Below are 55285 nucleotides of genomic sequence, written 5' to 3' on the forward strand. Positions count from 1 at the left end.
GTCGGTAGCGGACGCTACAATAGGTCTGCAATCCGTCAGAAGCGGACAATGAAACCAAAGGAGCGCTAGTGGATGTAAAACTTGTCGCATCGATCTCAGGATTTCTATTCATCGCTCTCGCCTTCATGTTCGGTCAAGCGTTTAGCCCTGATGCCTCAGACGATCTCATTACAATAGGCTCGATATGCGCGTTTGTAGGTGGCACAGCCTTTGTGCTTGGCGTCGTATTCGGCCGTACGAGCTTGATCTCCACAACTATTTCGGGATGTACTGCGTTGGTAGTAGTCAGCTTGCCTCTACAGCTTTACTACGCAACAACAGAGTCACTGAGCAAGTACGCATTTGTTCTGTTGCTCCTTTTCGCTCTGATGAGCGGGGCAAGTTTCCTGGGAACGTGTCTCCGCAGAAAAGAAGTAAGTTGATTTATGCCGTCCGCTCTGGGTCGGAAGCCGACAATGGCGACAGGCGGGACTACTTCCGCCCGTCGCCTGTCGGAATTCGATCAATTCACGTGATCCATTCTCCTGCGGCGCTGAACCCATCCCAGTACCCCCAGACCCAGCAGGAAGGTCGCCCCCATCCCAGGCTCCGGCACATCGTTCGCAGGTTCCTGCAGGACGAAGGACAGATTATCCGCATAGCCATCGTTGTCGCCTGACACGAGACGCTCCATCGACAGCCAGAACGACAGCTTCCGTGTGCCTGCCGGCACAAATCCATCGGCTTCCCGATAGAACAGGCCCGTCTGGTTATTGCGATCCTGCGGCGTCAAGGGCCCGAGCGCGGAGTTGCCGATCTCGTTGTTGAATTCATCGAGAAACTGCACATAGAACAGCGCGTTATCGCCCTGGTTGGTCCAGCCGCCGAGCCAGCCGCTCAGGGAGTAGGAAGTCTGCCGCGTGGTCGTCAGACCAAAGTCCAGGGTCTGGTAAGCCGCCGCGTACTGGCCAAGGCCGGCGAACATCTTGCTGCCCCGCTCCACCGGCCCAGGCTGCGTGGGCAGCACCCAGTTGCTGCCATAGTCCACCGACTGGAACATGTTGTAGCCCTCATAGCCGGTCCACCCGGTCACGCCTGCCTCGGCATCGCCGTTGACGACCAGATTGCTGCCATAGAGGACGCCGGCCTGGCTGCCGCACGCCACTGCGAACAGGGCCGCGGCAAGGATCAATCGACACTTCATGAAACGCTCCTTGTAAGGTTCAAACGACGCGGTACTGGTCGAGCTGGGCCGGGCCCTGCATCGCCGGGTCGCTAATCGACGGCAAGCCGTTTTCCAGGTGGCCGGCAAAACGGCGCAGCCAGCCGGGCATGCCGATCACGCGGAGGCTGTAGTCGTACCAGTTGCGGCTCGACGCGAGGGGCAGGCGGATCGTGCTCCGCGAACGCGCGACGACGCGCACTTCCGAGGGCCGGCCCGCGTAATACTTGTTGGCGGTGAGCTGGAAGGTGCAAGGCTGTCCGCCGTTGTTCACCAGTTCGATGACCAGCTCCCCTGCCCTGCGGTCGGCGCGCAGGATCATCTCCGGCGATACGACGCTGCTCGCCTGGCGCACGTCGCCGACGACGTGGCGGTGGAAGCCGTTCGGCCCCAGGATCCAGAGGTCGTAGGCCGCGCTGCTGGCCCAGCGACCCTTGAGCTGCTTGCCCGCTTCGACGGTGTAGCGCCGTGGGACCTGCGCCAGCGCCAGGCGGTCGTAAACATGGAATACCGCCCCCGCTTCACCAGCGTTCTCGAAGGTGAGCTCGACCTGGCCGCTACCGATCGGCACCTGCGCCTGGACCTGCAGTTCGTAAGGCAGCGCACGGGCCGGGCGCACGCCGGCAGCCTGCACGGGCGCCGCCAGGGTGGACGGCGTCGCCGGCACCTTCGTATTGGGCAGGCTCAGCGCCATCGCGCGGCGCGCGGCCGTTTCCGGCAGCAGCTGGCTGAAGCCGCTGTCGTTCGGGTTCACGAAGTCGAAGCAGGTCAGCAGGTTCCCGCTCACCGCGCGGCGCCATGGGCTGATGAGCGGCTCGCGCACGCCGAAGCGTGCCTCGATGAAGCGCACCACCGAGGTGTGGTCGAAGACCTGCGAGTTCACCCAGCCGCCCTTGGACCAGGGCGAGATGACGTACATCGGCACGCGCGGACCGAGTCCATAGGGACGATGCTGCGTGCGTGCATCCGCGCCATTGAGTACGTGGTGGTACTCGCCGGTTGTGTCGACGGTCGATGCGCCGGCGAGCTGGGACTGGGCAGGATTGCCGTTGTAGCTCGTATAGGCCGGGACCGAGGGCGGCGGCATGTGGTCGAAGAAGCCGTCGTTCTCGTCGAAGTTGATGAGCAGGACTGTCTTGCTCCAGCTTTCGGGATTGGCGGTCAAGGCATCCAGCACGCGCGCGATGTAGTCGGCGCCGGATGCAGGGCTCGAGGGACCGGGGTGCTCCGACCCTTCCGCCGTGGCGACGACCCAGCTCACCTGCGGCAGGCGGTTGGCCAGCACGTCCGCCTTCAGCAAATCCAGGTCGCGGGTGCTGACGCCGCGATCGCGCAGCGACTGCGAATACCCCGGGCGCCGGTACCAGGCGTTGCGGAAAGTGCGGAAGCCGGCCAGGGAGTTATCGGTGAAATTGTCCGCCATGTTCTGGTAGACCTGCCAGCTGACGCCGGCCGCCTCCAGCCGCTCCGGATAGGTGGTCCACAGGTAGTCGGTGGACATGTCCGGGCTGAAGTTGTCGCGGCTGTTGTCGGTCGACGGGCCACCGGCGACGGCCAGGGGGTCGTTGTGGCCGCTGAACAGGAACAGGCGGTTCGTGTTGGTGCCGCTCTGCGTGGCGCAGTGGTAGTGGTCGCAGATCGTGAAGGCGCGCGCCAGTGCGAACTGGAAGGGGATGTCGGCCTCGGCGTAGTAGCCCATCGAATGGTTCTGCTTGATCGTGCACCAGTCGTTCATGCGGCCGTGGTCCCACGCCAGCTGCGCGTCCAGCCAGGCGTGCGGCGTGCCGGCCACGCGCATGACCGGGAAGTCCTGCACGGTATTGAGCCGGAACGGTGCGATGGCGCGGCTTTGCGGCCAGTTGGGACGGCCGGGCACGGGGGCGCCGCCGACGGTCCGCTGTACGAAGACCGACTTGCGATTGATAAGGTTCTGCCGGTCCACCACGGGAATCGGGAAAGGATCTCCGAATCCGCGCACGCCCTCCAGCGTGCCGAAATAGTGGTCGAAGCTGCGGTTTTCCTGCGTCAGCACGACGATGTGCTCGACGTCCTGCAGGCTGCGGGTGCGCTGGTTGGCCGGCAGGGCCAGCGCTTTCTGGATGGACGGCGGGAACGTCGCAAGTACGGCGCTCGCGCCGCCCGTCTTGCCCATGGTACGAAGGAAGTCGCGACGGCTCATGCGTGCTCCTTCGTGCGTGGAAACGCGAAATCGAAAATCTGCATGTGATTGATCCAGGTCGGTTGTGGGGAACAGCAGAACTACGGTCCAACGCGGATCAGCTTAGGGAAGAAGAATGAAAAGTTGATGACAGACTAATTTTGCAGCACCAATTTACTTGACTAACCAGAAACTCCCTGTCGGGATAGCGCAAGGCGTCCGATGTCATTCTTTTCTAAAAGTTGTGTCGCCGATGTAACGATTAAGCTTGAACAAAAATGCTTGTGAATAGACAATGTATCGCAGGAAAGTGAATTTATTTCCGTACTTAGATTTTATAGCGTTGCAATTTCTATGCAGCAGCTTAGTTAACATAAATGCAATTTATTTTCAGTAAAGAAACGCGTGCATTTTTCGAGGAGTGTAGTGTGAGGCTGAGATCCATGTTCTTTCGTAGTGCGGGGGGTGTGATCCTTGCCCTTGCCGCAGCGCACAGCTGGGCTGGGCCCATGGGCCTGGTGAAGCTCACCGGCCAGGTGGGTTTTTCTTGCTTCACGGGTACTGGAGGATTCGAACAAAATTGCTCCGCCGGCGAACACGTGGAAAGAGGCAGCTTCAGTCTCGTCTACGATCCCTCGATCCGGGATACGGATCCAGGGAGCAGCAGCGGTCTGTTTCGCGGTGCCATCAAGTCCTTCACCATGACCGTCAGCCAGGTAGACAGGCCCGACCTGAGCTTTTCTTTGGTGGAAAGCGGCGACTTTTACCGTGACTTCGACACGGATGGATCGGGATCCGATTGGCTGCGCTGGAACATGATGCTCGACGAAGAACATGGCGTCGTCGGACGCAGCTTGTTTTCGTTCGGCATGTACCAGCAGGCTTGGGGAAATCCGAATGAGATGCCATCAATCGACTTCTGGTCCGGAGTGACTGGATTGGTCGGAGGGGGAGCGGGAGTAAATGAAACGGATTGGTTGAATTCAAGCCTCGATGTGGGAATCATTCCCAACCCCGTCCCGGCGCCGGGTTCGCTGTGGCTCATGCTGATAGGCGCGGGCGGCGTTCTCGCGCAGCGCCTGCGCCGGCGAGACTGATTGCCGCGCCGCTCCGGATCGGGTTCTCGTCCGGGCGGCGCCATCATCGGCGGCCTAAGCCGTGCGCGACCTCGCCGGCCTCGGCATGCGCCGGCGATCCTGCTTGCGGTAGTGATTCGGCGAGCACAGCACCCTTAGCGCGACCGGTCGCGGCACGCCCACCTCCTCCATGAACAGCAAGGCCGGATGCAGGCCATACCGGTTGCACAGCTTCAGCCCTTCCTCCACAAAGTTTGCGGTCGTCACGTCGGTGCGTGCATCGTCTTTGCTTTGCTCATCCATGCCTTCCTCCATGCGAGCGAAGGATGCTAGCAGAGCTCAGTATGTACTTAAAGTGAATTCTTAAGAGTTCATCCCAAGTGGATGTTTTCGTAGCTAAACCGCAAAAGTTGCAGGTTTGATCTTGCACACTTTTGCGCTTGCATCTAATGCCAGGACGCATGCGGAGGATCGCCACTATAGCCGAGCCTCCGCGCCCCTGTCGATCACTTCGATCTTTCCCGGGATTTGCCGGGTCGGCATGCTGCTGGCGGAACGGGCGCCCGTCGATGCCCGCATCCTGGTACTCGGCGCGGGTGGCGGCCTCGAGCTCAAGGCGCTGGCCGAAGCGCATCCCGGATGGTCCTTCGACGGCATCGACCCGTCGCCCGACATGCTGCGCCTGGCCCGGCAAACGGTCGCCGCGCACGCCGAACGCATCCGGCTGGTCGAAGGCTATATCGACAGCGCCCCGGACGGCCCCTACGATGGCGCCACCGCCTTGCTGACCTTCCACTTCATTCCTCGCGAGCAGCGCCTCGACACGCTCGCGCACATCCATCGCCGCCTGAAGCCCGGCGCCGCCTTCCTGCTTGCCCACATCAGTTTCCCGCAAACCGAACCGGAGCGCTCGCAATGGATCGCGCGCCACGTCGGCTATTCCGCGGCGCCGGATGCCGACCCGGGCCAGCTGCAGCAGGCGCGGGAGGCGATCGCAGGCAGGCTCACCATCTTTGCACCCGAGGAAGAAGAGGATGCTGCGACAGGCAGGGTTCACGGATGTGTCGCTGTTCTATGCCGGGCTCAGCTTCCGGGGCTGGGTCGCGTATAAACCGTAGCGCACTGGCCTCAAGCACGCACCTTTGATGCAAGCGGTAGCGCCCGCCTCTGTGGCGTGCTGAACTGGCACGGTAGGGATGTCATTTCTTCATCTCTCCCAGCAGGAGTGCGTGTGCCCGCTTTTAACCCAGCCAGCCTGACGCCGCCCCGGCTTGCCGATCTGCGCCGCAAGCTGGAAGCCGCGGGCTGCCGTCCGCCGCCCCAGGCCTGTACCCTGGGCGAACTGTCCGAGGCCATCGTCGAATTCCGCCGGCGCCAGGGCATCGCCGGGCGCGGCGTGCTCGACGCGCAGACCCTGCGCCGCCTGGACGAGGTCAGCGGCGCCACCTTCGGCGACATCTTCCGCGACGAACTCGACCTGCTGCGTCCGCAGCCGGAAACCCGCGCCGATGCCGACGAACCTTCCCTGCGCGCCCACGGGGCCGGCCTGGTGGGCCTGGCCCTGTCCGGCGGCGGCGTGCGCAGCGCCACCTTCGGCCTCGGCGTGCTGCAGGCCCTCGCCGGTCACAAGCTGCTGCGCCACCTCGACTACCTCTCCACCGTTTCCGGCGGTGGCTTCATCGGCGGCTGGCTGTCGAAGTGCATCCACGAACAGGGCGGCGACGTCGGGAAGGTCGAGGCGCTGCTGGCCCCGCCCGCAGGCGCCGCCGAGGCGCCGGCGATCCGCTTCCTGCGCCAGTACAGCAACTACCTGTCGCCGCGCGGCGGCATGTTCAGCGCCGACACCTGGACCCTGATCGGCACCTATGTGCGCAACACGGGCCTGAACCTGACCATGCTGGTGGCCTGGCTGTGCGCCCTGCTGCTGCTCCCGCGCGCCTGCGTGTGGGCGGTGCACCGCATCGTCGGCCCCGGCGGGCCCTGGGCCGCCTACGCCGACCTGGCCTGGATGTTCGGCATCCTGCTGTTCCTGGCCGCCGTGTTCTGCATCGCCCTGAGCATCTCGAGCAAACCGTCCGGCTCGCGCGGACTGCGGCGCTTTCCCCTGTCGCAGGGGGCCGTGCTCTGGTGGATCAACCTGCCGCTGCTGCTGGCCGGCTTCCTCGGCAGCGTCGGGCTATGGCGCCATGGCGGCATGGCGCCGTTCTGGGAGCTGGGCGGCTTGCCGGCCGAGCTGCAGGGGCGCGCGCACTGGCTGCTGGCGCCGGGCTTCGTCTACTTCGTGGTATGGGCCTGCGGCTGGTACATGGCGCACGACCGCATCAGCGTCTACCGGCGCGCCGGCTACACCCTGTGCACGGCGGCGCTGGTGGCGGTGCTGGCGGTGCTGTGCGCATCGGTGCGCGCCTTCGCGCCCGAGATGATGGTGCAGCTGATGTCGCGAAAGAGCGCCGAACATATCGTGAACGGCCTGCTGTCCCTGAGCGCCGTGCTGGTGCTGTGCGCCATCGCCCTGGCCGTCATGCACCGCCTGCAGCCGCACCGCCCGCCGGCCGACGTGAGCCGCCTCGAGGTGCTAGAAGGCCTCTCGCACCTGCTGTGCGCGGTCGGCGCGCTCAGCCTCGGCGCGGTGCTGCTGCTGGGCGGCCTGGCCCTGCTGCCCGACCCCAGCACCCATCCGGTGCTGAACAATGCGATCGCCCTCACGACCTTCGGCATGCCGCTCATGATGGCGCTGTTCGCCGGCACCATGACGCTGATGATCGGCCTGATCGGCCGCCTGTACAGCGACGCCAGCCGCGAATGGTGGAGCCGTCAGGGCGCCTGGACCTGGATCTTCGCGCTGGCCTGGGTCACCATGTTCGGCGTCGCCTTCTTCCTGTCGCCGCTGCTGCACTGGGCCTGGCTCACCTTCGAACCCTGGTCCTATATCAGCACCTTCGCCGGCTGGCTGTTCGTCACCTGGTTCGGCCTGAAGGCCGGCAGCGGCAGCAGGACAGGAAACTGCGCCGGTTCGCGCACCTCCGACTGGCGCCTCGACCTGTGCGCGCGCCTCGCGCCCTACGTGTTCACGGCCGGCGTGTTCGCCCTGCTGGGCGCCTTCGTGCAGTGGGTAGTGGCGCCGCCACAGCCCGCTTGTCCATCCCCGGCCACCCTCACCTGCGTCTATGGCATGCATGCCAGCGCCACCCTGGAGACCAGCGGTATGCGCCTGGCCGCCGTCTTCGCCGGCTTTGCCTTCGCCGCCCTGCTGCTCGGCTGGCGCGTGGACATCAACAAGTTTTCGCTCTACATGATGTACCGGAACCGCCTGGTGCGCGCCTACTTCGGCGCCAGCAACCGCGCGAGGAAGCCCCACCCCTTCACCGGCTTCGACCCGGGCGACGATCCGCTGCTGGCCGACCTGAAGCAGCAGCGCCCCTGCCACATCATCAATACCTCGCTCAACCTGGTCGGCGGCGAGGAACTGGCCTGGCGCACCCGCAAGGCAGCCTCCTTCACCTTCACGCCGCGCCACTGCGGTTTCGAATTGCCGCCAGGTGCTGGTAACGGCGCGGCCAGCAGCGAGGCCGCGCGCGGCTGCTACCGGGCAACTAGCGACTACGGCTCGCGCTCGGGAACAGGGGCCGACGACGACGCCGGCGTGCGGCTCGGGATGGCGATCGCCGTGTCCGGCGCAGCCGCCAGCCCGAACATGGGCGCGCACTCATCGCCCCCGCTGAACTTCCTGATGACGATGTTTAACGTGCGCCTGGGGCGCTGGTGCCCGAACCCGCGCCGGCAAGCCTGGCAGCAATCCTCGCCGCCGGTCGGCCTGTTCAGCCTGCTGGCCGAACTGTTCGGCCTCACCAACGCCGACGCCAGCTACGTCTACCTGTCCGACGGCGGCCACTTCGACAACCTCGGCATCTACGAACTGGTGCGGCGGCGCTGCCGCCTGATCGTCGCCGTGGACGGCGCCAGCGACGGCCTGCTTTCCTTCGAGGACCTCGGCAACGCGATCCGCAAATGCGCCACCGACCTGCACGTACGCATCGACCTCGACGTCGACAAGCTCGCCCAGCGCGGCGCGGATGGACTGTGCGGCGCCAGCTGCGCGGTCGGCACGGTGCGCTACAGCCAGGTCGACGCGGGCGGCGCCGACGGCACCCTGCTCTACCTGAAGCCGGCCATCGTGGGACGCGAGAACGCCGACCTGCTCAACTACCGCAAGGTGCACCCCGCCTATCCGCACGAAAGCTCGGTGGACCAGTGGTTCGACGAGACCCAGTTCGAAAGCTACCGGGCGCTGGGCCAGTACATCGCGGAATGCGCCCTGGGGCAGGCCGCCGGCGCCGTGCAGGCGCGCGAAGCGGGCTTCGACGTCGACGCGCTGTGCGCCGAACTGTGGCGCCGGCACGGACCGCGTGAACCGGGACAGGAACCTGCTCCCTGTCCGGAAGTGCGCGAGAGCTGCCGCTAGCCGCGGGGTCGTAGGGTGGCCGGCTCAGGCAGCGGCAGCCTCGCCGGCCGCATCTTCCTTCGGTGGCGCCTCCTCCACCTTCGGCGCCAGCGCCAGCAGCTGCTCGATCAGCTGCGCAAACCGCTGCTGGCCGGGCGCCAGGCGGTCCGCCTGCGCCAGCACGGCATGCGCCTCGTCCGACAGCAGGACGCTGAAACCGCGCTGCTGCATGCAGGACACCAGGATCTGCGCCGAGTTGAACAGGATCCGCACATTGTGCGGCAGCGCGGCGCGCGCATTCCTCATCCACTCCACCGCCTCGGGCAGCTTGTTGGTCTTCCACAGCAGCACGCCCTGGTTCATCAGGTCCACCGCTTCCTTGCGCGCCTGGCGAATCAGGGCCTCGCCCTCGTCGCCCATGCGCGCCTTTTCAAAAATCTTCTGCACCTCGTCCTGCAGCAGCGCGTTGTCGTGGTTGTTGCGGATCACATAGCACAGCAGGTCGACCGGCGCTTCCTTCACGCCGACCGCGAACAGCAGGGTCGCCATCTCGAGGCAGGTCGTCACGTCGGGACGCTCGGGCTTGGACTGCAGCAGCGCCTCCAGCTCGTCGCCGGCCTTGCGCGCGCGCCGGTAGTCGCCGCTCTCGTGGTAGACCAGGCCTTCGGTGATCTTGGCGCGCAGCTCGATGTCAGGGTGCTCGGCGAAGAACTCGCGCTGGGCCGCGTTCAGCAGCAGCAGCGCCTCCTTCGGATCGTTCTTCAGGCCGCACACGCGCGCCAGGCCCAGGTAGGCGTCGGGCGTCTTGCGGATCGAGTACTCGCCGATCGCAATGCATTTGCGGAAGGCCTTCTCGGCCATCCCGATGTTCCCCAGCTTCAGGCAGGCCTGGCCGAGATTGCGCTGGCGCGGCACCGAGTTGGGCGACAGCTTGGCGGCGCGCTCCAGGATGCCGAGCGCCTCCTCGTGCTTGCCCATGCTCTGGTAGGCCTGCGCCAGCCCGTCGTAGGCGTCGATGTAGTAGCGGTTCTCGGCAATCACGGTGGCGAACATCTGGCGCGCCTGTTCGTGGTCGCCGTCGGCCATGCGGATCCTGGCGATGCCCGCGCGCGCCCACTGGTATTCGCGCTGGGCCAGCACGCGCTCGTAGGTCTCGCGCGCCTTGGCCGGCTCGCCGCATTTCTCCATCAGGCGCGCCTTCATGCGCAGCAGGTCGATCTCGTGGACGCGGTTGGCCGCGATCTGCCCGTCGCACAGGCGCGCCGCGCGCAGGTAGTCCTTCTCGGCATAGGCATGGTCGATCGGATTGAACACCTGCTTCTTGCGCCAGACGCGGTTCAGGCGCGTCAGCAGCACGCCTTCGGTGATCGGCTTGACGAGATAGGCGTCCGGCTGGTGCTCCGCCGCGCCCATCACCGATTCGACGGTCTTCTCGGCCGACACCATCAGGAAGACGCTCGAAGGCAGCAGCAGGTTGCGTATGCGCGCCTCTTCCAGCACCTGCTGGCCGTTCTTGCCTTCGCCCAGGTTGTAGTCGCACAGAACCACGTCGTAGCGGGTCTTGTTCAGCAGGGCCATCGCCTCGCCGCCGCTGGAGGCCTGGTCGATATTGCGCGCGCCCAGGCTGCGCAGGCTTTCGCGCAGCAGCTGGCGCACGCCGATGAAATCGTCGACGACGAGGTAGTTCTTGGCGGCCCAGTCGACCTGCTCGACGGCGCTGGGCGCGGGCAGCGGGGCGGCCGGGCTGATGAAGTTGGCGGGCGCGTTCATGGCAGGGTCAGGATGAAGCAGCCGCCGGCAAGTTCGCCGCCGTTCTCGAGGCGCACGCTGCCCGCGCGGTCGCGGTGGCGGTGCATGCGCGCGACTTCGCGCGAGAAGTGCAGGCCCAGGCCGGCGCTGTTGGTCAGGAAGTTGACGCCGCTGGCGTTCGCGTCCATCGCCGCGCCGCCGGCCGCCAGCAGGGCAGGCGGATAGCCGGCGCCGTTGTCCTCGACGCGGATCTCCAGGCAGCCGTCGCGTTCGCGTGCGGAGAGGCGGATGCGGTCGCGCGTGTAGTGCACGGCGTTGTTGATCGCGTGCGAGACCACGCCGACGATCAGGTCTTCGTCGAAATGCCAGACCAGCTCCGCGTCCACGTCGAGTTCGAGCGCGACGCCGCGCGAAGCGAGCAGGACGCGTTCCATCCCCACCACCTGCTCGACCAGCTGGCCGATCTCCAGCGGCTGCACGTCGAAGGGGTACTCCGGCGTGCCGACGCGTTTGTACAGCGCCAGCAGCTGCATCAGGTTGTCGTTCAGGCGGCGCGTCTGGTACAGCATCTGCGCCATCTGCGCGTACGCCTTCTCGGTCTCGGGCGAAGCGCCGTCGAGCAGGCGCTCCAGCGTGCCGGACAGGACGCTGATCGAATTCTTCATGTCGTGCGCGGTGGACGCGAGGAACAGGAACAGCTCGCTCGATTGTGGGGAGTCTTCCATCGATGGGGGCCGGCCGGGCCAGAAAAAGTTACCGTACGTCAATTATACCGCCGGCGATTTGACGATCTCGTCACGGAATGTAACTTATGGCTGAGTTACAACAAGATGGCGCAACAAAGCCGGAACATCAATCCATCGTGGGTAGCGGCATGCGGCTGCTGCGCCGGGCGCGCAGCACGAAACGCGCCGGCTCGAGCGCATCGACCAGCGCCATCTCCAGCGGCAGCGGCTCGCCCTCCAGCCCTGCCGCCAGCAGTTCCGCCGCCAGCGGCGCCCAGATCAGGCCACGCGAAGCGTAGCCGAGCAAGGCAAAGAGGCCCGGGTGGCGCGGCACGTCGCGCAGGCGCTCGGTCGCGCCGGCCGCGGCGAAGTCGGGCAAGGGGCCCACCAGCGGCAGGCGGTCCGGGGCCACGCAGCGGAACCCCACGCGGCCCGCCAGCGGCGCGCCTTGTGCGGCCTGCGGGTCGGAGACCAGGCTGCGCAGCCTGTCGATGTTCTCCTGCTGGCTCGCCGCACGGAGCATCGGGTCGCCATCGAGGTCGTAGGTGGCGCCGGCGCAGGCGATGCCGCCGGAGGCCGGCGTCAGGTAGGCCTCGCGGCACAGCACCAGGGGCAGCGCGGGCAGGCTGGCGCTGTCCAGGTGGGTGACCTGGCCGCGCAGGCTGGACAGCGGCAAGTCCGAGGACTGCGCCAGGCTGCGCGCGCCGACACCGTTGGCCACGACCACGGTCGGCGCCTGGGCGACGGCGCTGCCGTCTTCGGCGCGCGCCAGCCATTCGCCCTCGACGCGTTCCAGCTGCACGCTGCCGACGCCGAAGCGGCGCGTCAGGCGCGTGCCGCAGGCATCCAGCATCGCCGCGCACACGCTGCCGGGACGCGCCCAGCCGCCCTGGGGGAACAGCCAGCCGCCATCCGGCGCGCGCAATCCGAGCAGGGCCTCGGCCTCCGGCGCTTCCAGCCAGCGCGCGAATTCCGGCGGCAGCCTGCCCTCGGCCGCGATGGCGCGCGAGACGGCGGCATGTTCGGCATCGCGCGCCAGCTGCAGCACGCCGCAGGCGGCGCCTTCGATGGCCCCGCCGATGCCGCCCAAGCCCTCCCAGGCGCGCAGGGCGTAGAGGTAGGCGGCGCGCGTGAGGCGGGTCGGGATGTTGTCATCGCGCGAGAGCAGCGGCATGAAGATGCCCGCCAGGTTGCCGGAGGCTTCCATCGCCGGCAGCGCGTGACGCTCGACCAGGGTGACGTCCCAGCCGCGCGCACACAGGCTGGCGCAGGCGCTCGATCCGGCCAGGCCGGCGCCGAGCACGATGGCGCGGCGCTCGGGCGTGGGCGGCAGCGGCAGGCGCGGCTTGCGGCTGGCGAAGACGGCATGGCCCGCTTCGCCTTCGAACACGAAGCCCTGGGCCTGCAGCGCGGCGCGTTGTTCTTCAGTGAGGGACGCCGCGAACAGCCGGGCGCCCGCGGCGACGATGCGCGCCAGCGGCCGGACGAAATCGCCTCCCGCAACGACACCCAGGAAGACCGCGTCGGGCTGGGCGCCGAGCTGGACCAGCGCGGTGTCGATCGGCGCGGACAGCAGGGTCAAGGTCAGGCGCGGGTCGGTCTGCGGGATGCGGTGAGAACCCGGCTGCAGGTGTGGCGCGATTGCGACGATGTGCAGGCGGGCACTGCGCTCCGAGTCGGCACGCCACGCCGCCTGCAGCCCGGCGATCTCGCTGTCGTTGTGGTCTGAGAAAAATACCGTGTAGCGCTCGCGGCCGCGCCAGAGCCCACGCAAATCGCTCATCGCCCGGCGTGGCGGAAGCAGGCCCGGTCATGGTCATCCACCACGCCGATGCCCTGCAGGTAGGCATACACGATGGTCGAGCCGACGAACTTGAAGCCGCGCCTGGACAGGTCTTTCGAGATGCGGTCCGACAGCTCGGTCTTCGCCGGGCGTTCCCCGTCAGGCCAGCTGCTGACAATGGGCTTGCCGTCGACCCAGCTCCACAGATAGGTGTCCAGCGTAAGGCCCTGCTCGCGCATCGCCAGGTAGGCCTTGGCATTGGTGATGGCGGCAGCGACCTTGAGGCGGTTGCGCACGATGCCCGGATTGGCCAGCAGTTCGGCCACCTTGGCCTCGTCGTAGCGCGCGATTGTCCGGGCGTCCCAGTTGTCGAAAGCGGCGCGGTAGCTGTCGCGCTTGTTCAGGATGGTTTCCCACGACAGGCCGGCCTGGGCGCCTTCGAGGTTGAGCATCTCGAACAGCGTGGTCTCGTCGTGGCAGGGCACGCCCCACTCGTGGTCGTGGTAGGCGATGTAGCGGGGATTGGCCATATTGGCCCAGCTGCAGCGGGTCTGGTTCATGCCCGCAGTATACCGTGGCGCCGCCTCAGGCCAGGACCTGGCGGTACAGCGCGAGGTAGGCCGCGCCCGCCTTCTCCCAGCTGAAGCGGCTCGCGTGCAGGCGGGCACGCTCGGCGCCCTGCTCGCGCTCGAAGCGCGCCATGCCCTGGGCCAGCACCTCGGCCATGTGCTCCGGATCGAAGCTGTCGAAGTAGAAGGCGGCGTCGCCGCCGACCTCCGGCAGGCTCGTGGAACGCGACAGGAACACGGGCCGCCCGTGGTGCATCGCTTCCAGCACCGGCAGGCCGAAGCCTTCGGCAAGCGATGGGAAGAGGAAGGCTTCGCAATGCGCGTAGTACCAGTCCTTGTCGAACTGGCTGACCGGGCCGGTCACCGCCACCCTGTCCTGCACGCCGAAGCGTTCGGCCTCCTGCAGGATCTTCTCCTTGTACGCTTCCTTGACCACGCCGGCGATCACGAGCGTCATGTCGTTCCCGCGCAGCAGCGGCACCAGCACGTGGAAGTTCTTCTTCGGACAGACCATGCCGACCGCGAACAGGAAGCGCCCCGGCGGCTGGAAGCGCGGCTGGTGCCCTTCGGGGGCGCGGCTCGGATTGGTGCCGTTGTAGATGACCGAGATCTTGCCTGCCGCCTCGGGGAAGAAGCGCAGGATGTCGGCTTTCACGAATTCCGAGATCGCCACCACGTGGTCGACGCCGGCGATCTTGCGCGCCATGCGGCCCAGGTGCCGTGCGAGCTTCGGGCTGCCGGCCGGCTGCTCGTGCACCTGGTTCAGGTCGTGCACCGTCATCACGGTCCGGGCGCGCACGCGTTCGGGCCCGAAGCGGCAGTACTGGTCGGCGAAATGGACGACGTCGAACTGCTGCTTGCGCGGAAAGTGCCAGCGGTGGAACTTGCGGTGGCGGACGTAGGAGGCCTGCTGCCCCAGGAAACCGTGCTGCACCGGATAGGTATAGGCGCTCAGCTCGACGCTGCCTTCTCCCTGGCGCGCCAGTTCGCTCGTCAGGCTGTGGCCGAAGGTATGCAGTCCCGTGTTCTCGAAGCGCATGGAATCGAGCGTGATCAGGAGCTTCGGCATCATGCCGCGGCTTCCTCCAGCTGGACGCCGCGCCGGCGCTGTGCAACCCTGGCCCGCCATCCGGCGATCACCGCAGCCACCTGCCCTGCCCCGATCGCGTCCATGCAGCGGCAGCTTTGCGCATCGGTGCAGCTGCCGCAGGCCTGCTCGCCGCTGAGCGAGACGGCGTTGCGTCCAAGGGCGCCCCAGCGGGCGATGTCGATCGGTTTAATCGGCGGGAACAGGCCGAGCGTCGGCTGTCCCAGCGCGGCCGAGAGGTGCAGCGGGCCGGTGCCGCTGGCGACCAGGCCGTCGGCCATGCCGATCAGCGCGACCAGTTCTTGCAGGTCGAGGCGGCCGCACAGGTTGCGCACATTGGGGCTCTCGAGCAGCTGCGGGGCCTCGCGCGCCAGCACTTCTCCCTCGGCGCGGCTGCCCGTGATCCAGACCGTGACCTCGGGGTCGCTGCGCAGCAGCGCAGCCAGTTCGGTGTAGCGCGCCAGTGGCCATTCGCGGCCATTGCCGTTCGACTTGGGATGCAGGATCAGGTTGAATTGCGATGGGTCGAGCAGCTGCTCCACGCTGGCGGCGCGCGGCGCCTGCAGGCCGTAGAGGGAAACCAGCTCGGCCAGTTCCGGCTGGTGCTCGATGCCGATCGGCTTGAGCAGCGCAAAATTGAGCTGGGCCTCGTGCAGCGCCGAGCGCGCCCGGCTGAAGTGCGCAAGCCGGTTGCAGCTGATCCAGTGGTGCAGGCGGTGGCTGCTGCCGACGCGGTTCGCGACGTGGGCGCGGCGTGCGGCGCGGCCGATGGCGCGGTGCGGGAAAGCGAAGATGACGGTGTCGTATTCCTGGTCCCGGAACAGGCGGTCGATGTCCAGCTCCTCGAGCGCCAGCACCCGGTCGACATGGCGGCAACAGCGCACCACGGGAGCGGCATAGCCGCGGCACACCATGTCGACCTGGACGCCCGGGATCAGGCCCTTCAGGTAGCCGGCGAGCGGCAGGGTAAGGACGACGTCACCGATATTGTCGGTGCGGCAAATAAGGATGCGTGACAGTGCGGGAGGCATTACCGGTTTCTCAGTGTTTTCCTGGCGCGGCGGCGATTCGCCACTCGCTTCCATCGCTTTCGAACAATGCGGGCCCACGCCGAGGCTGAAGGCTATTCTCGTGGAACCCGACAAATTTGTATGCATTTGTAAGCCCATCTTTACACGTTCTTACATGCAATACAACCATTCTCGCGCCTGAATTACACTGACTCTCTCATTTGACGCGCCCGCGCATCGTAAACAACGACGTGCGCACCAGGCCAGTGCAGGACAATCGTCCAAAGCAGAGCTTAAGAGAGGGAATATGTGAGTAAGTTTTCGAAAGCATTCAAGGCGGCCCTCGGCATTCTGACGATGGCGGGCGCGCAAGCGCATGGGTGCAATGTCCAGTCCCGTCCTTTCGGTACCCTGTCGTCCGGAGAGCCAGTACGGGCCTATACGATCAGCAGCGGTCGAATCGAGGTCACGGTCCTGGACTTTGGCGGCATCCTCCACGAAATCAGGACGCCGGATCGCGATGGCAGGATTAAAAACGTTGTCCGCAACCTGGCGACGCTGTCCGACTACGAACGCAATCCCAGCTTCTCGCGCATCATCGGGCGTTTCGCCGGCCGCATCGGCAATGGCGGCTTCACGCTCGACGGCAGGCGCTACGAGCTCGCAGCCAGGCCGGACGGCGTCATTTCCCACGGCGGACCTGGTGGATTCGGCAGCCGCCTGTGGACAGGCAGGCCCGTCGATTGCGGCGTCGACCTCGCCCTGGCGAGCAAGGATGGGGAAAATGGATTTCCAGGTAACCTTCGGGTCGAAGCCGCTTTCCGGATCGATGGAGCGGACCTGCACATCGACTACCGTGCCGTAACCGACAAGCCAACCGTGGTCAACCTGACACATCATGCGTTCTTCAATCTGTCCGGCGCGCCGGACGTCCATGACCACGAGTTGACGATCAATGCAGGCCGTTGGCTGGCAACCGACGCAAGGCGCGTGCCGACAGGAGAGACCCCGGCAGTAAGGGGCGCGCTGGACCTGCGAGGCGGCCGCAAGGTAGGCGAGGCTGCGAATGCCGCCGATCCGGCCATCCAGGCAAGCAATGGACTGGACCATACTTTCGTCCTCGACGACCGGCATGCGGCCAGCCTGCGCGACGCCGCATCAGGGCGCGTACTGGAAGTGTTCACTTCCGAGCCGGGCATTGTCGTGTTTTCCGCAAACAGCTGGAACGGCAGCCTGCGCGATGCGGATGGACGGCCGCTCCTCAAGGGCGGCGGGCTGGCGCTGGAGACCCAGCACTTTCCCAACAGCCCGAATATTCCGGCCTTTCCGACGACGGTGGTACGTCCAGGCTCGCCCCTGCACACGACGACGATCTTCCGCTTCCGCGTCGATGCCGGGCGGGAGGGTCTTCAGGGGCCGTAGCGCTTTTGCAGTTCCTCGTAATGCCGCTTGAGGGTCCAGAAGGCCTGCTTCTTCTTGCCGTCGTCCGAGATCAGGCCCTTGCGGTTCCAGAAGTCCTGGAAGTAGGGATGCTGGCGGCGCGGCGAGCGGAAATCGGCCAGCACCCAGGGCGTCATGCCGCGCAGGCCGGGGATCCCCGAGAGCATCCGGAACTGGTTCTGGTAGAGCCGGTCCTGGTATTCCTCGGACCAGCGCGTGTCGGCGTCGGCGTGGTAGCCGCCCAGGGCGTCGGCGCCGAACTCGGTAATCACCACCGGCTTGTCGAGCTTGATGTCGAAGCGGAAGTCCAGCATCTCCGCATTGCTGGCCCAGTACCAGCCGGCGTACTCGTTGAAGCTGGCCAGGTCGAGCAGTTCGGCGAGCGGATCCTCGATCGTGATGTCGCGGCCCTTGCGATGGATCTCCAGCGCCGCCGCCACCAGGCGGGTGTCGTCGAGTGCGCGCGCGGTGCGCACCAGGCTGCCCATGAAGGCATTGCGCGCCTCGCCGATGGGGGTCTCGTTCCCGACCGACCACACCACCACGCTGGCGCGGTTGCGGTCGCGATTGATCATGTCGGCGAGCTGCGTTCCCGCGTTGGCAAGCGTGGCCGGATTGGTCCACGAGATCGTCCAGTACACCGGCACTTCGGCCCACACCATCAGGCCCATCTCGTCGGCCAGGCGCGTCATCTCCTCGCTGTGCGGATAGTGGGCCAGGCGCACGAAATTACAGTTCAGTTCCTTCGCCCATTGCAGCAGCATGCGCATATCGCCCTGTCCGCGCAGGCGGCCCGGGATCAGGGGATTCTCTTCGTGCAGCGAGATCCCGCGCAGGAAGACCGGCTTGCCGTTCAGGAGGATGTCCTTGCCGCGCGTCTCGATGGTACGGAAACCGATGCGGTCGACCACCTTGTCGCCGCCGCCGGAAAGCTCCACCGCATAGAGTTTCGGCTGCTGCGGCGACCAGTAGGCGAGCTGCTTGACGGGGACGTCGATCGACGCGCGTCCCGCGGCGTCGGGCTGCACGGAGAATTTCACGCCCGCTTCAGGGATCGTAACCGTCACCCGCTGTGCGGGCGAAGCGCCGGCCATCTGCACGAAGCCCTGCAAACGGCGCGCGTCGCCTTTCGCCAGCTGCAGCTTGTAGTCGGCAATGTATGTCTCCGGCAGCTCGGCCAGCAGCACGTCGCGGGTGATGCCGCCGTAGTTCCACCAGTCGGTGTTCACGGTGGGGATCTCGTCCTGGTGGCGCGTGTTGTCGGCCTTGACCACGACCACGTTGCGGCCCTGCTTCAGGTAGCCGGTGGCGTCGAACTGGAAGGGCGTGAAACCGCCCTTGTGCATGCCGAGTTTTTTCCCGTTCAGGTAGACGTGGGCCTCGTAGTTGACGGCGCCGAAGTACAGCACGTAGCGCCGGCCCGGACGAGGCTCGGCCTCGAAGACCTGGCGCAGCCACACGGTGCCCTCGTACAGCTGCAGCTTCTCGGCCTGCGAGTTCCAGTCGCCCGGCACCTTCATGGTGGGCGCGCGGTCGAAGTCGTATTCGACCCAATCGCCCTTGTCCTTCGGCTTCCTGTCGTCGTAGAAGCCGCCCTTCCCGCTTTTCGAGGCGTCGAAGGCCTGGCGGCGGTAGTCGTAGAAGCCGTTCTCGTAGGGGTCGACGATATAGCTCCAGCGACCGTTCAGGCTCAGGTGACTGCGCCCGTAGATGTTCTGCAGCGGCGCCATCGCCGCGTCCTGGCGCGGCGCGGCGGCGGGCCGGCCGGCCAGCTGCACGTCGCCCGGTCGCGCCCCCTGGCCGGTGGCCGTCAGGCAGGACAGCAGGGTGAAGCCCAGCAGCAGCCGGGCGAAAGCGTGTCGCATCATGGTCTCCTCCAGTTTGGCAACGTTTCCAAATTCGGCAGGACGATGGTATCGACAACGGCGCAGCCCGCCAAGCGAAACCTGATCAGCGCAGCAGCGCTTCCTCCAGGCGCGCGACGCCGGCGCGGATCTGCTGCGGCGTGAAGGCCGAAAAGCCCAGCAGCAGGCCGGGCGGCACGGCGCAGTCAGGGCCGGCCTGCGGATGCGCGAAGTAGGACAGCGGCCGCAGGTCGACGCCGGCATCGAGTGCGCGCGCCACCGCCTGTGCTTCACTGAGCGGCCCCGTGAGGTGCACGCAGGCGTCCAGGCCCGTGTCGGTCGGGCCGGCGTGGAGCATGCCGCCGAGGCGCTGCGCCAGGGCCTCGAGCATCGTGGCACGGCGCTCGGCATAGGCGTCGCGGGTACGCCGGATGTGGCGCGCGAAGTGGCCCTGGCGGATGAAGTCGGCCAGCACGGCCTGCGGCACGATCGGGCTGTGGCGATCGACCACGGCCTTGGCCTGGCGCAGGGGCTCGACCAGGCTCGGCGGCGCCACCACGTAGCCGAGGCGCAGGCCCGGGAACAGCACCTTCGACAGGGTGCCGACGTAGATCACGCAGCCGGCGCGGTCCAGGCTTTGCAGCGAAGCCAGCGGCGGGCCGGTGTAGCGGTACTCGCTGTCGTAGTCGTCCTCGACGATCCAGGCGCGCCTGCTTTCCGCCCAGCGCAGCAGGTCGAGGCGGCGCGCCAGGCTCATGGTCACGCCCAGCGGCAGCTGGTGCGAGGGCGTGGCGAAGACCATGGCGGCGTCGGAATAGCGGCGGGCCGCATGCGCGACGTCCATGCCCTCGGCATCGACCGGCACGGGACAGATGCGCGCCCCCGCCACCTCGAAGGGCGCGGCGGCGCCCTGGTAGCCGGGCGACTCGAGCCAGACGCCCTCGCCAGGGGCCAGCAGCAGCTGGGCCAGCAGGTAGAGGGCCTGCTGCGAACCGGTCGTGATGACGATCTGCTCGGGCGTGCAGCGCACCCCGCGCGAGGCGTTCAGGTAGGCCGACAGGAGCTCGCGCAGCGGCGCATGGCCGGCCGCGGAGTCGTAGCCGAGCGGCAGTTCGCGGCGGCGCCAGTGGTGCGCTTCCAGCTTGCGCCAGGTTTCGAAAGGAAACAGGTCCAGGCCCGGCATGCTGGTGCGGAACGTGCGCAGCGGCCCCGCATGATGGCGCACCCGCGCCATGCTCGACGCCATCGCCTGGCCACGCGCCGGCAGGGGCCGGGGCGCGGCCGGCGCCGCAGCGGACGGCAGGGCTGCGGAGCGTGCCGCCGGCAGGGCGGTGTCGACGAAGGTCCCCTGCCCCACCCCGCCGCGCAGGTAGCCTTCGGCCGTCAGCTGCTCGTAGGCGGCCAGCACGGTCTGGCGCGCGACGCCGAGCTGCAGCGCCAGGTCACGCGTGGCGGGCAGGCGCGCGCCGGGCGCCAGGCCACCCTGCAGGATGGCGTCCTTGAGCCGCGCGTAGATCTGGCGAAAGAGCGGCGCGCCTTTCGTTCGGTCCAGCGGGGTGGCGGCGAGGAGGTCGTGGATATGCATGTGTCGGCACAAAAATTGGTACGCCCATCTTCGCCCGGATTGGACCTTTCAGCAAGCCAATCGCCTGTCTATGATGGTGCTTCTTTGATCACGGAGGAGCAATGAAACAGTTCGAAGCCCGGGTGGCGTGGCAGCGCGGCGGCCAGCCCTTCCTCGGCGGACGCTACAGCCGCGCCCACGCCTGGCGCTTCGACGGCGGCCTGGAAGTGCCTGCGTCCTCCTCTCCGCTGTCGGTGCCGCTTCCCATGTCCGACGCAAGCGCCCTCGATCCGGAAGAAGCCCTGGTGGCGGCCGCGTCAAGCTGCCACATGCTGTTCTTCCTGTCGCTGGCGGCCGGCCGCGGCTTCACCATCGACAGCTACGTCGACGAGGCGCTCGGTTTCCTGGACAAGGATGGCGAGGGCCGCATCGCCATGACCCGCATCGAACTGCGCCCGGCCATCGTGTTCGCGGGAGAACGGCCAGCGCAGGACGAGCTGGACGCCCTGCACCATGAGGCCCATGCGCGCTGCTACATCGCAAATTCGCTCAGGACGGAAGTCATCGTGGTGGAGACGCGTTGATGTACCTGCCCGCACGCCACCGCCAGCACGACCCGCAGGCCATGCATGCGCTCATCGATCGCCACGCGCTGGGCATGCTCGTGACGATCGAAGACGGCCTGCCGCTCGCCGACCACATTCCTTTCGAGTTCGCCGATGGTGGCGAGCGCGGACTGCTGCGCGCCCACGTGGCGCGCGCCAATCCGCTGTGGCGCCGCGCCGGGCAACAGGTGCTGGTGGTGTTCCGCGGCCCGGCCGCCTATGTGCCCCCAGGCCAGGAAGAAAAGGCGGCGAGCGGCGGACGCGTGGTGCCGACCTGGGACTACCACGTGGTGCATGCGCGCGGGGTGCTGCGCGCCATCGAGGACCCGGCCTGGCTGCTGGACTTCCTGCGCGGGCAAACGCACCACCACGAAGCGGACCAGGCGCAGCCATGGTCCGTGGACGATGCGCCGCCTGCCTACATCGGCGGCATGCTCAAGGCGATCGTCGGCATCGAGATCGCCATCGAGCGCATCGACGGAAAGTGGAAGGGCGCTCCCTCCGTTTGAGGCGAGCGCCCTGCGAGGCAGTACGGGCCTGCCTTATTTCTTCATCGGCGTCGGTTCCTTGCCGGTGGCGGTGCTGGTGTCGTTGCCCGGCGTGCCCGCCGTGCCGGTAGCGCTGCGCGCGGTCTTGGCGATCATCTCGTCCGCCATCAGCAAGTGCTGCTCGACGATCGGCCGCATCTTGGTGACCAGGGCCGTGACTTCCGGATCCTTCAGCTCGCCCATCCTGCTCTTGAGCTTTTCATGGGTGGCGCGGTGGTCACGCCGGCCCGACTGCTTGATGTAGGTGCGATCGAAAATGTCGCCGCTGAGCGCCTCGAGCATCTTGCTCTTGGCCTTGTGCGTGACGTTCGGTTCGGCCGGCAACTCGACGCCCTTGGCCTGGGCCAGGGCGCGCACCTCGGCATGCGCCTTGGTGTGCTCGTCGATCATGCGCTGGGCGTAGGCGCGCACCTGGGCGTTCTGGCTTTTTTCCAGCGCCAGGCGCGCGGCCGCGATCTCGGCCAGGTTGGATTCCGCCAGCACTTCGAGCGCCTTGCGGTCGTCGCGGGACAGCTTGCCCGCGCCTGCCTTGGCGTCGGCGGCGGCAGCGCCCTGGGTGGTGGACGGCGTCGCCGCCTGGCCCTTGTCGGCTTGCGCCGGTGCGGCGGCGACGAGCAGCGCCGTCAGGATGGCCGGCAGCGCTGCGCGCATGGATCGGTGGCGATGGTGTTCCTGCATGGGTTTCTCCTGGTGTGTTGTGCTGAAAACGCCTGTGCGCCGGCGGGACGCACATCCCGCCGGCGCACAGCGTCCTGCTGCTTCAATGTGCAACGGCGTGGCTTATTTGCCCGCTAATTTGCCCGCTTATTTACCCGATGTGGTGCCCGACTTCGCCGACGACATCTGCTGCGCGGCCTTCAGGTGCTGCTCGACGACCGGAAGGGTCTTCTCGGCCGCGGCCTTCACGTCGGCGTCCCTGGCGCTCTTGCTGATCTTCTTCAGCTTGGCGTGGGTATCCTTGTGGTCCTTCAGGCCCGCCATCTTCATGTATTCCTTGTCGAAGGCGTCGCCCGTGAGTTTTTCCATTTTGGCGGCCATGGCCTTGTGCTTGGCGTCCAGCTCGGTCGGCAGGGTCACGCCCTTCGATTGCGCCAGCGGCTGCAGGTCGGCCAGGGCCTTGCCGTGGTCGTCGACCATCTGCTGGGCGAAGGCCTTCACCTCGGCGTTCTGGCTCTTGCTCAGGGCCAGCTTGCCGGTCTCGACTTCGGCCATATTCGCGATGGCCATGTCGGTGATCGCCTTCTTGTCGGCGGCGCTCACCTTGGCGCCGGAGCCGGTCTGGCCGGCGGCGCCCGATGCGCCCGAGGTCTGGGCGCTGCGGTCTTCCATGCCCTGGCTGCTGGTGTTGTTGACGGAGCCGTCGGCGGCGGTCTTGCCGGTCAGGTTGGGGTTGCCGGTGGCGCTCTGCCGGGTCATGGACTGGGCGCTCTGGCCGCTGGTCTGGGCCTGCACGCCGAAGGCGCTGAACATGGCGGCGAAGGCACTTACGGCGAGCAGTTTCTTGACCTGGTTCTTGTGCATGGTTTTTCTCCTGATACGAGTGGTATGGGGCTGTCCCGCGCTGGCTGGCGCCGCGCGGTGTCTTCTGTCCAGTCTGACATCGCGTCGTGTCGAGCGTTGCCGAGTGTAGCGCCGCGATTTCCTGAACAGCGCACGTTAGCCGTATAGCAATTTCTTGAGTATCGGGACGAAAAAAAGGCCAGTCCGCGGACTGGCCCTGGCGTGTTTGCCGACGCTCAGCGGAAGCGCAGCGTGGCGCTGAGGTCACCCGGCGGACGGGCGCCGCGCGCCGCGAAGGCGGCATTGCGCGCGGCCAGGCCTTCGAGCAGCGGCAGGCCGTGCAGGCGCGTGATGAAGCGCAGGATCGAGGTGGTGTCGTAGAAGTTGTGGTCGACGGCGCCGCGCTTGGCGTGTGGCGACACCACGATGGCGGGAATGCGCGAGCCCGGTCCCCAGCGGTCGCCCTGGGGCGGCGCCACGTGGTCCCACCAGCCGCCGTTCTCGTCGAAGGTGATCACCACGACCATGTCCTTCCACTGCGGCGACTTCTTCAGGTGCTCGATCACATTGGCCACGTGGGCGTCGCCCGACTCGATGTCCGAGTAGCCCGCATGCAGGTTCAGGTTGCCCTGCGGCTTGTAGAAGCTGACCGCGGGCAGCTTGCCCGCCACCACGTCGGCGATGAAACGGTTCGAGATCGGGCTGTCGCCCAGGCCGCCGTCACGCAGGTGTTCTTCGCGCGCCTTCGTGCCGGGAGCGAACTGCTTGAAGTAATTGAAGGGCTGGTGGTGGTACTGGAAGTTCGGACGCTGGCCCTGGCCGCGTCCGTCCAGCGCGGCCTGCCATCCGCCACCGTACCAGGCCCAGCTCACGTTTTTCTCCGACAGCAGGTCGCCGATGGTCTTGTAGCTCTGGGGCGGCAGGGTCGACGGGTCCTGGGGGTCGGCCAGCATCGGGTCGCCGCCCGGCGCCGGCTTCACCCAGGTCGGCTGGTAAGGGGGCGCCATGGTGTTCACCGCGTAGCCGTCCGGCGTCATCGCACCGTTGCGCACATACTTCGGCTTGCCCTCCAGGGCCGACTTCGGCGAATCCGGCGCCAGCGCCAGGCGGGTGCCGGTGGGGCCGTCGGCCAGCACCGCGATCTTCGACCTCGCCGGCGTGGACGCGGCGTCGAAGAATTCGGGCGTGCGGCCGCTGATCAGGAACTGGTGGTTCAGGTAGGAGCCGCCGAAGGCCGCCATGAAGAAGTTGTCGCACAGCGTGAACTCGCGTGCGATCTGCCACAGGCCCAGGTTCTTGCCGGTCTCGCCGTAATGCCCCATCACCAGGGCGCCGGAATCGCCCCAGGCCACGAAGCCGTCGTTGCGGCCGCCGTTGATCTGCATCTGGTTGTGATAGAACTGGTGCGTCAGGTCGCGCGTGACCAGGCCTTCCGGCAGCGGCTTGCCTTCCGCATCCTTCAGCTTCCACGGCGCGTTGGGCAGGCCCTGGATGTCCTCTTCCTTGACGATGTAATCCTTGCCGCCCAGGTTCTGGCGGCCGGGCACCATGCCGCCCCAGATCTTCGGCAGCATTGGCAGCACCGAGCCGTCGCGGTCCTTCTGCTGGAAGGCTTCCGGCGGAAGATTCGACAAGGGCGAGGCCAGGCCGGGGAAATCGGCGAACAGGTTGTTGAAGCTGCGGTTCTCGAGATAGATCACGACCACGTTCTTGACGTGGGCGCGCAGCTTGTCGTCCAGCGAAGCGGCCTTGGGCGCTGCGGCCGGCTTGGCCGGCGCGGCCTCGGACAGGCCGGGCACGGCCAGCGACAGTCCGGCGGCGGCGGCCTGCATGACGCGGCGGCGTGCAGGGTCGCTCGGAGGAAGATCGGTGGAGGCGGGTTGGAGATGGTCGGGCACGGCGGCTCCCTCGTGGCGGGAAAAACGTCCATTATCTCCGCTTTTGTTGCCAGTAGGAATATTGACGCCGCCTGCCATGCCGTGCGCTGCCCCAGCCTGCGGGGCGTATAGTGGGAATGCGGAGGTACCATGAAAACCGAATCATCGCCAGGCAATACCTGGCAAGGCTTGCCCTTGAGTCCGGCACAGAACCGGGAAATCCTCGATTACGTCCAGCGCCGCCGGCGCGCCGGCGTCGATCCGGATACGCCCGAGCTACGCGCGATGCTCGACGACATGCTGCATCCTCCCGAGCTTGCCCAGGACGAGGACGATGCCGGACGCTTTGCCGAGGACGCGCGCTTCGCCGCCACGCACCAGGAGCCGGACGAGGGCGCGCGCGACGAGGACGGCCATACGCATTGATCGAAGCGGCATGCCGATTCGGCGGCAGACGTCAAACGCCTGTCACAATCCACAGGCACAATGCAATGGCTCCTTGGGAAGGGACGCTGGCGGCGCAAGCCGCCCTACCGGCGCCGGCGGTCGGGAAATATACCGGCACCAATTCACGCGCCGCGCCTTGCGCGCGGTGCTCCCCGCTTACAGCAGCGGGATCAGGATGTCGTAGGCATTGTCCGGCCGCGCGCCGTCATCCTGGGTGGGCGTGTAGCGGCGGTCGTAGCGCTCCAGGCGCCAGCCCTCCTCGTCCTGCGCCATGCCCAGCTGCTCGATGGCGGCGAAGCCGGTGAGATAGGTGGCCTGGACGCGCGCCATCGGCCCGCGGTGGGTCAACAGCGCGTAGCGGCGCTCCGGGATGCGAATCCCGATCATGCCCGGCGGCAGATTGTTCAGGTCGGCGACCTCGGCGGCGATGCACTCGATGTGCACGCCATCCTTTTCTTGCAGGCTGATGCCGTAGCGCAGCCCATTGGTTTCGCCCAGCTCGCTTTCGCGCTCCAGGAAGGCGCTCCAGACGCCCGGCATGTCCGTTTCCAGGACCGAAAACGGCCCCGCGAGCGGCAGTCCGGCGAGCTTCATTTCAGGCAGGGTAACGGTTGAGATGTGCATGATAGTGGTGTGCAAAGAGACGGGAAAATTATAGCCTTATCGCCTAGACAATATTAGCATCCGTGCAATCGTGCGCAGCCATTTGTTTTCATCGCACAGGTATTTTTTGCGAAAAGCGTGCAACAGCCGTATTGACCCGCACCGGTTTCGGCCGCATGCCGAATGCATGTCCGCTGCCCGCCGCACCGCCTGTTCCCGTTTTCTTGCAGTCTGTCGCAAACGCCACCCAGCGGCGTGCTGTCTCCCTACAATGGATTCATACCACTTCACCGGAGACCACCATGCAACGCCTGATCCTCGCCGCCGTCCTGTCCCTCGCCTCGCTGACCGCCCATGCCGACGAGCAGCTGCGCAAGGTCACCCCGTTCAAGGGCATCGTGGTCCAGGGTCCCGTCAGCCTCGTCGTCGAAGCCGGCAAGTCCTACTCGCTGCGCGTCGAGGGCGATCCGACCTTCATCGGCCGCGTCACCAGCGAGGTGGTCGGCGGCGAACTGCGACTGGGCATGAAGGAGAGCAAGCGCACGAATATCGGCAACGGCGACCGCGTGGTCGTCACCCTGCCGGAACTGCAGACCTTCAGCGGCGAAGGCGCCGGCCAGATCATCCTGAACAATGTGCGCGGCGAGCGCTTCGACGCCGACTACCGCGGCGCCGGCCGCCTGGCGATCAGCGGCGAGGTGCGCACCCTGCGCCTGCACGCCGAAGGCGTCGGCGAAGTCGACACCAAGGACCTGCGCACCCGCAACGCCGACGTCAGCTTCGAAGGCATCGGCTCGGTCAAGGTCCACGCCAGCGACAAGCTGGACGCCAACGTCACCGGCATGGGCAACCTGAGCTACTACGGCAACCCGCGCGTGGTGAACAAATCGGTGTCGGGCATCGGCAGCGTGGTCGCCGTCAAGTAAGGTCCTTGTCCGGCGGGCGGTTGGCGATGTGGAGCAAGACCTCGGCATGGCAGGGACCGTCGAGCGGGCACCAGCAGGCCAGGTTCTTGCCACGCAGTTCGCGCTGCGCCTGCCGCGCGATTTCCCGGCCGGCCGGGTCGCTCTCGACCCAGCGCCGGTAGGCGGCCACCGCTTCCGCCACCGTCGGCATGGCCGTGTAGCGCGTGCCGACCGGCGTCCCCGGCGCGAGCTCGGGCGCCACCGAGAAGGGATTGCCCCAGCGCCCCGGACGCGCCACCGAGACGGTATCCGGCGGCAGCTTCCAGCCTTTTTTCCTGCTCAGTCGTACGCGCGTCGGCATCGTTCACGCTTCTAGAGTTTCGCGATCTGCGCGTCGATCCTGCGCAGCGCCCGTTCGTTGCGTTCGCTATAGCGGTTCGTCAGGTAGTCGGTGCGTCCGCGCATCAGGAGGGTGATCTTGAAGAGTTCTTCCATCACGTCGACCACGCGGTCGTAGTAGGCCGAGGGCCGCATCCGGCCTTCCTCGTCGAACTCCTTGTAGGCCATCGGCACCGAGGACTGGTTCGGAATCGTGAACATCCGCATCCAGCGTCCCAGCAGGCGCATGGTGTTGACCACGTTGAAGGATTGCGATCCGCCGCACACCTGCATCAGCGCCAGGGTGCGCCCCTGGCTCGGACGCAGGGCGCCCTGCTCCAGCGGGACCCAGTCGATCTGGTTCTTCATCACCCCCGTAATGGCGCCGTGGCGCTCGGGGCTGCACCAGACCTGCCCCTCGGACCACAGGAACAGTGCGCGCAGCGCGGCAACCTTCGGATGGGTGTCCGGCACGCTGCCCACCATCGGCAGTTCGGTCGGATCGAAGATTTTCACCTCCGCGCCGAAGTGCTCGAGGATGCGCGCCGCCTCATAGGTCAGGAAGCGGCTGAAGGAGCGCTCGCGCAGCGAACCATACAGGAGCAGGATGCGCGGCGGGTGGGTCATGTCGCCTACCTGCGCCAGCTTGTCCATGTCCGGCATGTCGAGCTGCTCGGCGTTGATGTTGGGGAGATCGGGAATCGTGTTCATATGTTGGTGACGTCCATGGTCATTCCTTTCAGGCCAGGCGCAAGGCCAGCGCGCAAAGCGTGAAGAACAGGATGGGCAGCGTCAGCAGGACGCCTACCCTGAAATAGTAGCTCCACGAAATCCGGATGTCCTTTGCCGACAGCACGTGCAGCCAGAGCAGCGTCGCCAGGCTGCCGATCGGCGTGATCTTCGGTCCGAGGTCGGCGCCGATCACGTTCGCATACACCATGGTTTCGCGCACCACGCCCTGGGCTGCGGTGGCGTCGATCGCCAGTGCTCCGATCAGCACGGTCGGCATATTATTCATGATGGACGACAGGATCGCGGTGATGAAGCCGGTGCCGAGCGCCGCGCCCCATACGCCATATGCTGCGCAGCGGTCCAGCAAGGCGGTCAGGTAATCCGTCAGCCCGGCATTGCGCAGGCCGTAGACCACCAGGTACATCCCCAGCGAGAAGACAACGACCTGCCAGGGTGCGCCGCGCAGGACCTCGCGAGTGGAAATGCGGTGGCCGCGCGCGGCCACCGCCAGCAGCAGCACGGCGCCGGCCGCGGCGACCGCGCTGATTGGAACTCCGATGTCGTCGAGCCAGAAAAACCCGGCCAGCAACATGGCCAGCGCCCACCAGCCGGTCACGAAGGTGGCGCGGTCGTGGATGGCTTCCTCCGGACGCTTCAGCTGCGCCAGGTCATAGTTCGCCGGGATGTCCTTGTGGAAGAACCAGACCAGGGCGGCAAGCGTGGCGGCAATCGACACCAGGTTGACCGGCACCATCACCGCCGCATAGCGCGCGAAACCGATGCCGAAGTAATCGGCCGACACGATGTTGACCAGATTCGACACCACCAGCGGCAGGCTGGCGGTATCGGCGATGAATCCGGCGGCCATGACGAAAGCGAGCGTGGCGCGCGCCGTGAAGCGCAGGGCGACCAGCATGGCGATCACGATCGGCGTCAGGATCAGCGCCGCGCCGTCGTTGGCGAACAGCGCCGCTACCGCCGCGCCCAGCAGGACCAGCAAAACGAACAGGCGCCGGCCATTTCCCCCGCCCCAGCGCGCGACGTGCAATGCCGCCCACTCGAAGAAGCCTGCCTTGTCCAGCAGCAGGCTGATGATGATGACGGCGACGAAGGCGCCGGTCGCGTTCCAGACGATGTTCCAGACTACCGGGATATCGCTAAGCTGGATGACCCCGGCCAGCAGCGCCACGAGCGCGCCGGCCGAGGCGCTCCAGCCGATGCCGAGCCCGCGAGGCTGCCAGATAACGAATGTAAGGGTTGCCAGGAAAATGAGTAAAGCGATCAGCACGGTAATCCTTTGCATGGTCGTGGCCACGGGCGCACGAAAAAAGCCGGGACCACGCCCGGCTGCCGGTGTGGTGCGGTTCAGGCGCCGATCTGCCCGATCCGGTCGAGCTCCGCCTTGAACGCCGGGCGGTCATCCTTCAGCTGCGCCAGCGGCAGCGCAAGGAAGGCTTCGATCCGCGCCCGCAGGATGGCATAGGCCTTCTCGAACGCGGCGTCGATTTCCTCGTCCGACCCGACCACATGGCTCGGGTCGTCCACGCCCCAATGCGTACGCAACACCGGACCCAGGTAGGCCGGGCAGGTTTCGCCGGCCGCGCTGGCGCAGACGGTGACGACGACGTCCGGCGTGAGCGGCAGCGCGTCCCAGGACTTGCTGTAGTACCCCTCGGTGGAGATGCCCTTGGCGCACAGGAGGCCCAGCGCCTTGTCGTTGAGCTTGCCGGTCGGCTGGCTGCCCGCGCTGATCGCATGCCAGCCAGCGGGCGCCAGGTGGTTGAACACCGCTTCGCTGATGAGCGAACGGCAGGAATTGCCGGTACAGAGGAACAGTACGTTCACGGGAGAGCTTTCTTAAAAAGGGGAAATTAAATGCCGGAGACGGCGGCCCCGCATGTGGTCTGCACGACGGGCGTACAGGGATTACCGCCGCAGCAGCTTTCGGTCAGAAATGCCAGCAGGGCGTTCATCGTGTCGAAGTTCGCCGAATAAATGACGAAACGACCGTCCTGGCGCGGAACGACCAATCCGGCATGCGACAGTTCCTTCAGATGGAAGGACAGCGAGGATGGAGGAATGGCGAGCGCCTCGGCGATCTTGCTGGCCGGGAGACCGGCCGGGCCGGCTTGTACGAGCAGGCGGAAGGCCGCGAGGCGCGATTCCTGCGCCAGGGCAGCCAGTGCCGAGATTGCGGGTTTGGTATCCATGATGGGCGTCATTATATCGATATTTCCAGTATTGTGGAATTAACTAAATGGATTTATAGAGTGTTGCAGCAGTCCCGGCGCCGTCGTCCACCGGTCTGGCGCCGATCGCCCGCACCGCCTCGCGGCGTACCGCATCGTCATCGAGCCAGGCGAGCGGCAGCATGACGAGCTGCTCGACACGCCGGCGGATCTGCCGGAAAACCCGCTCGAAGGCCTGGCGCCTGATCCAGTCCTCGCCTGCCGCGCGTGCAGGATCGGCATGGCCCCAGTGCGCGGTGATTGGATGCCCCGGCCAGTGCGGGCACGGCTCGCCCGCTGCGCTGTCGCACACGGTGATGATGAAATCCATGTGCGCTGCCCCGCGCGCAGCGAAGTCGAGCCAACTCTTGCTGTGCAGGGCAGCAAGCGGATAAGCGGGCGCGAAACACAGGACCTGCTCGGCAGCCAGCGGGTTGACCGTGCCAACCGGACGGCTTCCGGCGGAATATGCCTCGAAGCGCCCCTTGCCGAGCACGTTCAACAGGGCCTCGGCCATGATGCTGCGCGACGAGTTGCCGGTGCATAGGAACAGCACCTTGTAGACCCTGGCGTTCATTGCCCGTCCGCGGTCGTCGAGGCGCTGGCGCCGCCGTGTACCTGGGCGACGCCGAGCAGTTCCTTCTGGATCGCAAGGCGCGACAGTTTCTCGAAGGGCAGCATCGTGAAGGCTTCCAGGCGATTCCTGATTTCGCGGCACACCCGCGCGAACAACTGCCGGCGGGCCTCCTCGGCGCCGACGAAGGCCGCCGGATCTTCGAAGCTCCAATGGGCCGTGATCGGATGCCCCGGCCAGCGCGGGCAGGCTTCCCCGGCTGCACGGTCGCATACCGTGATGATGAAATCCATGTGCGGCGCATCCGCATTGGCGAACTCGTCCCAGCTCTTGCTGCGCAGGCTGTCGGTGGGAAAGCCGAGCCGGCCGATCTGCTCCAATGCCAGCGGGTGGACCGACCCGGTCGGGTGGCTGCCGGCACTGTAGGCGCGGAACTTGCCGCCGCCGCAAGCATTGAGGAGGGCCTCCGCGAGGATGCTTCTCGACGAATTGCCCGTGCAAAGAAACAGGACATTGAACACTTCTTGATGCGCCACGACGGCCTCCTTTGACTGTACGACCATTCGAAATATATCGAATCTTCTTGACCGTTTGATGACAAGGATTTATTCTTAATTCGTCGAATAACGAATAAGCAGGACACAGGACGAGTTTGCAAGAGGTCTGCATCCCTCCTTATTCGTATTTCGTCGAAATACAAATCCCATGAATCGTTAGTTGAAGGCAGACAAGGAGAGAAAATGATGACCACCCACGCTGACCTTCCGGTCGCGGTGCTTGGCGCCGGCCCCGTCGGCCTCGCTGCGGCCGCCCATCTGGTACAACGCGGACTGGCGCCGCTGGTCCTGGAAGCGGGCCCCGCGATCGGGGCGAACCTGGCCCAATATGCCCACGTCCGTCTCTTCTCCCCCTGGCAATACAACGTCGACGACCGCGCGCGCGCCATGCTCGAGAGCCAGGGCTGGATCATGCCGGCGGCCGACGCGCTGCCCACTGCGGGCGAGCTCATCAATCAATACCTGGCGCCGCTGGCCGCCCATCCCGCCCTCGCCGCCTCTCTCCGCCTGCGCCACCGGGTCAGCGCCGTCACGCGCGCCGGAAGCGACAAGGTGACGACGCGCGGGCGCGCCGAGACGCCCTTCCTCATCCGGGCCGAGACCCCGGACGGCCCGCGCGATTTCCTCGCCTCCGCCGTGATCGACGCCACGGGCACCTGGTCGCAGCCGAATCCGCTCGGCGCGAACGGCATCCCGGCAGCCGGCGAAACGGCCCTGGCGGCGCGCATCGCCTACGGCATGCCGGACGTGCTGGGCAGCCAGCGTGCGCGCTATGCGGACAAGCGCGTGCTGGTCGTCGGCGCCGGCCACTCCGCCGCCGGCACCCTGCTGGCGCTGGCGCAGCTCGCCGAGGAACATCCCGCCACCCGGCTGGTATGGGCCACGCGCAGCGACCGCCTGGCGCGCGTATTCGGCGGCGGCGACGCCGACGGCCTGCCGGCGCGCGGCGCGCTGGGCCGGCGCCTGCAGGCGCTGCGCGACAGCGGTCGGCTCGAGATGCGCCAGTCCTTCCCCATCCATGCGCTGGAAGAAGACGGTGGCCGCATCGCGGTGCGCGATACGGCCGGGCGCCGCATCGACGGCATCGACGAAATCGTCTGCGCCACCGGCGCGCGGCCGGACCTGTCGGTGGCGCGCGAGCTGCGCCTGCGACACGACCACTGGCTGGAGAGCACCGATGCGCTCGCGCCCCTCATCGACCCGAACGAGCACAGCTGCGGCACCGTGCGCCCGCACGGCCACCGCGAGCTTGCGCACCCCGAGCCGGGCTACTATGCGGTCGGCGCAAAAAGCTATGGCCGCGCGCCCAACTTCCTGCTGGCCACCGGCTACGAACAGGTGCGTTCGGTGGTCGCGGCGCTGGCCGGCGACCTCGCTGCCGCCGACGAGGTCCGGCTGGACCTGCCCGAGACCGGCGTCTGCAACACCCGCGTGGCGCTCCAGCAGCCGGCGCGGCCCTGCTGTACAGTGAAGGCTGCGGACGCGGCCTGTTGCTGAGCGGCCGCGCCATCATCGGGAGCACACTTTGTCGCCAGCACGCAAGACCATCGGCATCCTCGCCTTCACGCAGATCGCATCGTGGGGGTCGCTCTACTACGCCTTCGCGGTCCTGGCGCCATCGATCCGGGGAGAGCTCGGCATCAGCGCCGAAACCGCCTTCGCCGCGTTCTCGTGGAGCCTGCTGGTGGCGGGCGTCGCCGCCACGCCGGTCGGCGCCCTCGTCGACCGGCACGGAGGGCGCTACGTGATGGCGGCCGGCTCGCTCGCCAGCGCCCTTGGCCTGGCGCTGCTGTCGCGCGCCGGCGGGGTCGCCTCCTATTTCATTGCCTGGAGCGTCATCGGCCTGGCGATGTCGCTCACCCTGTACGAAGCCGCCTTCGCGACCATCAATCGCAAGGTCGACGCCGGCGCGCCGCGCGCGATCTCGACGCTCACGCTGTTCGCCGGTTTCGCCAGCACCATCTTCTGGCCACTGACGCTCGCGATCGCATCGCGCCTGGGCTGGCGCGATACCTACCTGGCCTACGCGGCGCTGCAACTGGCCGCCTGCCTGCCCCTGCACCTCTGGCTGGGACGCGACGCCCCGCGCGCACCGGCCTGCGCGGACGCGCCGCGCGACAGCCACACGCTGGCCGAGGCGATCCGCCACCCGGCCTTCTGGAAGCTGGCGCTGGCCTTTTCGGCGAACATCTTCATCTTCTCGGCCCTGGCGGTGCACCTGATTCCGCTGCTGCAATCGCTCGGCCACAGCGCCGCCACCGCCGTGCTGCTCGCCGCCCTGGTCGGGCCGATGCAGGTGGCGGGCCGCATCGGCGAGCGCACGCTGGCGCGCGGCCAGGCGCCGCAGGCGGTCGGGCGTTTCGTCTTCTCGACCTTGCCCTTCGGACTGCTCGCACTCGCGCTGTTCGGCGCACGGGCCTGGGCGGTGGCCCTGTTCTGCATGCTGTACGGGATGAGCAATGGCGTGCTGACGATCATCCGCGGCACCCTGCCGCGCGTGCTGTTCGGCGCACGACACTATGGCGCGATCACCGGCGCCATGGCGGCGCCTTCGCTGCTGTCGAAGGCCGCGGGACCGCTAATTGCGGCGGCGATCCTGTCGGGCGCGTCGGGGACGGTGGTGCTGCCGCTGGTACTGTTCGCCTGCGCCCTGGGCTCGCTGCTGCTCTACCTCTCGGCGATCAAGCCGGCGCCCGCGCGCGGCGTGGCCGGAATGGCCGGCACTTGACGGCGCGGCCGACGCTTCCTATCCTCGTCGCTCACCACCAGAACGAAAGCATCCATGACCAGTTCCTGCTGCGGACCGTCGGCGACGCCGCCAGCCGACATCGACATCGACGACCTTGCCGCCCTGTGCAAGGCGATCGGCCACCCCGCCAGGCTGCAATTGCTGCGGCACCTGATCCGCCACGGCGACTGCTATTTCGGCAGCCTCGCCGACGTGCTGCCGCTCGCGCCCTCGACCATATCGAAACACGTTTCGATCCTGAAGGATGCCGGCCTGATCGAGGGCTCCTCGGACGTGCAGCGCGTCTGCTACTGCGTGCGGCCAGCCCGGCTTGCCCAGCTCAAGGCGATGGTCGGCGCTTTGTAGTGCGGACGCGCATCAGTCCTCCAGCCGCAATTCCCAATACGCGACGTCGACCCAGCGCCCGAACTTGCGCCCCACTTCGCTGAAGTGTGCCACCTTGCGAAAACCCAGCTTCTCGTGCAGCGCCACGCTAGCCGCGTTCGGTTGGGCGATGCCGCCGATCACCATGTGCACGCCTTGCCGTCGCAGCGCGTCGAGCAGCGCGCGGTAGAGCAGCGTGCCGGTCCCGCGTCCGGCGGCTTCTTCGGCGAGGTAGATCGTGCTTTCGACCGAGGTGCGGTAGGCCGGGCGGGCGCGCCACTTGCTGGCATAGGCGTAACCGAGCAGGCGTCCCCCGCACTCGGCCACCAGCCAGGGCAGGCCCAGTTCCTGGACGTCCCCGATGCGCCGGGCCATGTCGCCGCCACAGACGGGTTCTTCCTCGAAGCTGATGGCGGTCGTGGCGACATAGGGATTGTAGATGGCGCAGATGGCGTCTGCGTCCTGGGGCGTGGCGGGACGGATCGAGATGGCGGGCATGGCGGGAATTATAAGGAAACAGGCGGAACAGCGACCGGCGGGTCGAGCGTGACCGTGCAACCGGCCCTGAGGGTGTTGTGCACCTCCGCCACCGCATCCGTTTCGGCCAGCAGCCTGGCGATCTGCGCCGGCGCGGCGCCGGAGCGGACCGAGGCGCGATAACGGACATTGGTCGCGCACAGCCCCACGCCGGGAAAGTCCGCGCTGGCTTCGACCTGCACGCCATCCAGCGCAATGCCGAGCCGGCGCGCTTCGCGGTACAAATCATTGCAATAGCAGGTCGCCAGCGCCAGCATCAGGAACTCGCCGCCGTTCACGCCTGACCCCGGCGCCCCCGCCTTCGCAGGAATGTCCAGGCGCTGGCGCGATCCATCCGTCTCCACGGCGACCAGGTGCGCGGTGGAAGAATTATCGATCGAAGCGCTGATACGCATTGCATTCTCCATTGCCCTGCAGGGGCAATGGAGATCGTACCGGAACTCGCGCCGCAGGTGTGCGCTTGTGCCCTGCTCAGCGCACGATCGTGTCCAGCCGCTCCACCTTGATCTTGCGCTGCAGCTGCAGGATCCCGTAGACCAGCGCTTCCGCGGTCGGCGGGCAGCCCGGGATGCAGACGTCGACCGGCACGATGCGGTCGCGGCCCCGCACCACCGAGTACGAGTAATGGTAGTAGCCGCCGCCGTTGGCGCAGAAGCCCATCGAGATGACGTCGCGCGGCTCGGGCGTCTGGTCGTCAACCTTGCGCAGCGCGGTGGCCATCTTGTTGGTCAGCGTGCCCGCGATGATCATCAGGTCGGCCTGGCGCGGACTGGCGCGCGGCACCATCCCGAAGCGGTCCATGTCGTAGCGCGCGGACGCCGCGTGCATCATCTCCACGGCGCAGCAGGCCAGGCCAAAGGACAGGTACCAGATGCTGTTGCCGCGCGCATGCGACAGCAGTTGGTCGACACGCGTGAGCAGGTAATGCTGGCCTTCCAGTACAAATTCATCCATCGTCGGCTCCTTCTGAAAACAGGAGCGACGATACGGACTCGCGCCCGCCCTGTCTTGTACCGACACGACATCGGCGCTAGCGCAGGAAGGAATCGAGCTCGTCGCGCCCGAAGGCCCAGAAACGGTAGCCGGAGGCTTCGTCGTCGCGGCTGGCCAGGAAGCGAGAGGGCGTGTCGCCGACGGACTGCCGGAAGTCGCGGCTGAAATGGGCCTGGTCGACATAGCCCGCTTCCAGCGCGGCCCCTGCCAGGCCGGGCCTGCCCTGTCCCTGCATCAGGATCGACAGGGCGCGGGCGAACCGGGCCAGCCGGCGGTAGTCGCGCAGGGCGACGCCGTGGTGCGCCAGGAAGCGGCGCTCGAACTGGCGCACGCCGAGGCCAAGCCCGTCGGCCAGCGCGCCGACCGGCATGAACAGGCGCTCGAAGGACAGTGGCGGCAATGCGAGCCGGCCCGGCCTATGCTAGCGCCGCGCCGATTCCATCCGCGGCAGCAGCACCGCGAGGATGCCCAGCAGCGGCAGGAAGGAGGCGAGCCGGTACACGTACTCGATGCCGGTGCTGTCGGCGATCGCGCCCATGACGGCGGCGCCGATGCCGCTGATGCCGAACATCAGGCCGAAGAACAGGCCCGCGATCATGCCGACCTTGCCAGGCACCAGCTCCTGCGCGAACACCACGATGGCGGAGAAGGCGGAGGACATCACCAGGCCGATGACCACCGACAGCACGGCGGTCCAGAACAGGTCCACGTAGGGCAGCGCCAGCGTGAACGGCGCCGCGCCGAGGATCGAGAACCAGATCACGCGCTTGCGACCGATACGGTCGCCGATCGGCCCGCCGGCAAAGGTGCCCGCCGCCACCGCGGCCAGGAAGAGGAAGAGATAGCCCTGGGCCGACTCCACCGGCACCTGGAACTTTTCGATCAGGTAGAAGGTGTAGTAGCTCGACAGGCTGGCCATGTAGATGTACTTCGAGAACACCAGCAGGGCCAGCACGGTGAGCGCCCACAGCACGCGTCCGCGCGACAGGCCCGGGCCAGCATGGACGGCGATCCTGCCGGTGGCCTTCTTCAGGTGGCCCGCGTACCAGCGGCTCACCTGGAACAGCACCGCCACCGCCAGCAGCACCAGCACCATCAGCCAGGCGATCCTCCCCTGCCCGCTGCCGACGATGATGGCCGCGGCCAGCAGCGGCCCGAAGGCCGAACCGAGGTTGCCGCCCACCTGGAACAGCGATTGCGCGAAGCCGAAGCGCCCGCCCGAGGCCAGGCGCGCCACGCGCGATGCTTCCGGGTGGAAGGTCGAGGACCCGACGCCGATCATGCCGGCCGCCAGCAGCAGCATGGCGAAGCTGCCCGCGGTCGCCAGCAGCGCGACACCCAGCAGGGTGATGCACATCCCGGCCGGCAGCAGGAAGGGAATCGGACGCTTGTCGGTGTATAGGCCGATCCAGGGCTGCAGCAGCGAGGCGGTGCACTGGAAGGTCAGCGTGATCAGCCCGATCTGGGTGAAGCTGAGCGCGAACTGGTCTTTCAGCAGCGGGTAGATCGCGGGCAGGACGGCCTGCACGCAGTCGTTGAGCAGGTGGACGAAGGCGACGGAGAAGAGGATCTGCATCACCGTGGCCGGCGGGGAAGCGCCGGCGGCGGCTTGGGGAGGCAATGTGGACATGGGACGGCCTGGGTGGAAAGCCGTCCCAGTGTACTACGCGGCGCCGACCCGCGCAGGCGCACAGTCTGCGGAGGAAGCCAGCGTCTTGACGAGCGCGTAGCGCGCGCCGCCCGGCGGGAAGCCCTCCAGCCTGGAACTGACGGTGTAGCCAAGCTTCTCGTAGAAGGCCAGCGCCTGGAAGCTCAGGGTCTCCAGGAAAACCTGGTTGCAGCCCCGGCGCAGCGCCTCCTCCTCCGCGGCGCGCAGGATGTCGCGGCCGATGCCCTGGCCGCGCAAGGCCTCGCCGATCCACAGCGCGTGCACCTGCAGCCAGCCGACATAGGTGTCGCCCACCAGGCCGCCCGCGACCCGACCCGCCCCGTCGCGCACCGTGACCACCAGCTCACGGGGTGTCGCGCCGCCGGTGTGGGCGGCGTTGAAGTCGATCAGGCCCTGGACGATCATGTTGGCGTCGCGGTAGTCGGCATGGGCTTCGACGGCCAGTACGTGGCCGCCTTCACGGAAGGTGGCTTCGCCGGATTCAGGATCGTTCGCTGTCATGTTTCATCCTTTTGAAAACGGGCGTCATTATGACCGGCAGCAGCTCGGATGGGCGTACGCGGGAACTCGCTTCCGCGCGGTCTGGGAGGCAAATATCCTTTGCCTCCCAGCCTGTTCATGCAAATTTCGTGTGCACCGTAAGTCGCCCGCCTGCTCAAGCGGCTTGCAGCGCATAGCGCGCCGGCGGCACGCCGACGTGGCGGGTGAACGCGACGCTGAAGGCGCTGGCCGAGCCGTAGCCGACCTGCTGCGCCACCTCGGCCACGCCACCGCCCCCCTTACGCAGCAGTCCGCGCGCCAGCGCCATGCGCCAGTTGAACAGGTAGGCCATCGGCGCCACCCCGAGCGCCCGGCTGAAGCGCTCGAAGAAAGAGGAACGCGACAGCGCCGCCTCCTGTGCCAGCGTCGCCACGGTCCAGGCCCTGGCCGGCTCCGCATGCAGGCGGCGCAGGGCCGGCGCCAGACGTTCGTCGGCCAGCCCGCGCAGCAGGCCGGGCGAAGACGCCACGCCGGCGCCGGTGCGCAGCGCTTCGATGAGGAGCACCTCCAGCAGCCTGGCCAGCAGGATGTCGCGCGCGGGCCGGGAGGCGCGGCACTCGTCGCCGACCAGCCGCACGATGGCGCCCAGGCGCGGGTCGCCGCGCACGTGGACCAGTTCCGGAAGGAGCGACACCAGCAACGCCGCGTCGGACGACCCGAAGCTGCAGTAGCCCACCAGCATACGGACATCGGCCGGTCCGTCCTGGATGCCGTGCCGGACCTCGCCGTCGCGCATGACCGGCGGCGCCGTCGCGGCGCCGGATGACGCGTCCCCTGCATCGGGAACAAGACTGGACATGGTGAAGTTGCGCGCCGAGGGAATCAGGATGAAGTCGTCCTGCGCGAGGATGATCGTCTCGCGGCCGTCCACGGCCAGGCGGCAGCCGCCCTCGAGGACCACGCAATAGAAGGGCCGGCCATATTCTTCGCGGCGCACGCGCCAGGGCCCTGCCCCGCTGACGAGTTTCGAGAACGGCGCCCCGGGCTGGAGCAACAGGACGAGTTCGGCAAAGGGATCGCTCATGTTCGGACGCTCGCGAATGAAAGGTGTACGTTCGATTATATCCAGTCCGGCTTGGCAGGCATATAGTGCTTCCATCCCACCACCACTGCCACCACTACAAGGAGCCAACCATGCCAACCGTTCTCATCACCGGATGCTCGTCCGGATTCGGCCTCGCCACCGCCCGCCTGTTCCTGGAACGCGGCTGGAACGTCGTCGCCACCATGCGCACCCCGCGTGCCGATCTGCTTCCCGCCTCGCAGAGGCTGCGCATCGTCGCGCTCGATGTCCTCGATCCGGAGAGCGTGCGGCAGGCTGTTGCGCAGAGCGGCCCCGTCGACGTCCTGGTCAACAATGCCGGCATCGGCCTGATGGGGGTGTTCGAATCTACCTCGATGGCGACAGTACGCGAGCTGTTCGACACCAACCTGCTGGGCGCCATGGCGATGACGCAGGCGGTGCTGCCGCAGTTCAGGGAACGCGGCGCCGGCGTGATCGTCAACGTGTCCTCCGCCACCACCTACAAGGCGCTGCCGATGCTGGCCGCCTACACGGCGAGCAAGGCTGCGTTGAATGCCTGGACCGCATCGCTGGCGCTCGAGCTGGAGGCGATCGGCGTGCGCGCCCGCCTGGTACTGCCGGGCCGCTCGCCCGAGACGCCCTTCGGCCGCAGTGCCCAGCAGCGCATGCAGGCCGGCGCGCCCGAAGCCTACTCCGGTTTCGTCGAAAAGGTATTCGCCGGCCGCAGCGGCGATGGAACGGTCACATATGCCCTCGACGTCGCCGAGGCTGTGTGGCGGGCCTCGACCGACGCCAGTGCGCCGTTCTCCGTCCCGGCCGGCGCCGACGCGGAGGCGATGGCCGCGCATGCGTGACATACGCGCCGGCGTTCAGGGACCGGCGCCTGCGGAGCCCCAGGGTCCTCCGCCTCCATCACGATCCACATCGTCCGAGCCGGAGTTGACGGCGGTTGGTGCATCGTGCAGACGGTCCTTGGGCAAGAGCGAAGACCCGGCCGTGGCGCGCATGACCGGGGAACTGCTGCTGCGCTAATACGAGGTCAAGCGCCGGCGCTGAGCAGGCAGGCGCCTGCCCTGCTTCAGTCGAACTTTGAGAAGTCCGGCTTGCGCTTTTCAAAAAAGGCGGTGAACGCCTCCTTCGCTTCCGGCGCCAGCAGCATGGCGGCGAAGCGCTCGTTCTCGGCCGCGATCGCGCCTTCGATGGCCTCGATGCGCGGACGCTTCATCAGCGCCTTGGTGGTGCGGATCGAGGCGGCCGGCAGTGCGACCAGCTTGGCGGCCTGCTGTTCGGCGTAGGCGCGCAGTTCCGCGGCCGGCAGCACGCGGGTGATGAGGCCCATTTCGAAGGCTTCCTGGGCGCCGAAGGCTTCGCCCAGCAGCAGCTTCTCGGCCGCGCGCGGGTAGCCGGCCAGTTGCGGCAGCAGCAGCGAGGACGCGAATTCCGGGCACAGGCCGAGCTGGGTGAACGGCACCGAGAACTTGGCGTTGTCGGCGGCGTAGACCAGGTCGCAGTGCATCAGCATGGTGGTGCCGATGCCAATCGCCGCGCCGGCCACTGCGGCGATCACGGGCTTGGTCGAGCCGTGCAGGGCGCGCATGAACTGGAATACCGGGCGGGCTTCGGCGGGCACGCCGGGCACCGGGGCCGAGTTCTTCATGAAGTCGTCGAGGTCGTTCCCGGCGGTGAAGATCTCGGGCTTGCCGGCGATGAGGATGGCGCGTACGGCGGTGTCGCTTTCCGCCTCGACGAGGGCGTCAGCCATCGACTGGTACATCGCGGCGGTGATGGCGTTCTTGCGCTCGAGGCGGTTGAATTCGATGGTCAGGAGGCCGTTGGCCTTGGTGATCAGCATGTCCATGTCTGGAGTCTCCCGTTTATTCTGAGTCTGGTTGGACGCGTGGGCGGGAGACCCGCCCACCCTACGAAGGGCTCGCGGTTCTCCCGCCCACGCGGTACTGCTTACCTGATGCTTAGACGCGTTCGATGATACCTGCCGCGCCCATGCCGGCGCCGACGCACATCGTCACCATGCCGTACTTCAGGTTGTTGCGGCGCAGTGCGTGCACGACGGTCGCGGCGCGGATGGCGCCGGTCGCGCCCAGCGGGTGGCCCAGGGCGATCGCGCCGCCCATCGGGTTCACTTTAGAGGTGTCGAGGCCGAGGTCGCGGATCACGGCCAGCGCCTGTGCGGCGAAGGCTTCGTTCAGCTCGATCCAGTCCAGCTGGTCCTGGGTGATGCCGGCCGCTGCCAGTGCGGCAGGGATGGCGACCTTCGGGCCGATGCCCATGATCTCCGGCGGCACACCGCGCACGGCGAAGGAGGAGAACTTGGCCAGCGGGGTCAGGTTGTGCTCCTTCAGGATCTTCTCGCTGACGACGATCAGCGCGCCGGCGCCGTCCGACATCTGCGAGGAGGTCGCGGCGGTCACCGAGCCCTTGGCGGCGAACACCGGCTTGAGCTTGGCCATGCCTTCCATCGAGGCGTCGGCGCGCGGGCCTTCGTCCAGGTCGACGGTGCGGCGCTTCACGGTGATCTCACCGGTGGCCAGGTTCGGCGTGCGGGTGACGATTTCGACCGGGGTGATCTCGTCCTTGAAGAAGCCGGCCTGCTGGGCGGCGATGGCGCGGCGGTGCGATTCCAGGCCGAAGGCGTCCTGGTCTTCGCGCGACACCTTCCACTGCTCGGCCACCTTCTCGGCGGTCAGGCCCATGCCGTAGGCCAGGCCCACGTTCTCGTCCTTGAAGGTCTCCATATTGATCGACGGGTGGTGGCCCATCATCGGGACCATCGACATCGACTCGACGCCGCCGGCGATCATCACGTCGGCTTCGCCCACGCGGATGCGGTCGGCCGCCATCGCCAGGGCGGTAATGCCCGAGGCGCAGTAGCGGTTGACGGTGACGCCGCCGACGGTGTTCGGCAGGCCCGCCAGCACCACGGCGTTACGCGCCACGTTGAAGCCCTGCTCCGCTTCCGGGAAGGAGCAGCCGACGATGGCGTCGACGATCAGGGCCGGGTCCAGGTTCGGCACGGCGGCCATGGCGCCGCGGATGGCGTGCACCAGCAGGTCGTCCGGGCGGGTCTTGTTGAAGAAGCCGCGCGGCGCCTTGCCGATCGGGGTGCGGGTCGCTGCGACGATGTATGCGTCTTGAAGTTGTTTGCTCATGATTGTTCGTCCTGTTCTGTCGTCGCTTAGTTACGGACCGGCTTACCGTTCTGCATCATGCCCATGATGCGTTCCTGGGTCTTCGGATTGGCCAGCAGCGCGATGAAGGCCTTGCGCTCCATGTCGAGCAGCCACTGCTCGGACACGACGCTGCCCTGGTCGATGTCGCCGCCGGTCACGATCTCGGCGATGGTGTCGCCCAGGTGGTAGTCGTAGGCCGAGATGAAGCCGCCGTCACGCATATTGACCAGCTGGCCGCGGATCGTCGCCCAGCCGTAGCGGCCGGTCACGGTGACCGGGCGGCGCGCCGGGGCGCGGTAGCCGGCGTCGAACATGGCGCGCGCGGTGGTCTTCGCCACGTGCAGCAGTTCGTACGGGTTGAAGACGATGACGTCGTCTTCCTTCAGGTAGCCCATGGCCTTCGCTTCCAGGGCCGACTTCGACACCTGCGCGGTGGCCGCGTTGGTGAAGCCGGTCTTCAGGAATTGCAGGATGTCGTTGCCCTTGGCTTCGGTGAAGGCGCGCACCGCCGCTTCCTTCAGGCCGCCGCCGGCCGGCACCAGGCCGACGCCCACTTCGACCAGGCCGATGTAGGACTCGATCGAGGCGACGCGCTTCGATGCGTGCAGGGCCATCTCGCAGCCGCCGCCCAGCGCCAGGCCCGCGACAGCGGCGACCACCGGGATGTTCGAGTACTTCATCTGCATGAATACGTCCTGCAGCTGGCGCACCATCGGCTCCATCGCCTTGGCGCCGCCCATCATGAAGGCCGGCAGGGCCGACTGCAGGTCGGCGCCGGCCGAGAAGGCGCCGCCTTCGGCCGCGTCGGTATTCCAGATCACCAGGCCCTTGTAGCCCTTCTCCGCCTCGGCCATGCCGCGCTGCAGGCCCTTCACCACACCTTCGCCGATGACGTGCATCTTGGTCTTGAGCGAGATGACGAGCACGTCGTCGCCCGAGTGCCACAGGCGCACCGAGTCGTCCTCGAACACGGTGGTGCCGGCAGTCTTCGGATCGACCGAGGTCGAACCCAGGACCGGTGCGCGGAACTGCTGGCGCTGGTACACCGGCAGGTCGGATGCCGGCACGTAGGCGTTCTTCGAAGCCGAGTACGAACCTTCGGCGGTGTGCACGCCTTTTTCGGCGACCTGGCCTTCGAAGACCCAGGCTGGCAGCGGTGCGTTGGTCAGCGCCTTGCCGGCGTCGATGTCTTCCTTCACCCACTGGGCGATCTGGGTCCAGCCTGCGGCTTGCCAGGTCTCGAACGGACCGACGCTCCAGCCGAAGCCCCAGCGCATCGCGAAGTCGACGTCGCGCGCGTTGTCGGCGATGCTGTCGAGGTGGAAGGCGATGTAGTGGAAGGCGTCGCGGAAGATCGCCCACAGGAACTGCGCCTGCGGGTTGGTCGATTCGCGCATGGCCTTGAACTTCTTGACCGGGTCCTTTTCCTTCAGGATGCGGGCGACGATGTCGGCCGCCTTGGCGCCGCCGGCGACGTATTCGCCGGTGGCGAAGTCGAGGCGCTGGATCTCCTTGCCGACCTTCTTGTAGAAGCCGGCGCCGGCCTTCTGGCCCAGGGCGCCCTTCTCGATCAGCTTGGCCAGCACGTCAGGGGTCTTGTAGACGCCGAAGAACGGGTCGTCGGCCAAGTTGTCCTGCATGGTCTTGATGACGTGGCCCATGGTGTCCAGGCCCACGACGTCGGCGGTGCGGAAGGTGCCGGATTTCGCGCGGCCCAGCTTGGCGCCGGTCAGGTCGTCGACCACGTCCACCGACAGGCCGAACTTCTCGGCTTCGTGGATGGTGGCCAGCATGCCGAAGATGCCGACACGGTTGGCGATGAAGTTCGGGGTGTCTTTCGCGCGCACCACGCCCTTGCCCAGGGTCGAGGTCAGGAAGGTTTCCAGCTGGTCGAGGATTTCAGGACGGGTGCTGGTGGTCGGGATCAGTTCGACCAGGTGCATGTAGCGCGGCGGGTTGAAGAAGTGGACGCCGCAGAAACGCGCCTTCAGTTCTTCGTCGAAGCCTTCGGCCAGCTTGTTGATCGACAGGCCCGAGGTGTTCGACGCGAAGATCGCGTTCGGGGCGATGTGCGGCGCGACCTTCTTGTACAGGTCGTGTTTCCAGTCCATGCGCTCGGCGATGGCTTCGATGATCAGGTCGCACCCAAGCAGCACGTCGAGGTTGTCCTCGTAGTTGGCGACTTCGATCAGGGCCGCGTCTTCCTTGTTGCCCAGCGGGGCCGGCGACAGCTTCTTGAGGTTCTCGATGGCGCGCAGGACGATGCCGTTCTTCGGACCTTCCTTTGCGGGCAGGTCGAACAGCACGACCGGCACCTTGGCGTTCACGCAGTGCGCAGCGATCTGCGCGCCCATCACGCCGGCGCCCAGCACGGCGACTTTCTTCACGATGAAATTGGACATTGATGTATTCCTTGGATGTGTCGTCGCCCCCGCGTTCCCTGCGGGGGCGACGTGATGGGAGTGTTAGAACAGGTCTGCGTCCATGGCCAGCAGGTTCGCCGAACCCGAACGTGCCTGGCGGATCAGCATCGCGGTTTCCGGGTACAGGCGGGCGAAGTAGAAGCGCGCGGTGTGCAGCTTGGCCGCATAAAACTTGTCGCCGGAATCCTGCTTGGCCAGCGCGATCTTCGCCATCTGGGCGAAGAAGTAGCTGAACACCAGGTGGCCCACGACGCGCAGGTAAGGCACGGCGGCGGCGCCGACTTCGTCCGGGTTCTGGAAGGCCTTCATGCCGATTTCCATGGTCAGCTTGGTGACCTTCTCGCCCAGTTCGCCCAGCGGGGTCACGAATTCGGACATCGACTCGTCCAGGCCGTTCTCTTCGACGAAGTTCTTGATCTTTTCGCCGAAGGCGCGCAGCTTGGCGCCGTTGTCCATCAGGATCTTACGGCCCAGCAGGTCCAGCGACTGCACGGTGTTGGTGCCTTCGTAGATCATGTTGATGCGGGCGTCGCGCACGTACTGCTCCATGCCCCACTCGCTGATGTAGCCGTGGCCGCCGTAGACCTGCATCGCTTCCGAGGTCGCGATCCAGCCGTTGTCGGTGATGAAGGCCTTGACGATCGGGGTCAGCAGCGCGACTTCGCCGGCGGCTTCCTTGCGCACTTCCTCGTCCGGGTGGTTCAGTTCACGGTCGATCTGCAGCGCGATGTAGGAGGTCAGCGCGCGTGCGCCTTCGGCGAAGGCCTTGGCGGTCAGCAGCATGCGGCGCACGTCCGGATGCACGATGATCGGGTCGGCAGGCTTGTCCGGCGCCTTGGGGCCCGACAGCGAACGCATCTGGATGCGGTCCTTCGCATACACCAGCGCATTTTGATAAGCGACTTCGGTCAGGCCCAGCGACTGCATGCCGACACCCAGGCGGGCGGCGTTCATGAACACGAACATCGCCTGCAGGCCCTTGTGCGGCTGGCCGATCAGGGTGCCGATGGCGCCGTCCAGGTTCATCTGGCAGGTGGCGTTGCCGTGGATGCCCATCTTCTCTTCGATGGCGCCGCAGGCGATGCCGTTGCGCTCACCGACGGAACCGTCGGCATTGACCTTGAATTTCGGGACCAGGAACAGCGAGATGCCCTTCGAGCCTTCCGGTGCGTCCGGCAGGCGCGCCAGCACCAGGTGGACGATGTTCTCAGCCATGTCGTGTTCGCCGGCCGAGATGAAGATTTTCGAGCCGCTGATGGCATAGGTGCCGTCGGCTTGCGGTTCGGCCTTCGAACGCAGCAGGCCCAGGTCGGTGCCGCAGTGCGCTTCGGTCAGGCACATGGTGCCGGTCCACTCGCCCGAGACCAGCTTCGGCAGGTACAGCTTCTTCTGCTCGTCGGTGCCGTGCTCCTTCAGGCACTCGTAGGCGCCGTGCGACAGGCCCGGGTACATGGTCCATGCCTGGTTCGAGGAGTTCAGCATCTCGTAGAACGAGTTGTTCAGCGAGACCGGCAGGCCCTGGCCGCCGTATTCCGGATCGCATGCCAGGGCGGCCCAGCCGCCCTCGACATACTGTTTATACGCTTCCTTGAAACCCTTCGGAGTGGTCACCGACTTGGTGGACGCGTCGAAAGTGCAGCCTTCGCGGTCGCCCGAGTGGTTCAGGGGGAACAGCACTTCCTGCGTGAACTTTGCACCTTCTTCCAGCACCTGGTTGATGATGTCGGCGTCGATTTCCTGGTAGGCAGGCAGGTTCTTGAACTCTTCGCTGACGTTGAGGAATTCGTGCAGAACGAACTGCATATCCCGGATTGGCGCGACGTACTGACCCATGGTTTTCTCCTGAACGAAGGTAAAAGTGTGTTTATCTAGACTGACGGTGCGTTATTGCGCCGGCGTGGATGGATTGCGATAGTTTTCGATCAGCCGCTCGAAGCCGCGGCGCGCCCGGTCGACGGAACCGGGCATGCGCAGGAAGCGCGCGTCATGGTGCAGGGCCAGGATCAGCCCGTACATTTCGTACACCAGCTGGTCGGCGTCGGTGCCGGCACGCAGGTGGCCGACATCGATGGCCTGGCGCGCGGCACGCTGCAGTGCGCCCTGCCAGGCCTGCACCATCTTGACCAGCTCCTCGCGGATCGGGCCCGGACGGTCGTCGTACTCGACGGCGCCGCTGATGTAGATGCAGCCCGACGCGATCTCGACCGACACGCGTTCGAGCCAGCGGTCGAACATCGACTGCAGGCGCGGCAGGCCGCGCGGCTCGCGCACGCTCGGGAAGAACACTTCCTGCTCGAAGCGGTGGTGGTAGAGCTTGACCACTTCCAGCTGCAGGTCTTCGCGCGAACCGAAATGCGCGAACACGCCGGACTTGGACATGTTCATCCGGTCGGCCAGCAGGCCGATGGTCAGGCCCTCGAGGCCATCGCGGCTGGACAGCTCGAGCGCCACGTCCAGGATCGCTGCCCGCGTGAGTTCGCCCTTGCGCATGAATTTGGCTGAAGTAGTAATGACTGCCCCTGAATCGAAAAAATCCGAACGCTCGTACTATTATCTACCAGAGTTGAAATGTCAAACGGGAACTTAGAGGCGAGATTCTATTGATGCAAAACAACGGCAGGAGGAGAAAACCGCCTGCTGGACGCTCCCGGCCGGATGCAGCCCGGACAACGTTGTCGCAGATGTAAAAATACCCCATTTTGGGGCGCTGTGGCGTACGCGGGTGGCAAGCAAGCCAAGAACTTGCAAGAAATTTGCTTGCCATCCCGCCCTGAGCCCGCTTCGTCGCTTCAGCTCGCCAACGCCCGCAGCGCCAGGCCGGTGATATAGGCGCCATAGGTACCGAGCGCATAACCGAGCACCGCCAGCAGCACGCCGACCGGCGCCAGCGCCGGATGGAAGGCGCTGGCCACGACCGGGGCCGAAGCCGCGCCGCCGACGTTGGCCTGGGAACCGACCGCCATGAAGAACAGGGGTGCGCGGATCAGCTTGGCCATCAGGAGCAGCAAGCCGCCATGCACGGCAATCCAGATCAGGCCCAGGGCGAACAGCCAGGGACGGTCGAGCAGCGCGCTCAGGTCCATCTGCATGCCGATCGTCGCCACCAGCACGTAGAGCATGGCCGAGCCGATGGTCGAGGCCCCGGCGCCTTCCAGGCCGCGTGCCGGCGTAAAGCTGAGCAGCAGGCCAAGGGTGGTGGCGAACACCACCATCCAGAAGAAGGACGAGGTCAGGCTGTAATCCTTCAGGCGCCACTCTTGGGGAAGGCTGCCGATCCATTCGACCACCGGCCCGGTCAGCGCGTGCGAAAGGCCGGTCACGCCGATACCGACCGCCAGGATGACCATCACGTCGGTCAGGGTCGGCATGCGCGCATGCGCCGCCTGGTAGGTTTCGATGCGCGCCTTCAGGGCATTGATGGCGCTCAGGTCGGCGCCGGTCCAGCGGTCGAAGGCCTGGGCGCGGCCCGCCAGGAACAGCAGCACGGCCGTCCACACATTGGCCACCAATACATCGACCGCGACAAATTGCCCGAATACATTGGCATCGACCTCGAACACCTCTTTCATGGCGGCCTGGTTGGCGCCGCCGCCGATCCAGGCGCCGGTGATGGTGGTCATGCCGCGCCAGGTTTCCCCCGCCACGGTCTCCGGATGAATCACGCGCATCACTTCGAAGGACACCAGCGCCCCCAGCATGATGCCGACAGTCCCCGTCAGGAACATGACGACCGCCTTCGGTCCGAGCCGGACGATGGCGCCGAAGTCGATCGCGACGCACAGCAGGACCAGGGCGCTGGGCAACAGGTAGTCGCGGGCCACCGGATACAGCTTCGACAGGCTGCCATCGATGACACCCAGCGTGTTCAGGATGGCCGGCAGCAGGTAGCACAGCAGCAGTGCCGGTACGTAGGTATAAAAGGACTTCCAGAAACCCGCAGGGCGGGAAGCGGTCCAGAAGACCAGGCCGAGGATGGCTGCGAGAATGCCGAGCACGACGGCATCATTGGTAACGAGTGGAGCGACTTCTTGCATGGATAAGCGCCTGGAAGAGTGAGCCAGGCACCCACGGCCGCGCGGCATACCTGGCAGAAGCCTTGCGGCCAGAAAATCCGCATTCTACCTTCCAACCACAGAGATACCGAAAACCTGGGTGTCAGGTCTGACATTCAGACACGATCTCAACCGTATTGCACTTTCGTCCAACCGCTTGCGAAAACCTGGGTGTCAGGTCTGACATTCAGACACGATCTCAACCGTAGTGCACTTTCGTCCAACCGCTTGAAGCGGCCAAACGTCTTCCCGGTGCGGGCCTGCGCCATCTCATCCTGAACAAAAATATGTTCAGTACCTTTACCGGCATGACAAGACCACTCCGACTCGAATTCCCTGGCGCTCTTTACCATGTTACATCACGAGGCAATCGAGGCAATCCAATCTATCGCCACGATGCTGACCGCTACGCATGGCTGAATATTCTTGATCAAGTGTGCAAGCGACACCGCTTCGTCATCCATAGCTTCTGCCAGATGACGAATCATTACCATTTGCTGATCGAAACCGAGGAAGCAAATCTGTCCCGGGGCATGCGCCAGCTGAACGGGCATTACTCGCAGCTGTTCAGTCGCCGATATGAGCTCGTCGGCCATCTTTTCCAGGGACGCTACAAAGCCATCCTGGTGCAGAAAGAAAGCCATCTCCTGGAAGTAAGCCGCTACATCGTGTTGAATCCGCTGCGCGCCGGCATGGTTTCATCGCTGGACGAGTGGCCCTGGACCAGCCATCACTACCTCATCGGAGCGCGCCATCCGCCCGAGTGGTTCAAGCGTGACTGGCTGCTCAGTCGATTCGGCACGACGCAGGCCGATGCCATTGCGGCCTACCACGGTTTTGTCCAGGCAGGCCTCGGTCAGGCGAGTCCGCTTGCCGACACCCGTCACGGAGTCCTGCTTGGAGACGACGACTTTGTTTCGGCACACCAGCAGTTGCACTCGGCCGAAGAGTTTGCCGAGGCAGCCAGGATCGAGCGGCAGGCGGTCACCATGACGCTGGCCGATTACCAGGCCAGATACGCCGACAGAGATGAAGCGATGGCCCGGGCCTACCTGTCGACGGCCTTCACGATGCCGCACATTGCAAAGGCTTTCGAGGTATCAACCAGGACGGTCAGCCGCGCGGTTGCTGCGTTTGAAAGGCTAATACAGCAGGCTTAAAGTCGAGCTCGTGTCCGAATGTCAGACCTGACACCGAGGTTGATAAAGCAGGCTTAAAGTCGAGCTCGTGTCTGAATGTCAGACCTGACACCGAGGGGTTGGGGGTGGCCTATTCGTCCGTGATGCGGCTGATCGCGCGGCGGTCGCGCTTGGTCGGGCGGCCCTTGATGTCGAGGCTGGGCTCGGGGAACAGGCGGCGCGCGGTCTTGTCGTTTTCGCGCTTGGCGATGCTCTCGTCGGTTTCGAAGTAGAGGGTGCGGGCCACCGGCGCGGGGCCGCGGGCGTCCGAGAGCGCGGCGACGATGACTTCCCAGCGGTCGGAGCCGTTATCGATGAGCAGCTTGTCGTTGACCTTCACATTGCGCGCGGGCTTGACGGGTTCGCCGTCGATGCGCACGCGGCCGCGGTCGATCGCGTCGGTGGCCAGCGAGCGCGTCTTGAAGAAGCGCGCCGCCCACAGCCATTTGTCGATTCGTACGTTCTTGTCTTCCATGGTGTTCCTGTTACTTCCTTTTATGCATAGCCGATCGCGAAGATCCGCATGACCAGTTTATACACCATGTAGGCCGCCCCATAACTCGCGCGGCGCAGCCAGCCGATGTGGGCGAATTCCTCGGCGCGCACGGGCACGCCGTCGAGGATGGCGCGTTCGATATGGGCGCGCATGGTGGCGGCGAAGCGTTCGTCCAGCACCACGACATTGGCCTCCTGGTTCAGGAACAGGGACAAGCCGTCGCAGTTGCTCGAGCCAACCGTCGCCCAGTCGTCGTCGACCACCGCGACCTTGGCATGCAACTGGGTCTTGCGATACTCGACCACTTTAATGCCGTCGGCCAGCAGCTTGGGATAGAAGGAATGCGCCACCGCATCCTGTATAGGGAACTCACCCACCCCAATTAACAGGGTCACTTGCACGCCGCGCCGCGCCGCGTGGGCCAGGGCCTTGCGGAACTTGCGGCCCGGGGCGAAGTAGGGAGTGGCCAGCAGCACGCTGTGCTTCGCGCGCCCCAGCGCCTGCAGGTAGGCGCGCTGGATGGTGGAACGGTTGCGCAGGTTGTCGCGCACCACGAAGGCGGCGCGCGCCGGGTATTTGCAGGTCTGCGGCGGCTCCTTGCGCATCTCCTTGAACAGCTCGATGCGCTGCTTGAGCTTGAGGCGCCCTGCGCGCAGCCACTGGCCTTGCGCCTCGTCGTGGATCTGGGCCACCAGCGGGCCCCTCACCTGCACCGTGAAATCCCAGCGTGGCGCTGCCAGGCGCTGGTGGGCGGCGTGGTCGCACAGCCAGTCGTCGTTGACGTTGATGCCGCCGACAAAGGCGACCGTGCGGTCGACCACCGCGATCTTGCGGTGCGAGCGGGCGATGCCGCGCTTGCACCAGGGGTTGAACACGCGGTACTGCACGCCGGCCTGGGTGAAGATCGCTCCCAGGCGCTGGGCCGGGCGATGTTCGGTGCCGATCCAGTCGACCAGCACGCGCACTTTCACGCCGCGCTGCGCCGCGCGGATCAGGGCGTCGCGGACCATGTCGCCGGTCGGGTCCTCGGCGAAGATATAGGTTTCGAACAGGACGTCGTACTGGGCCGCGTCGAGCGCCTCGATGAGCGCGGGGAAAAACGCGGTGCCGCTTTCCAGCAGGGTGACGTCGTTGTCGTCTACGAAGGTGACGTGGCGCATGGGCGCTGCCGGGCGCTAGCCGAGCTGCAGTTCCGCCACGATGGGTGCGTGGTCGGACAGCTTGGCCCACAGGGGCCCGTGCATCACCTGCGCGTTGTCGACCTTGAAGCCGCGCACATAGATGCGGTCGAGGCGGAACCAGGGCAGCATCGCCGGAAAGGTGCGCGCCGGGGCCAGGCGCGGCTGGCGGCCGGCCCAGCTGCGCACCATGTCGCCGAGGGCCGACTTCGGCCCCAGTTCGTCGAAGACCTCGACGACACCGAGCGCATTGCGCAGGCGATCGCTCAAGGTATTGCGCCAGTCGTTGAAGTCGCCGGCGATGATCACCGGTTCGCCGTTGGATGAGGCGTTGACGGCCTCGATCAGGGCGGCGGTCTGGCGCCCACGGCTGCCTTCGAACAGGCCCAGGTGAACCACGTAGCAGTGAACCTTGCCGGCAGTCGTCTCGAGCACGCAGTGCAGGATGCCGCGCTGCTCGTAGGCGTGGTCGGAGACGTCGTGATTGTGGGAATTCTCGATCGGAAAACAGCTCAGCAGCGCATTGCCGTGGTGACCGTGGTCGTAGACCGCGTTCATGCCGTAGGCGCTGTGGTGCTGTTCGCCCTTGAAATAATCGTACTGCGCCGTTTCGGGCCAGTGCCGGTGCGCATGCTCTTCCTTCCCGTAGCGGGCCTGGAAGCGGTCATGCCTGCCCTGCACTTCTTGCAGGAACACGACGTCGGCATGGAATTCGGCGATTGCTTTCTTCAGGGCGATCACCCGGGGCGTACTGCGCAATGAAGAGACGCCCTTGTGAATGTTGTAGGTAGCCACACGAATTTTCATGGGAACATTCTAACCGCATCGGGCGGTTGTCCTCGTGGAACGAGGCCCAATTGTGCGCTGCCGGGTGATCTGGGTGCGGGTCTAGCCCGCAGTAGGCGTCAGCTGAAGGCGAGGGCCTGGCTGTTGATGGCTTCGTGGCCGCTGACCATCATGCGGCGCGGGCGTTGCGACGCTCGGGTGACGTCGTCGTTGGAGCCCAAAGGTCCGGACAAGCGCAGGCCATTCGACAGGTCGACGTGGAGGCAGCCATTACCAATGCTGATTTCCTTGACCATGTCGTCGAACTTCAGGTGTTGGTCCATTGTCTTTCTCCCAGATGTCTAGTTAGAGTTCCGCCGCGAAATAGTTGCACGCGACTCGTTGGACGATATTCTGAACAGTTCGTCCTGTCAAACGACGAATGTATCGTGCAGATAGGAAATTGTCTAATTTCATTTGGTTACAAATTGTGACAGAAACCCTTGTCACAGTTAAACTTTCATAGGGAAATGCGACAAATTCTTACAAATAGGGCGCGCACAAAGTGCGCTCGCGCACGGAATAAAGTGGTGAATTTGTCCATCCCAACAGGCAGAAAAAAAATATGCATGTTGCGGCATTGAGACATGGAAATTTCTGTTTAGAATCAGTTACTTACCGTAAATTATCAAAGTAAGTAATCAGACCGCAAACACCTACTCAGCAGTATCCGGCCTGGCGGGGCAGCTGCAGGATCGCTTCCGCGTTCGAGGACGAGAAACAGCGGTCTGCGGCCTCCAGATGCGGCAGCCAGGCATACCGCAAGTGTTCGCGTGGACTCAGAATAATCGGGATGTCGCGCGGGACGCAGACAGAGAAAATATGCTCCGTATTGTGGGTGACGCCCGGTGCATAGCGGTGGCGCCAGACGGGGTAGATCTCGTAGACGTTGGAGAGCTGCCAGTCCTGCAGGCGGATCGATTCGCCATCGGCCACGATGCCGGTTTCCTCGAACAGTTCGCGGGTGGCGGCCTGGATCAGGGGTTCGTCGAGGGCGTCGAGCGAGCCGGTGACGGATTGCCAGAAACCCGGGCGGTCGGCGCGTTCGATGAGCAGGACTTCCATCTCGGAAGTATGGATGACGACGAGGACCGATTCGGGGATTTTGTGGGGCATGGGCCAGATAAAACAAACGCGGGCGAAGCCATGGTGTGGCTGCGCCCGCGTGAGTTGAACGCGCGGTCGGCAAAGCCGACCGCCCTACTTCTTAAGCGACTTTCGGCTCGTTGCGCAGGCGGATGTGCAGCTCCTTGAGCTGCTTCTCGTCCACTTCCGACGGCGCATTGGTCAGCAGGTCTTGCGCGCGCTGGGTCTTCGGGAAGGCGATCACGTCGCGGATCGACTCGGAGCCGGTCATCAGGGTGATGAGGCGGTCCAGGCCGAAGGCCAGGCCACCGTGCGGCGGCGCGCCGTATTGCAGGGCGTCGAGCAGGAAGCCGAACTTCAGCTGCGCTTCTTCGGCGTCGATCTTCAGGGCGCGGAACACCTTGCTCTGGACTTCTTCGCGGTGGATACGGATCGAACCGCCGCCCAGTTCCCAGCCGTTCAGGACCATGTCGTAGGCCTTGGCGACGCAGGCGCCCGGGTTGGTCTCGAGCATGTCTTCGTGGCCATCCTTCGGTGCGGTGAAGGGGTGGTGGGTGGCGTTCCAGCGGTCGCCGTCTTCGTCGTATTCGAACATCGGGAAGTCGATGACCCACAGCGGCGCCCAGACGTCGTCGAACAGGCCGGCCTTCTTGCCGAATTCCGAGTGGCCGATCTTCACGCGCAGCGCGCCGATGGCGTCGTTGACGACCTTGGCCTTGTCGGCACCGAAGAAGATCAGGTCGCCGTCTTCGGCGCCCGTCAGTTCGAGGATCTGCGCCAGGACGTCGTCCGAGATGTTCTTGACGATCGGCGACTGCAGGCCGTCACGGCCCTTGGCCTTCTCGTTGACCTTGATGTAGGCCAGGCCCTTGGCGCCGTAGATGGCGACGAACTGGGTGTACGCGTCGATTTCCGAACGCGGCATCGACGCGCCCTGCGGCACGCGCATGCCGACCACGCGGCCACCGGCCATGTTGGCGGCGCTGTTGAACACCTTGAACTCGACCGACTTCATCAGCTCGGTCAGTTCGGTGAACTGCAGTTTCACACGCATGTCCGGCTTGTCCGAACCGTAGGAGCCCATGGCGGTGGCGAAGTCCATCACCGGGAACGGATTCGGCAGGTCGATGCCGGCCGCGTTCTTGAAGACGACGCGCATCATGTCTTCGAACAGGTCACGGATTTCCTGCTCGGTCAGGAAGGAGGTTTCGCAGTCGATCTGGGTGAATTCCGGCTGGCGGTCGGCGCGCAGGTCTTCGTCGCGGAAGCACTTGGTGATCTGGTAGTAGCGGTCGAAGTTGGCGACCATCAGCAGCTGCTTGAACAGCTGCGGCGACTGCGGCAGCGCGAAGAAGTTGCCCGGGTTGACGCGCGACGGCACCA

The 55285-nt window shown here is 66.1% G+C and carries 54 protein-coding genes (1 of these 54 cut by a window edge); 13 read left to right on the plus strand and 41 right to left on the minus strand.

From position 1 onward, the window contains the following. Nucleotides 1-502: 502 nt before the first annotated feature. Together ACQ7JA_RS16880 and ACQ7JA_RS16885 are read right to left on the minus strand one after the other, a co-directional pair. Nucleotides 503-1183 (minus strand): PEP-CTERM sorting domain-containing protein, encoded by a 681-nt coding sequence (locus ACQ7JA_RS16880; RefSeq protein WP_430899797.1) that lies wholly within the window; start codon nucleotides 1181-1183, stop codon nucleotides 503-505. A gap of 19 nt (nucleotides 1184-1202) precedes the next feature. Next, the gene (locus ACQ7JA_RS16885; RefSeq protein ID WP_430899799.1) at nucleotides 1203-3380 is read right to left on the minus strand and encodes a phosphocholine-specific phospholipase C; all 2178 of its coding nucleotides are present in this window, start codon (nucleotides 3378-3380) and stop codon (nucleotides 1203-1205) included. A 488-nt stretch (nucleotides 3381-3868) separates the two neighbouring features. Here ACQ7JA_RS16885 and ACQ7JA_RS16890 point away from each other — a divergent pair, with 488 nt between their 5' ends. Beyond that, a complete protein-coding gene (locus tag ACQ7JA_RS16890) occupies nucleotides 3869-4456 on the plus strand; it encodes a PEP-CTERM sorting domain-containing protein (RefSeq protein WP_430899801.1) in 588 nt (195 codons plus the stop codon). A 54-nt stretch (nucleotides 4457-4510) separates the two neighbouring features. Here the strand turns inward: ACQ7JA_RS16890 and ACQ7JA_RS16895 are convergent, their stop codons facing one another. Then, nucleotides 4511-4738, minus strand: a complete 228-nt coding sequence (locus ACQ7JA_RS16895) for a hypothetical protein (RefSeq protein WP_430899803.1) — start codon at nucleotides 4736-4738, stop codon at nucleotides 4511-4513. A 238-nt stretch (nucleotides 4739-4976) separates the two neighbouring features. Here ACQ7JA_RS16895 and ACQ7JA_RS16900 point away from each other — a divergent pair, with 238 nt between their 5' ends. Then, a complete protein-coding gene (locus tag ACQ7JA_RS16900) occupies nucleotides 4977-5546 on the plus strand; it encodes a class I SAM-dependent methyltransferase (RefSeq protein ID WP_430899805.1) in 570 nt (189 codons plus the stop codon). Between the two features lie 120 nt (nucleotides 5547-5666). Further along, on the plus strand, nucleotides 5667-8897 hold the full coding sequence (locus tag ACQ7JA_RS16905) for a patatin-like phospholipase family protein (protein WP_430899807.1): 3231 nt from the start codon (nucleotides 5667-5669) through the stop codon (nucleotides 8895-8897). A 24-nt stretch (nucleotides 8898-8921) separates the two neighbouring features. Here the strand turns inward: ACQ7JA_RS16905 and ACQ7JA_RS16910 are convergent, their stop codons facing one another. The 6 genes from ACQ7JA_RS16910 to ACQ7JA_RS16935 all read right to left on the minus strand — a co-directional run bounded on the left by ACQ7JA_RS16910 (nucleotide 8922) and on the right by ACQ7JA_RS16935 (nucleotide 15820). After that, on the minus strand, nucleotides 8922-10646 hold the full coding sequence (locus ACQ7JA_RS16910) for a response regulator (RefSeq protein ID WP_430899809.1): 1725 nt from the start codon (nucleotides 10644-10646) through the stop codon (nucleotides 8922-8924). Further along, a complete protein-coding gene (locus tag ACQ7JA_RS16915) occupies nucleotides 10643-11350 on the minus strand; it encodes a sensor histidine kinase (protein ID WP_430899811.1) in 708 nt (235 codons plus the stop codon). The genes ACQ7JA_RS16910 and ACQ7JA_RS16915 overlap by 4 nt, the downstream gene beginning before the upstream one ends. 127 nt (nucleotides 11351-11477) lie before the next feature. Then, the gene (gene mnmC / locus ACQ7JA_RS16920) at nucleotides 11478-13133 is read right to left on the minus strand and encodes an FAD-dependent 5-carboxymethylaminomethyl-2-thiouridine(34) oxidoreductase MnmC (protein WP_430899813.1); all 1656 of its coding nucleotides are present in this window, start codon (nucleotides 13131-13133) and stop codon (nucleotides 11478-11480) included. Beyond that, nucleotides 13130-13693, minus strand: a complete 564-nt coding sequence (locus ACQ7JA_RS16925; protein WP_430899815.1) for a DNA-3-methyladenine glycosylase I — start codon at nucleotides 13691-13693, stop codon at nucleotides 13130-13132. The genes mnmC and ACQ7JA_RS16925 overlap by 4 nt, the downstream gene beginning before the upstream one ends. A gap of 25 nt (nucleotides 13694-13718) precedes the next feature. After that, a complete protein-coding gene (locus tag ACQ7JA_RS16930) occupies nucleotides 13719-14774 on the minus strand; it encodes a glycosyltransferase family 4 protein (protein ID WP_430899817.1) in 1056 nt (351 codons plus the stop codon). Next, entirely contained in the window at nucleotides 14771-15820 is a 1050-nt protein-coding gene (locus tag ACQ7JA_RS16935; protein ID WP_430899819.1) for a glycosyltransferase family 9 protein, read from the minus strand. The genes ACQ7JA_RS16930 and ACQ7JA_RS16935 overlap by 4 nt, the downstream gene beginning before the upstream one ends. A gap of 288 nt (nucleotides 15821-16108) precedes the next feature. Between ACQ7JA_RS16935 and ACQ7JA_RS16940 the strand changes: the two genes are divergently transcribed. Continuing rightward, the gene (locus ACQ7JA_RS16940) at nucleotides 16109-17221 is read left to right on the plus strand and encodes an aldose epimerase family protein (RefSeq protein ID WP_430899821.1); all 1113 of its coding nucleotides are present in this window, start codon (nucleotides 16109-16111) and stop codon (nucleotides 17219-17221) included. On the opposite strand, the gene ACQ7JA_RS16945 is transcribed toward ACQ7JA_RS16940, so the two are convergent. Next, nucleotides 17209-19107: a glycoside hydrolase family 2 protein gene (locus tag ACQ7JA_RS16945; protein WP_430899823.1), complete on the minus strand. Its 1899-nt coding sequence runs from the start codon at nucleotides 19105-19107 to the stop codon at nucleotides 17209-17211. The two genes, ACQ7JA_RS16940 and ACQ7JA_RS16945, sit on opposite strands and share 13 nt — an antisense overlap. An 82-nt stretch (nucleotides 19108-19189) precedes the next feature. After that, nucleotides 19190-20668, minus strand: a complete 1479-nt coding sequence (locus tag ACQ7JA_RS16950; protein ID WP_430899825.1) for a PLP-dependent aminotransferase family protein — start codon at nucleotides 20666-20668, stop codon at nucleotides 19190-19192. 101 nt (nucleotides 20669-20769) lie between these two features. Between ACQ7JA_RS16950 and ACQ7JA_RS16955 the strand changes: the two genes are divergently transcribed. Together ACQ7JA_RS16955 and ACQ7JA_RS16960 are read left to right on the plus strand one after the other, a co-directional pair. Further along, nucleotides 20770-21231 carry an OsmC family protein gene (locus ACQ7JA_RS16955; RefSeq protein WP_430899827.1) on the plus strand — a complete coding sequence of 154 codons (462 nt, stop codon included), beginning with the start codon at nucleotides 20770-20772 and terminating at the stop codon, nucleotides 21229-21231. Beyond that, nucleotides 21231-21761: an FMN-binding negative transcriptional regulator gene (locus ACQ7JA_RS16960; protein WP_430899829.1), complete on the plus strand. Its 531-nt coding sequence runs from the start codon at nucleotides 21231-21233 to the stop codon at nucleotides 21759-21761. The genes ACQ7JA_RS16955 and ACQ7JA_RS16960 overlap by 1 nt, the downstream gene beginning before the upstream one ends. A 33-nt stretch (nucleotides 21762-21794) precedes the next feature. Here ACQ7JA_RS16960 and ACQ7JA_RS16965 read toward each other — a convergent pair whose 3' ends face one another. The 3 genes from ACQ7JA_RS16965 to ACQ7JA_RS16975 all read right to left on the minus strand — a co-directional run bounded on the left by ACQ7JA_RS16965 (nucleotide 21795) and on the right by ACQ7JA_RS16975 (nucleotide 25276). Continuing rightward, a complete protein-coding gene (locus ACQ7JA_RS16965; RefSeq protein ID WP_430899831.1) occupies nucleotides 21795-22478 on the minus strand; it encodes a DUF4142 domain-containing protein in 684 nt (227 codons plus the stop codon). Nucleotides 22479-22604: 126 nt separating this feature from the next. Beyond that, nucleotides 22605-23321, minus strand: coding sequence for a DUF4142 domain-containing protein (locus tag ACQ7JA_RS16970; RefSeq protein ID WP_430899833.1), 717 nt, complete (start codon nucleotides 23319-23321; stop codon nucleotides 22605-22607). A 215-nt stretch (nucleotides 23322-23536) separates the two neighbouring features. Then, nucleotides 23537-25276, minus strand: a complete 1740-nt coding sequence (locus ACQ7JA_RS16975) for an acid phosphatase (RefSeq protein WP_430899835.1) — start codon at nucleotides 25274-25276, stop codon at nucleotides 23537-23539. A 51-nt stretch (nucleotides 25277-25327) separates the two neighbouring features. On the opposite strand from ACQ7JA_RS16975, the gene ACQ7JA_RS16980 reads away from it, so the two are divergent. After that, nucleotides 25328-25603, plus strand: a complete 276-nt coding sequence (locus tag ACQ7JA_RS16980) for a hypothetical protein (protein WP_430899837.1) — start codon at nucleotides 25328-25330, stop codon at nucleotides 25601-25603. 177 nt (nucleotides 25604-25780) lie between these two features. Here ACQ7JA_RS16980 and ACQ7JA_RS16985 read toward each other — a convergent pair whose 3' ends face one another. Continuing rightward, the gene (locus ACQ7JA_RS16985) at nucleotides 25781-26248 is read right to left on the minus strand and encodes a GyrI-like domain-containing protein (protein WP_430899839.1); all 468 of its coding nucleotides are present in this window, start codon (nucleotides 26246-26248) and stop codon (nucleotides 25781-25783) included. 281 nt (nucleotides 26249-26529) lie between these two features. Between ACQ7JA_RS16985 and ACQ7JA_RS16990 the strand changes: the two genes are divergently transcribed. Then, complete coding sequence (locus ACQ7JA_RS16990) at nucleotides 26530-27153, plus strand: head GIN domain-containing protein (protein WP_430899841.1); 624 nt, start codon at nucleotides 26530-26532, stop codon at nucleotides 27151-27153. Here the strand turns inward: ACQ7JA_RS16990 and ACQ7JA_RS16995 are convergent. From ACQ7JA_RS16995 to ACQ7JA_RS17025, 7 genes are all read right to left on the minus strand, one after another. After that, nucleotides 27146-27493: a DUF4326 domain-containing protein gene (locus ACQ7JA_RS16995; protein WP_430899843.1), complete on the minus strand. Its 348-nt coding sequence runs from the start codon at nucleotides 27491-27493 to the stop codon at nucleotides 27146-27148. The genes ACQ7JA_RS16990 and ACQ7JA_RS16995 overlap by 8 nt on opposite strands. A gap of 11 nt (nucleotides 27494-27504) precedes the next feature. Beyond that, entirely contained in the window at nucleotides 27505-28221 is a 717-nt protein-coding gene (gene arsH / locus ACQ7JA_RS17000) for an arsenical resistance protein ArsH (RefSeq protein ID WP_430899845.1), read from the minus strand. A 28-nt stretch (nucleotides 28222-28249) separates the two neighbouring features. Next, complete coding sequence (locus tag ACQ7JA_RS17005) at nucleotides 28250-29530, minus strand: arsenic transporter (protein ID WP_430900139.1); 1281 nt, start codon at nucleotides 29528-29530, stop codon at nucleotides 28250-28252. Nucleotides 29531-29607: 77 nt separating this feature from the next. Further along, complete coding sequence (locus ACQ7JA_RS17010; RefSeq protein ID WP_430899847.1) at nucleotides 29608-30087, minus strand: arsenate reductase ArsC; 480 nt, start codon at nucleotides 30085-30087, stop codon at nucleotides 29608-29610. 26 nt (nucleotides 30088-30113) lie between these two features. Further along, nucleotides 30114-30452, minus strand: coding sequence for an ArsR/SmtB family transcription factor (locus ACQ7JA_RS17015; protein WP_430899849.1), 339 nt, complete (start codon nucleotides 30450-30452; stop codon nucleotides 30114-30116). 43 nt (nucleotides 30453-30495) lie between these two features. After that, the gene (locus tag ACQ7JA_RS17020) at nucleotides 30496-31047 is read right to left on the minus strand and encodes an arsenate reductase ArsC (protein WP_430899851.1); all 552 of its coding nucleotides are present in this window, start codon (nucleotides 31045-31047) and stop codon (nucleotides 30496-30498) included. Then, nucleotides 31044-31580 (minus strand): arsenate reductase ArsC, encoded by a 537-nt coding sequence (locus tag ACQ7JA_RS17025; RefSeq protein WP_430899853.1) that lies wholly within the window; start codon nucleotides 31578-31580, stop codon nucleotides 31044-31046. Before ACQ7JA_RS17025 ends, ACQ7JA_RS17020 begins: the two co-directional genes overlap by 4 nt. Nucleotides 31581-31784: 204 nt before the next feature. Between ACQ7JA_RS17025 and ACQ7JA_RS17030 the strand changes: the two genes are divergently transcribed. Genes ACQ7JA_RS17030 through ACQ7JA_RS17040 form a run of 3 tightly spaced genes read left to right on the plus strand, consistent with a single transcriptional unit; the run spans nucleotide 31785 to nucleotide 34695 of the window. Next, nucleotides 31785-33098 (plus strand): NAD(P)-binding domain-containing protein, encoded by a 1314-nt coding sequence (locus tag ACQ7JA_RS17030; RefSeq protein WP_430899855.1) that lies wholly within the window; start codon nucleotides 31785-31787, stop codon nucleotides 33096-33098. Nucleotides 33099-33126: 28 nt separating this feature from the next. Further along, on the plus strand, nucleotides 33127-34329 hold the full coding sequence (locus ACQ7JA_RS17035; protein ID WP_430899857.1) for an MFS transporter: 1203 nt from the start codon (nucleotides 33127-33129) through the stop codon (nucleotides 34327-34329). Nucleotides 34330-34383: 54 nt separating this feature from the next. Further along, nucleotides 34384-34695: an ArsR/SmtB family transcription factor gene (locus tag ACQ7JA_RS17040; protein WP_430899859.1), complete on the plus strand. Its 312-nt coding sequence runs from the start codon at nucleotides 34384-34386 to the stop codon at nucleotides 34693-34695. Nucleotides 34696-34707: 12 nt separating this feature from the next. Here ACQ7JA_RS17040 and ACQ7JA_RS17045 read toward each other — a convergent pair whose 3' ends face one another. The 7 genes from ACQ7JA_RS17045 to ACQ7JA_RS17075 form a co-directional block, all read right to left on the minus strand. Continuing rightward, entirely contained in the window at nucleotides 34708-35211 is a 504-nt protein-coding gene (locus ACQ7JA_RS17045; protein ID WP_430899861.1) for an arsinothricin resistance N-acetyltransferase ArsN1 family B, read from the minus strand. An 8-nt stretch (nucleotides 35212-35219) separates the two neighbouring features. Beyond that, on the minus strand, nucleotides 35220-35645 hold the full coding sequence (locus tag ACQ7JA_RS17050) for an OsmC family protein (RefSeq protein WP_430899863.1): 426 nt from the start codon (nucleotides 35643-35645) through the stop codon (nucleotides 35220-35222). Nucleotides 35646-35721: 76 nt separating this feature from the next. After that, complete coding sequence (locus tag ACQ7JA_RS17055; RefSeq protein WP_430899865.1) at nucleotides 35722-36204, minus strand: NuoB/complex I 20 kDa subunit family protein; 483 nt, start codon at nucleotides 36202-36204, stop codon at nucleotides 35722-35724. A gap of 76 nt (nucleotides 36205-36280) precedes the next feature. Next, the gene (locus ACQ7JA_RS17060; RefSeq protein WP_430899866.1) at nucleotides 36281-36643 is read right to left on the minus strand and encodes a helix-turn-helix domain-containing protein; all 363 of its coding nucleotides are present in this window, start codon (nucleotides 36641-36643) and stop codon (nucleotides 36281-36283) included. Between the two features lie 21 nt (nucleotides 36644-36664). Continuing rightward, nucleotides 36665-37873 carry an MFS transporter gene (locus ACQ7JA_RS17065; protein WP_430899867.1) on the minus strand — a complete coding sequence of 403 codons (1209 nt, stop codon included), beginning with the start codon at nucleotides 37871-37873 and terminating at the stop codon, nucleotides 36665-36667. Between the two features lie 33 nt (nucleotides 37874-37906). Further along, the gene (locus tag ACQ7JA_RS17070) at nucleotides 37907-38413 is read right to left on the minus strand and encodes a GNAT family N-acetyltransferase (protein ID WP_430899869.1); all 507 of its coding nucleotides are present in this window, start codon (nucleotides 38411-38413) and stop codon (nucleotides 37907-37909) included. A 154-nt stretch (nucleotides 38414-38567) separates the two neighbouring features. Next, nucleotides 38568-39476 (minus strand): AraC family transcriptional regulator, encoded by a 909-nt coding sequence (locus tag ACQ7JA_RS17075; protein ID WP_430899871.1) that lies wholly within the window; start codon nucleotides 39474-39476, stop codon nucleotides 38568-38570. Nucleotides 39477-39586: 110 nt separating this feature from the next. Between ACQ7JA_RS17075 and ACQ7JA_RS17080 the strand changes: the two genes are divergently transcribed. Next, entirely contained in the window at nucleotides 39587-40330 is a 744-nt protein-coding gene (locus tag ACQ7JA_RS17080; RefSeq protein ID WP_430899873.1) for an SDR family oxidoreductase, read from the plus strand. Between the two features lie 224 nt (nucleotides 40331-40554). On the opposite strand, the gene ACQ7JA_RS17085 is transcribed toward ACQ7JA_RS17080, so the two are convergent. The 6 genes from ACQ7JA_RS17085 to ACQ7JA_RS17110 form a co-directional block, all read right to left on the minus strand. Further along, nucleotides 40555-41334 (minus strand): enoyl-CoA hydratase, encoded by a 780-nt coding sequence (locus tag ACQ7JA_RS17085; protein WP_430899875.1) that lies wholly within the window; start codon nucleotides 41332-41334, stop codon nucleotides 40555-40557. A 112-nt stretch (nucleotides 41335-41446) separates the two neighbouring features. After that, a complete protein-coding gene (locus tag ACQ7JA_RS17090) occupies nucleotides 41447-42643 on the minus strand; it encodes an acetyl-CoA C-acyltransferase (RefSeq protein ID WP_430899877.1) in 1197 nt (398 codons plus the stop codon). Between the two features lie 26 nt (nucleotides 42644-42669). Beyond that, the gene (locus ACQ7JA_RS17095) at nucleotides 42670-45066 is read right to left on the minus strand and encodes a 3-hydroxyacyl-CoA dehydrogenase/enoyl-CoA hydratase family protein (RefSeq protein ID WP_430899879.1); all 2397 of its coding nucleotides are present in this window, start codon (nucleotides 45064-45066) and stop codon (nucleotides 42670-42672) included. A 63-nt stretch (nucleotides 45067-45129) separates the two neighbouring features. Beyond that, nucleotides 45130-46920: an acyl-CoA dehydrogenase C-terminal domain-containing protein gene (locus tag ACQ7JA_RS17100; RefSeq protein WP_430899881.1), complete on the minus strand. Its 1791-nt coding sequence runs from the start codon at nucleotides 46918-46920 to the stop codon at nucleotides 45130-45132. A gap of 51 nt (nucleotides 46921-46971) precedes the next feature. Then, nucleotides 46972-47577 (minus strand): TetR/AcrR family transcriptional regulator, encoded by a 606-nt coding sequence (locus tag ACQ7JA_RS17105; RefSeq protein ID WP_430899883.1) that lies wholly within the window; start codon nucleotides 47575-47577, stop codon nucleotides 46972-46974. 299 nt (nucleotides 47578-47876) lie between these two features. Beyond that, entirely contained in the window at nucleotides 47877-49121 is a 1245-nt protein-coding gene (locus ACQ7JA_RS17110; RefSeq protein ID WP_430899885.1) for a DUF819 domain-containing protein, read from the minus strand. A 305-nt stretch (nucleotides 49122-49426) separates the two neighbouring features. Between ACQ7JA_RS17110 and ACQ7JA_RS17115 the strand changes: the two genes are divergently transcribed. Further along, nucleotides 49427-50299, plus strand: a complete 873-nt coding sequence (locus ACQ7JA_RS17115; RefSeq protein ID WP_430899887.1) for a transposase — start codon at nucleotides 49427-49429, stop codon at nucleotides 50297-50299. Between the two features lie 109 nt (nucleotides 50300-50408). Here ACQ7JA_RS17115 and ACQ7JA_RS17120 read toward each other — a convergent pair whose 3' ends face one another. The 6 genes from ACQ7JA_RS17120 to aspS form a co-directional block, all read right to left on the minus strand. Next, nucleotides 50409-50792: an RNA-binding S4 domain-containing protein gene (locus tag ACQ7JA_RS17120; protein WP_430899889.1), complete on the minus strand. Its 384-nt coding sequence runs from the start codon at nucleotides 50790-50792 to the stop codon at nucleotides 50409-50411. A 20-nt stretch (nucleotides 50793-50812) separates the two neighbouring features. Beyond that, a complete protein-coding gene (gene clsB / locus ACQ7JA_RS17125; RefSeq protein ID WP_430899891.1) occupies nucleotides 50813-51973 on the minus strand; it encodes a cardiolipin synthase ClsB in 1161 nt (386 codons plus the stop codon). A gap of 15 nt (nucleotides 51974-51988) precedes the next feature. After that, nucleotides 51989-52798, minus strand: coding sequence for an endonuclease/exonuclease/phosphatase family protein (locus tag ACQ7JA_RS17130; protein ID WP_430899893.1), 810 nt, complete (start codon nucleotides 52796-52798; stop codon nucleotides 51989-51991). Between the two features lie 98 nt (nucleotides 52799-52896). Further along, nucleotides 52897-53100, minus strand: a complete 204-nt coding sequence (locus ACQ7JA_RS17135) for a hypothetical protein (protein WP_258829111.1) — start codon at nucleotides 53098-53100, stop codon at nucleotides 52897-52899. 376 nt (nucleotides 53101-53476) lie between these two features. Continuing rightward, complete coding sequence (gene nudB / locus ACQ7JA_RS17140) at nucleotides 53477-53932, minus strand: dihydroneopterin triphosphate diphosphatase (RefSeq protein WP_430899895.1); 456 nt, start codon at nucleotides 53930-53932, stop codon at nucleotides 53477-53479. 91 nt (nucleotides 53933-54023) lie between these two features. Beyond that, nucleotides 54024-55285 carry the 3' portion of an aspartate--tRNA ligase gene (gene aspS / locus ACQ7JA_RS17145; protein ID WP_430899897.1) on the minus strand. 532 nt of this gene lie beyond the right edge of the window, so only the last 1262 of its 1794 coding nucleotides appear in the window; the start codon falls outside the window, past its right edge; it ends in the stop codon at nucleotides 54024-54026.

It is taken from the genome of Massilia sp. BKSP1R2A-1 (genome assembly GCF_050586525.1).
In the GTDB taxonomy this organism is placed as follows: domain Bacteria; phylum Pseudomonadota; class Gammaproteobacteria; order Burkholderiales; family Burkholderiaceae_D; genus Telluria.

Coding starts and splice junctions, on each gene's coding strand:
- ACQ7JA_RS16880 (WP_430899797.1), bottom strand. CDS start 1,183: ATGAAGTGTCGATTGATCCTTGCCGCGGCCCTGTTCGCAGTGGCGTGC.
- ACQ7JA_RS16885 (WP_430899799.1), bottom strand. CDS start 3,380: ATGAGCCGTCGCGACTTCCTTCGTACCATGGGCAAGACGGGCGGCGCG.
- ACQ7JA_RS16890 (WP_430899801.1), top strand. CDS start 3,869: ATGGGCCTGGTGAAGCTCACCGGCCAGGTGGGTTTTTCTTGCTTCACG.
- ACQ7JA_RS16895 (WP_430899803.1), bottom strand. CDS start 4,738: ATGGATGAGCAAAGCAAAGACGATGCACGCACCGACGTGACGACCGCA.
- ACQ7JA_RS16900 (WP_430899805.1), top strand. CDS start 4,977: ATGCTGCTGGCGGAACGGGCGCCCGTCGATGCCCGCATCCTGGTACTC.
- ACQ7JA_RS16910 (WP_430899809.1), bottom strand. CDS start 10,646: ATGAACGCGCCCGCCAACTTCATCAGCCCGGCCGCCCCGCTGCCCGCG.
- ACQ7JA_RS16915 (WP_430899811.1), bottom strand. CDS start 11,350: ATGGAAGACTCCCCACAATCGAGCGAGCTGTTCCTGTTCCTCGCGTCC.
- mnmC (WP_430899813.1), bottom strand. CDS start 13,133: ATGAGCGATTTGCGTGGGCTCTGGCGCGGCCGCGAGCGCTACACGGTA.
- ACQ7JA_RS16925 (WP_430899815.1), bottom strand. CDS start 13,693: ATGAACCAGACCCGCTGCAGCTGGGCCAATATGGCCAATCCCCGCTAC.
- ACQ7JA_RS16930 (WP_430899817.1), bottom strand. CDS start 14,774: ATGATGCCGAAGCTCCTGATCACGCTCGATTCCATGCGCTTCGAGAAC.
- ACQ7JA_RS16935 (WP_430899819.1), bottom strand. CDS start 15,820: ATGCCTCCCGCACTGTCACGCATCCTTATTTGCCGCACCGACAATATC.
- ACQ7JA_RS16945 (WP_430899823.1), bottom strand. CDS start 19,107: ATGATGCGACACGCTTTCGCCCGGCTGCTGCTGGGCTTCACCCTGCTG.
- ACQ7JA_RS16950 (WP_430899825.1), bottom strand. CDS start 20,668: ATGCATATCCACGACCTCCTCGCCGCCACCCCGCTGGACCGAACGAAA.
- ACQ7JA_RS16955 (WP_430899827.1), top strand. CDS start 20,770: ATGAAACAGTTCGAAGCCCGGGTGGCGTGGCAGCGCGGCGGCCAGCCC.
- ACQ7JA_RS16960 (WP_430899829.1), top strand. CDS start 21,231: ATGTACCTGCCCGCACGCCACCGCCAGCACGACCCGCAGGCCATGCAT.
- ACQ7JA_RS16965 (WP_430899831.1), bottom strand. CDS start 22,478: ATGCAGGAACACCATCGCCACCGATCCATGCGCGCAGCGCTGCCGGCC.
- ACQ7JA_RS16970 (WP_430899833.1), bottom strand. CDS start 23,321: ATGCACAAGAACCAGGTCAAGAAACTGCTCGCCGTAAGTGCCTTCGCC.
- ACQ7JA_RS16975 (WP_430899835.1), bottom strand. CDS start 25,276: ATGGCAGGCGGCGTCAATATTCCTACTGGCAACAAAAGCGGAGATAAT.
- ACQ7JA_RS16980 (WP_430899837.1), top strand. CDS start 25,328: ATGAAAACCGAATCATCGCCAGGCAATACCTGGCAAGGCTTGCCCTTG.
- ACQ7JA_RS16985 (WP_430899839.1), bottom strand. CDS start 26,248: ATGCACATCTCAACCGTTACCCTGCCTGAAATGAAGCTCGCCGGACTG.
- ACQ7JA_RS16990 (WP_430899841.1), top strand. CDS start 26,530: ATGCAACGCCTGATCCTCGCCGCCGTCCTGTCCCTCGCCTCGCTGACC.
- ACQ7JA_RS16995 (WP_430899843.1), bottom strand. CDS start 27,493: ATGCCGACGCGCGTACGACTGAGCAGGAAAAAAGGCTGGAAGCTGCCG.
- arsH (WP_430899845.1), bottom strand. CDS start 28,221: ATGAACACGATTCCCGATCTCCCCAACATCAACGCCGAGCAGCTCGAC.
- ACQ7JA_RS17015 (WP_430899849.1), bottom strand. CDS start 30,452: ATGGATACCAAACCCGCAATCTCGGCACTGGCTGCCCTGGCGCAGGAA.
- ACQ7JA_RS17020 (WP_430899851.1), bottom strand. CDS start 31,047: ATGAACGCCAGGGTCTACAAGGTGCTGTTCCTATGCACCGGCAACTCG.
- ACQ7JA_RS17030 (WP_430899855.1), top strand. CDS start 31,785: ATGATGACCACCCACGCTGACCTTCCGGTCGCGGTGCTTGGCGCCGGC.
- ACQ7JA_RS17040 (WP_430899859.1), top strand. CDS start 34,384: ATGACCAGTTCCTGCTGCGGACCGTCGGCGACGCCGCCAGCCGACATC.
- ACQ7JA_RS17045 (WP_430899861.1), bottom strand. CDS start 35,211: ATGCCCGCCATCTCGATCCGTCCCGCCACGCCCCAGGACGCAGACGCC.
- ACQ7JA_RS17050 (WP_430899863.1), bottom strand. CDS start 35,645: ATGCGTATCAGCGCTTCGATCGATAATTCTTCCACCGCGCACCTGGTC.
- ACQ7JA_RS17055 (WP_430899865.1), bottom strand. CDS start 36,204: ATGGATGAATTTGTACTGGAAGGCCAGCATTACCTGCTCACGCGTGTC.
- ACQ7JA_RS17065 (WP_430899867.1), bottom strand. CDS start 37,873: ATGTCCACATTGCCTCCCCAAGCCGCCGCCGGCGCTTCCCCGCCGGCC.
- ACQ7JA_RS17070 (WP_430899869.1), bottom strand. CDS start 38,413: ATGACAGCGAACGATCCTGAATCCGGCGAAGCCACCTTCCGTGAAGGC.
- ACQ7JA_RS17075 (WP_430899871.1), bottom strand. CDS start 39,476: ATGAGCGATCCCTTTGCCGAACTCGTCCTGTTGCTCCAGCCCGGGGCG.
- ACQ7JA_RS17080 (WP_430899873.1), top strand. CDS start 39,587: ATGCCAACCGTTCTCATCACCGGATGCTCGTCCGGATTCGGCCTCGCC.
- ACQ7JA_RS17085 (WP_430899875.1), bottom strand. CDS start 41,334: ATGGACATGCTGATCACCAAGGCCAACGGCCTCCTGACCATCGAATTC.
- ACQ7JA_RS17090 (WP_430899877.1), bottom strand. CDS start 42,643: ATGAGCAAACAACTTCAAGACGCATACATCGTCGCAGCGACCCGCACC.
- ACQ7JA_RS17095 (WP_430899879.1), bottom strand. CDS start 45,066: ATGTCCAATTTCATCGTGAAGAAAGTCGCCGTGCTGGGCGCCGGCGTG.
- ACQ7JA_RS17100 (WP_430899881.1), bottom strand. CDS start 46,920: ATGGGTCAGTACGTCGCGCCAATCCGGGATATGCAGTTCGTTCTGCAC.
- ACQ7JA_RS17105 (WP_430899883.1), bottom strand. CDS start 47,577: ATGCGCAAGGGCGAACTCACGCGGGCAGCGATCCTGGACGTGGCGCTC.
- ACQ7JA_RS17110 (WP_430899885.1), bottom strand. CDS start 49,121: ATGCAAGAAGTCGCTCCACTCGTTACCAATGATGCCGTCGTGCTCGGC.
- ACQ7JA_RS17115 (WP_430899887.1), top strand. CDS start 49,427: ATGTTCAGTACCTTTACCGGCATGACAAGACCACTCCGACTCGAATTC.
- ACQ7JA_RS17120 (WP_430899889.1), bottom strand. CDS start 50,792: ATGGAAGACAAGAACGTACGAATCGACAAATGGCTGTGGGCGGCGCGC.
- clsB (WP_430899891.1), bottom strand. CDS start 51,973: ATGCGCCACGTCACCTTCGTAGACGACAACGACGTCACCCTGCTGGAA.
- ACQ7JA_RS17130 (WP_430899893.1), bottom strand. CDS start 52,798: ATGAAAATTCGTGTGGCTACCTACAACATTCACAAGGGCGTCTCTTCA.
- ACQ7JA_RS17135 (WP_258829111.1), bottom strand. CDS start 53,100: ATGGACCAACACCTGAAGTTCGACGACATGGTCAAGGAAATCAGCATT.
- nudB (WP_430899895.1), bottom strand. CDS start 53,932: ATGCCCCACAAAATCCCCGAATCGGTCCTCGTCGTCATCCATACTTCC.